Raw genomic sequence first — 56,841 nt, forward strand, 5'->3', positions numbered from 1 at the left:
AGGCCAGCGTCAAAGAGCTGGAAAAGCTCGGCGCAGTGGTCAAGGAAATCAGCCTGCCGAACATGCAGCATGCCATTCCGGCCTACTACGTGATCGCTCCGGCTGAAGCCTCTTCCAACCTGTCGCGTTTCGACGGCGTACGCTTCGGCTACCGCTGTGAAGAGCCCAAAGACCTCACCGACCTGTACAAGCGCTCCCGCGGCGAAGGGTTCGGCGTTGAAGTACAGCGGCGCATCATGGTCGGTACCTACGCCCTGTCGGCCGGCTACTACGACGCCTATTACGTGAAGGCGCAGCAAATCCGCCGCCTGATCAAGAACGACTTCATGGCCGCCTTCAACGATGTCGACCTGATTCTCGGCCCGACCACGCCAAACCCGGCCTGGAAGCTTGGCGCCAAGAGCAGCGACCCGGTTGCCGCCTATCTCGAAGACGTCTACACCATCACCGCCAACCTGGCGGGCCTGCCAGGCCTGTCGATGCCTGCGGGCTTCGTCGACGGCCTGCCGGTCGGCGTGCAACTGCTGGCGCCGTACTTCCAGGAAGGCCGCCTGCTCAACGTCGCGCACCGCTACCAACAGGTGACCGACTGGCATACCCGCGCCCCCAACGGCTTCTGAGGAATTCACACATGCAATGGGAAGTTGTGATCGGGCTGGAAATCCACACTCAGCTCGCCACCCAGTCGAAGATCTTCTCCGGCAGCGCTACCACCTTTGGCTCCGAGCCGAATACTCAGGCCAGCCTGGTTGACCTGGGCATGCCCGGCGTACTGCCGGTGCTGAACGAGCAAGCCGTGCGCATGGCGTGCATGTTCGGCCTGGCCATCGATGCCGAGATCGGCAAGCGCAACGTGTTCGCACGCAAGAACTACTTCTACCCCGACCTGCCCAAGGGCTACCAGATCAGCCAGATGGACCTGCCGATCGTCGGCAAGGGTCACCTGGACATCGCGCTGGAAGACGGCACCATCAAGCGCATCGGTGTAACCCGCGCACACCTGGAAGAAGACGCCGGCAAGAGCCTGCACGAAGACTTCAGCGGTTCCACCGGCATCGACCTGAACCGTGCCGGCACCCCGCTGCTGGAAATCGTCTCCGAGCCTGACATGCGCAGCGCCAAGGAAGCCGTGGCTTACGTCAAGGCGATCCACGCGCTGGTGCGCTACCTGGGCATCTGCGACGGCAACATGGCCGAAGGTTCGCTGCGCTGCGACTGCAACGTATCGATCCGCCCGAAAGGCCAGACCGAGTTCGGCACTCGCTGTGAAATCAAGAACGTCAACTCGTTCCGCTTCATCGAGCGCGCGATCAACAGCGAAATCCAGCGCCAGATCGACCTGATCGAAGACGGTGGCAAAGTGGTGCAGGAAACCCGCCTGTACGACCCGAACAAGGACGAAACCCGCTCCATGCGCAGCAAAGAGGAAGCCAACGACTACCGTTACTTCCCCGACCCCGACCTGCTGCCGGTGGTCATCGAGGACAGCTTCCTCGAAACCATCCGCGCCGGCCTGCCGGAGCTGCCGCCACAGAAGGTCGAGCGCTTCCAGACTCAGTACGGTCTGTCGGCCTACGACGCCAACGTGTTGGCTTCCAGCCGCGAACAGGCTGACTACTTCGAAGAAGTGGTGAAGATTGGTGGTGATGCCAAGCTGGCGGCCAACTGGGTCATGGTCGAACTGGGTAGCCTGCTGAACAAGCTGGGTGTCGAAATCGATCAGGCGCCGGTCAGCGCCGCGCAACTGGGCGGCATGCTGCTGCGCATTCGTGACAACACCATCAGCGGCAAGATTGCCAAGACCGTGTTCGAGGCCATGGCCGCCGGTGAAGGCGATGCCGACAGCATCATCGAGAGCAAAGGCCTGAAACAGGTTACCGACACGGGTGCGATCGACAAGATGCTCGACGAAATGCTGGCAGCCAATGCCGAGCAGGTCGAACAGTATCGCGCAGCCGATGAGGCCAAGCGCGGCAAGATGTTCGGCTTCTTCGTCGGCCAGGCCATGAAAGCCTCCAAAGGCAAGGCCAACCCGGGGCAGGTGAACCAATTGCTCAAAGCCAAGCTCGAAGGGTGATGGTTTTACCCCTGTAATGCTGCGAGGGCTTCGCCCTCGTTCGCGGCTGAAGCCGCTCCTACACAAGCCAGCGTTCCCTGTAGGAGCGGATTTACCCGCGAATGGTCGCACCGGAGAGCACCTGACTTGCTAAAACGTTCCCTCGGCACCCTCGCCCTGTTTTCTTTCCTGGCCGGCTGCGCCAGCCATGACATCGACCCGCGCGGCTACGACCAGACGGGCACCGCTTCCTACTACGGCTCGCGCCACCATGGCAAACGCACCGCCAGTGGCGAACCGTTCAACCAGCACGCCCTTACCGCCGCCCACCGCAGCCTGCCCTTCGGCACACGTGTACGGGTGACCAACATGGCCAACCAGCGCAGTGTGGTGGTACGCATAAACGACCGTGGCCCGCACACCCGCGGCCGCCTGATCGACCTGTCTCGCGCAGCAGCGGAAAAAATCGGCATGCTCCGTAGCGGAACAGCGCGCGTGCGAGTACAAGGGCTTAGCGACTGACGCGACAGGAGTCCGACCATTTTCGACCTGGCCACCCTTCCCACTTTTAGCCTGCTGCAAATGGGCGTCGCCCTGCTGTTGCTGGTCGGCGGCGCCGAGCTACTGGTGCGCTCCGCCTTGCGCCTGGCGCAGCGCCTGCACGTGCGCCCGCTGATCATAGGTCTGAGCCTGGTGGCCTTCGGCAGTACCGCGCCACAATTGACCGTAAGCCTGCAGGCCGCCTACCAGGGTGCGCCGGATGTGGCAGTAGGCAGCGTGATCGGCAGCAACATCTTCAACGTACTGGTCATTCTCGGCCTGGCCGCGCTGATCATCCCGCTGCGGGTGTCACGCCAGCTGGTGCGGCTGGACATTCCCCTGATGATCCTTGCCAGCGGGCTGGTGTATGCGCTGTCCGCCAATGCCCACCTGGGCAGGGTTGAAGGGGCACTGCTATTGCTGGGGCTGGCCGGTTACCTGGCAATGCTCTGGCATCAGTCGCGCCATTACGCACGCACCTACCCTGCCCCGGACGCCGCCAGGTCCGGGGCCGGGCGCTTCTGGTCAGGTACGCTGCTGCAGATACTGGTCGGCCTTGGCCTGCTGAGCCTGGCGGGCCACTTGCTACTGGAAGCTGCCATCGAGGTGGCCACCGACCTGGGCCTGTCCGAGCGTATTATCGGCCTGACGGTCGTCGCCATCTGCACCTCCCTGCCGGAACTGGCCGCTGCGCTGATCGCCGCCTTGCGTGGCGAACGGGAGATCGCGGTGGGCACGGTGATCGGCAGCAACCTGTTCAACCTGCTGGCCGTACTTGGCCTGACCGCACTGATCACCCCGGAACCCCTGTCGATCTCGCCTAACGCGCTGTCTTTCGATCTGCCTGTAATGCTCGGCGTTGCTGTCCTGAGCCTGCCAGTGTTCTATTCCGGTTACCGCATCACTCGCGCAGAAGGCCTGGTGTTTCTTTGCCTGTACCTGGCCTACGGCCTTCATGTGGCGGCTTTTACCATGGGTATGCCGTTGGCTGGCCGCCTGGAGCGATTGATGCTGTTCTATGTACTGCCGGTGCTCGCTACGGTGCTGCTGTACACCACCGTGCGTGCCTGGCGGAGGCAGCATTGAGGGGCATGGAAGGGGCACGCGTCAGGGCCGCCAGACGCATGCCTTTAGGCTTTCATCGCCTGTGAGATCGAGCGCCGCCCACGCGGCGCTCGATCTCACAGGCGCCGAAAACCTAACGGCATACCCCTTACGAACAAACCCGATCAGCCCTTGGCCTGGCGAGCCTTCTTCAGCTTGAAAGCCACCCACAGCACAGCGATCCACGCCGGGATCAGCATTACCGAGATGCGAATCGGCGGCGTCAGGTACATCACCACCAGGATCAGCACGATGAACGCCAGGCACAGGTAGTTGGTCAGCGGGTGCCCCAGGCTTTTGTAGAAGGGGGTGATCCCGGCGGCCAGCTTGGCCTTGCGGAATTTGAGGTGGGTAATGCTGATGCTCGCCCAGTTGATCACCAACGCGGACACTGCCAACGCCATCAGCAAGCCAAAGGCCCCGCCCGGCATCAGGTAATTGATCAGCACGCACAGGCCGGTCGCAAAGGCCGACACGGCCAGCGCGGTCAGCGGCACGCCGCTACGGCTCACCTTCAGCAACTGACGCGGCGCATCGCCCTGGCTGGCCAGGCCAAACAGCATACGGCTATTGGCGTACACACAGCTGTTGTACACCGACAGCGCAGCCGTCAGCACCACGATATTGAGGATGGTCGCCACCAGGTCGCTGTCCAGTTCGTGGAAGATCATCACGAACGGGCTGCCGCCCTGCACCACCTTCTGCCAAGGGTACAGCGACAACAGCACTGCCAAGGCACCGATGTAGAAAATCAGGATACGGTACACCACCTGGTTGGTGGCCTTGGGGATGCTCTCGCGCGGGTTGTCAGCCTCGGCAGCCGTGATGCCGACCAACTCCAGGCCACCGAACGAGAACATGATCACCGCCAGGGCCATTACCAGACCCGTGACGCCGTTAGGGAAGAAGCCGCCGTACTGCCACAGGTTGGCCACGCTGGCATCCGGGCCACCATGACCGCTACCCAGCAACCAGGCACCAAAGCCGATCATGCTGACGATGGCTACCACCTTGACCAGGGCGAACCAGAACTCCATCTCGCCATAGACCTTTACCTGAGTCAGGTTGATCAGGTTGATCACCACGAAGAAGATCGCCGCCGTGGCCCAGGTGGGGAAGTCCGGCCACCAGTACTGCACGTAGATACCGACCGCCGTCAGCTCGGCCATGCCGACCAGCACGTACACCACCCAGTAATTCCAGCCTGAGACAAAGCCGGCAAACTCGCTCCAGTATTGGTGGGCGAAGTGGCTGAAGCTGCCGGCGACCGGCTCTTCCACCACCATTTCACCCAGCTGGCGCATGATCAGGAAGGCCATCAGGCCGGCGATGGCGTAGCCCAGCAACACGGAGGGGCCGGCCAACTGGATGGTCTGGGCAATGCCCAGGAACAACCCGGTACCGATGGCCCCGCCCAGCGCGATCAGCTGGATATGGCGATTCTTCAGCCCGCGCTGTAACCGCTCGGGCGTGCTCTGGTCTTGCATGAAGTGTCCTTTAGCTCAGTGAGGCAGTGTTGTTGCTGTTATTTGCAGTCAAGGATCTAGATCCATCCGCCCCACTGCAAGATGAAAATACCAATGTTGGTGGTGATCGCCGCCATTAGCGTGGTAATCACGATGATCGACGCAGCCAGTTCATGATTGCCGTTGGCTGCCCGCGCCATCACGTAGCTGGCCGCAGCGGTCGGGCTGCCTATGTACAGGAAAAGGATGCCCAGCTCCGCCCCGCGAAACCCGCACAACCAGGCCCCAAGGGTGCCGAGCAGCGGCAGCCAGAGCATTTTCACGAAGCTGGCATCGATGGCCAGCCGACCACAGTTACGCAGCGCTGCCAGCGACAGCGTGCCGCCGATACAGATCAGCGCCAGCGGCAGGGTCATCTGTGCCAGGTAGTCGCCCGAGGTCAGTAGCCAGTTGGGCAGCGGCACCTGGCCGTAAGCCATGGGCGCGGCCACCAGCACGCTGATGATCAGCGGGTTGCTGAAAATGCTCTTGCAGATGCTCCACGGATCGGACTTGAGGTCCGGGCTGTACACCGCCAGTACCACCGCTGACAGCGAGTTGTACATGAGGATGACCAGGCCTGCGAGTACCGCCCCCAGGGAAATGCCATAGTCACCGTACAGGCTGGCGGCCAGGGCCAGGCCGATCACACCGTTGTTGCCGCGGAAGGCGCCCTGGGTATAGATGCCCCGGTCGGCCATCGGGCTGCGCCAGATGGCCATGCCCCAGGCAATGGCGAAACCGACCAGGGTGGCGACGATGAAATACAGGATGACACCGGGCTTGACCGCTGCGGCCAGGTCGGCGTGGTAGATGCCGAGGAAGAGCAGCGCCGGCATGCAGACGTTGAATACCAGCTGCGAGGCGACGCGGTTGAAGTTGTCGTCGATCAAGTGAATGCGTTTGAGCAGGACGCCCATGAACAGCATGGCGAAAACCGGCGCCGTGATGTTCAGGGTCTGGATAAGAAGGGCGAGCATGCGCAAGCGATCCTGGAGGGGTTGCCGTCAGGCGGCCAATGATACGTCAACGGCTGGGATTTGCGGGGATCAAGCGCGATAAAAGGAAATGTCTTTCAGGTTTTCTGCTGCCAGTACCGGCCGCTTTGCACCTAACCCCGCCCCCACAGGTACCACGCCGCGATTCATCGGTTCACACAAACCTGTGAGCCATTCATGAAAAGCCCGCAGCAGCCCAAGCCTTGTTCAGCCGCTTCTCCCGCGCCGACGCCGCCAGCGCCATCACCCCTTGGTCACGCTGCCAGACTTGCGCCCACTGCACCGGCCCTGTCGCCAACGCCGCATCGATCTCCCCCCGCAAGGCCTGGAACTGCGCAAACAACCCGCCAAGCAACAAGTGACAACCCATGCTATCGGCACACTGGCGGCTACCCTCGGCGCAGCCGGCCAACAGCCCAAGCAACTGCAGGCGCAGCCCCTGCGGCCAGGCGCACTCCTGCCCAACGCCATACAACCAGGCGGTCAGCGCCGCGAGCACATACAAATCCTCCAGCGAACGGAAAGGCTTCACGTAGGCATCCCAGCCGTCACCGGCCAGCAACTCGCACGATGCCTGCTCCAGCAGCAGCCGGCCGTGCCCGACTTCCGGCATCAGCGGCAGGGTCGGCAATGGCTCCAGTGTCACCCCCGGCTCCCCGGGATAGACCACCGCCAGGCTCAGTTGCGGTGCCGCGCCAGCCGCTTCGCTACGCGCCGCCACCAGCAACCACTCCGCCTCCAGGCCTGCGGTAACGAAGTCTTTGCAGCCCGACAGCCGCAGAGCGTCCAGCCGTGTGCGCATGTCTGCAGGCCTCACGCTGCGCCGCTCGGTGGCACACAAGGCGCCAAGGCTGTGCGGCGCACTGGGCCACAGCACGCGAAGGGCGGCCTGGTAACCCACCAGGAAGGCCAGGCCCGGGGTGGCCATTGCACGCCCACCCAGTACCGCCAGTTCGAACGGGGCAACCGGGCCGAGGCGCTCAAGCAGCGCGGCGTAGGTTTCGCCCAGGGTGCCTGTCGGCGCGAGGCGAAGCGGATCGTTGAGTCGTTGCAACCAGGCCATGGAACAGCTCCTTGCTGGAGGGCTTTCAGTTAAGGCTCAGGGTGTGTCACGCAAGCATCACCAAACATTCACAGGGGTGACACTGGGTCTACCTAGGCTGACTTTGCACAACAAAGCCGACCGGCCGCAACCCTTCTTGGCTGGCTTATGGAGACTCGTAATGACTCGGATCGCTACCGCTGGCGACTACAGCACCGAACGCCGTCTGCAAGCCGAACGCCTGGTTGGCGCCGCGGCGTTGCAAGAAGCCCAGGCTCTGCGCTACACCGTATTCAGCGCAGAATTCAAGGCCAAGCTCAAAGGTGCCGAGCAGGGCCTGGACATGGACGACTACGACGTGCACTGCCGCCACATTGGTGTACGCGACCTGAGCACCGGCGAACTGGTTGCCACCACCCGCCTGCTCGATCACCAGGCCGCCAGCAGCCTGGGCCGTTTCTACAGCGAAGAAGAATTCAGCCTGCACGGCCTGTTGCAGCTGCAAGGCCCGATCCTCGAACTGGGCCGTACCTGCGTCGCCCCCGACTACCGCAACGGCGGTACCATCGCCGTGCTTTGGGGCGAACTGGCCGAGGTGCTCAACGAGGGCCGCTACAGCTATCTGATGGGCTGCGCCAGTATCCCCATGCAGGACGGCGGCGTTCAGGCCCATGCAGTGATGCAGCGCCTGCGTGAACGTTACCTGTGCACCGAACACCTGCGTGCCGAGCCGAAGAACCCGCTGCCGAAACTGGCCCTGCCCAATAACGTCATTGCCGAAATGCCCCCGCTGCTCAAGGCCTATATGCGCCTGGGCGCGAAGATTTGCGGCGAGCCATGCTGGGACGAGGATTTCCAGGTGGCAGACGTGTTCATCCTGCTCAAACGCGACGAGCTGTGCCCACGCTACGCCCGCCACTTCAAGGCGGCGGTCTGATGCCGAAGTTGCGGGTACTGGCCCGCCTCATCCGACTGCTGCTGGTGCTGGCGCAGGGCATGCTGATGGCCAGCATTATCGCCTTGGGCGAACGCTTGGGCTTCAAGGCGCCGATCGAACGGCGCCAGCGCTGGACCTGCCTGTTCATGAAGCGCCTGGTCGCTGCCCTGCCCTTCGACGTCAAGGTAGTCGGCGAACTTCCGCAACGGCCGATGTTGTGGGTCAGCAACCATGTTTCCTGGACCGACATCCCCCTGCTTGGCATGCTCACGCCGCTGTCTTTCCTGTCCAAGGCCGAAGTGCGCCACTGGCCGGTGGCCGGCTGGCTGGCGGAAAAGGCCGGCACGCTGTTCATTCGCCGTGGTGGTGGCGACAGTCAGCGCCTGCGCGAACAGATCGCCGGGCAACTGGGGCTGGCTCGTCCGCTGTTGATCTTCCCCGAAGGCACCACTACCAGCGGCCGCACGTTGCGCACCTTTCATGGCCGCCTGCTTGCAGGAGCCATCGACCGTGGCGTGTCAGTGCAGCCAGTCGCTGTTCAGTACCTGCGTGATGGCCAGATCGACCCGGTAGCGCCGTTCATTGGTGAGGACGACCTGGTGTCCCACCTTATGCGCCTGTTCGCCCTGCCGCGGGGCGAGGTGTGCATCCACCTGCTGCAGCCAATAGGTAGCGTGGGCAAGGAACGTGCGGTGCTGGCGTTGCAGGCGCAACAGGCGATTCACCTGGCGCTGTTCGGGGTTGAAGACGTGGAGATGGCGCCACGTCGGCAGGCGCGGGCTGCCTGAATGCCTGCACTGCCTGTTCTGGCCCTTTCGCGGGTGAACCCGCTCCTACACCGAGCGCATTGCCCGTAGGAGCGGGTTTACCCGCGAAGAGGCCAGTATCACCCACACACCTCTAACTGTCAGACATCCGCCCTACCGCCGCAAACGCCTGCAGCTGCGGGTAGAACTCGCGAAAATCCGCCAGCAGCGGCTCATACAGCCGCTCCAGTTCCACCATCACCCCGGCCATCCCCTCAGGCCGCGACAAGCGCCGGGCAATGCCGTTGAACACCTGTTCCAGCGTGTCGAAATCGCCATACGCCCCTAGCCAGTCATCCGCTGCCATGAACGGCGCAATCCGCGCCAGTCGCCCAGGCAACTCAGGCTCTGCCAGCAATACCCGATAGAACGCGCCAGTGAACTGCTCCAGCGGCTGATCGGCGTAGTTGCCCCAGTGCCGTGCCAGGCAATGGTCGAAAAACACATCCAGAACGATGCCGGCAAAACGCCGCCGCTCGCGCGGAAAACGTGCCAGAGCCGCCAGCACCACTGGGTGCCGGTCAGTGTAACTGTCGATTTGCCGGTGCAGCCGGATGGCCGCCTCCAGCGCAGGCGCAAAGCGCCCTTCCAACGAGCCTTTGACAAAGTCGCCATACAGGCTGCCAAGCAGTTGTTGCGGCGCCGGGCCGCCCAGGTGCAAGTGTGCGAGGTAGTTCATGAGCGCAGTCTAGCATCGTCACCGAACATATCGTTATAACGCGATATATCGATTCGTGCTCAGCTCAGAACACCTTCGTATTTGTATATCGGAATTCAGCGAATTATATTTCGCCCTATCGCGATATACCGCTACAACGAGCCTCAAACCATGCCACTCGATCTCGACGAAATCATAAAAGCACTGGCCCACCCGGTCAGGCGAGAAATTCTCAGTTGGCTGAAAGACCCGGCAACCCAGTTTCCGGACCAGTACCACAGCACCGAAAACGGTGTGTGTGCCGGGCAAATCGACCAACGCTGCGGCCTGTCGCAGTCGACCGTCTCTGCCCACCTGGCCACGTTGCAGCGCGCCGGGCTGATCAGCAGCCAGAAGATTGGCCAATGGCACTTCTTCAAACGCGACGAAGCCACCATACAGGCGTTCCTCGAACAACTGCGCCAAGCACTTTGACAAGGCAGGTAACCGCTATGACCACGCTTTTCGATCCGATCAAACTGGGCGACCTGCAACTGCCCAACCGTATCATCATGGCCCCGCTCACCCGCTGCCGCGCCGATGAAGGCCGCGTGCCCAATGCGCTGATGGCCGAATACTACGTACAACGTGCCAGCGCCGGGCTGATCCTCAGCGAGGCGACTTCGGTCAGCCCCATGGGCGTCGGCTACCCAGATACCCCCGGCATCTGGAACGATGAACAGGTACGTGGCTGGAACAACGTGACAAAGGCCGTGCATGCTGCGGGCGGTCGCATCTTCCTGCAGCTGTGGCACGTGGGTCGTATCTCCCACCCCAGCTATCTGAATGGCGAATTGCCTGTGGCCCCCAGCGCGATCCAGCCCAAGGGCCATGTGAGCCTGGTGCGCCCACTGAGTGACTACCCTACCCCGCGGGCGCTGGAAACCGAAGAAATCAACGACATCGTCGAGGCCTACCGCAGTGGCGCCGAAAATGCCAAGGCTGCCGGTTTCGATGGTGTGGAGATCCATGGCGCCAACGGTTACCTGCTCGACCAGTTCCTGCAAAGCAGCACCAACCAGCGCACCGACCGTTACGGTGGCTCGCTGGAAAACCGCGCGCGCCTGTTGCTGGAGGTGACCGATGCGGCCATTGAAGTGTGGGGCGCGCAGCGCGTAGGTGTGCACCTGGCACCGCGAGCCGACGCCCACGACATGGGCGACGCCGACCGCGCCGAGACCTTCACCTATGTGGCCCGAGAGCTGGGCAAGCGCGGCATCGCCTTCATCTGCTCGCGGGAGCGGGAGGCCGACGACAGCATCGGGCCGCTGATCAAAGAGGCATTCGGTGGCCCGTACATCGTCAACGAGCGGTTCGACAAGGCCAGTGCCAATGCGGCCCTGGCCAGTGGCAAAGCGGATGCCGTGGCGTTTGGTGTGCCGTTCATCGCCAACCCCGACCTGCCGGCACGGCTGGCAGCGGATGCGCCGTTGAACGAGGCACATCCCGAAACCTTCTATGGCAAGGGGCCGGTGGGTTACATCGATTATCCGCGGTTGTGATTGAGGGCCATTCGCGGGCATGCCCGCTCCCACCGGTATAGCGACAGGCTTGAAGCTGCGCTCGATCCTGTGGAAGCGGGCGTGCCCGCGAACAAGGCTCAGCTGATGTTACGGACGGGCGTTGATCTGTTGCTGCAGGTTCTGAATCTGGCTCTGCAGCGTATTCAGGTTACGCGTCATCTGCGCACGGAAGGCATCGAACTCCTGCACCGAAGCACCACTGGATGACGCCGCAGCCGGGCGGTTGTCGACCTGGCTCTTCAACACCAGCATGTCCTGCTGCAGGCTCTGAATGTCAGCGCTCGGGTTGCCCTGTTTCTTCAAGGCCGCCACCTCGCTACCCAAACTCTTGAGCTGGCCGTCCAGCTGAGCGCCATCCACCTGTGAGGCCTTCAGCGCGGCAACCTGCTCGCTCAGGCTCTTGAACTGGGCATCCAGCTTGCCACCATCGACCTGGCCCGAACGCAGCGCCGCCAACTCGCCATTCACCAGCTTCAGTTGCGCCTGCAACTGGCTTTGCAGCTCGGTAACAGCCTTCTGCTGTTCTCGGGTATCGGCCAGCACCTGCTCCAGACGCTTGCCCAGGTCGCCGGTCTGCCCGGCAACACCCTGCTGCAACTGGCGCAGCTGTAGCTTCAATGCCTCACTGTTGGTAGTGGCGCCCGACTCACTGGCCGCCACCTTGCCACTGATCGCCTGAAGGCGGCCAGCCGCTTCTTCACTGATGCGGGCAAAGCTTTCCTGGGTCGCCACCAGTTGCTGCTCCATCAGCGAGATCTGCTGGAAGCTCCACCAGCCCAGCCCCGCCAAGGCGATGAACGAGGCACCGAGCAATGCCCACAACGGCGCCGTGCTGGCCCCGCGGGCGGCTTTCTGGCGGCTGCGCATCACATGCGCCGGCATCAGTTCGTCATCATCAACGGTGCCCGCCCGCAAGGCAGGCACGTCATCAAAGTCATCGTGAGCATGGTTACGCATGGATACATTCAACCGCGGTAGTCACAAAGAGGCACGAGTATAAACCGCAAGCGCAGCGCATTGATGACCATTGTCAGCCGGGCGGCAAATGCTTCCACCAGCCGCAGAATTCATCCAGCGCCGTCCACAGGCTGACCTTGGGTTGGTAGTCCAGGTACTGCCGGGCACGGCTGATATCCAGGGTGAAATCACGGCTCATCACCTGCATCCCCAGGCGCGACAAGGTCGGTTGCGGGCGCCCTGGCCATAACATGCAGGCCGCCTCGTTGAGCGCGGCCAGGCTGTAGGCAAGGCCATAGGAACGGTAGCGGGTCACCTGGGGAAGCTGCATCTGGCGCATCACGTAGTTGACCACGTCCCACAGCGGCAGTGGCTGGCCGTTGCTTATGTTGTAGGCCTGGCCCAGCGCCCGGTCATCAGCGAACAATGCACTTAGCAGCGCCTCGTTGAGGTTGTGCACACTGGTGAAATCGACCTTGTTCAGGCCGTTGCCGATGATCGCCACACGCCCTTTGCGCTGCATCTGCATCAGCCGCGGGAAGATACTGGCATCGCCCGCGCCGGTAACGAAACGCGGACGCAGCGCCAGCACTTCCAGGCCGAACTCCTGGGCACCGAACACTTTCTGCTCGGCCAGGTACTTGGTTTGCCCATAGTGATCGTGGAAGCGACGCGGTACCTGGTCTTCACGGACGTCCAGACGCGAACGGCCATTGAAGTAAATCGACGGCGAAGACAGATGCACCAGGCGCCGTACGTGCTCTTTCAGGCAGCCCTCGACCACGTTCTCGGTCACCACCACGTTGCCTTGGTAGAAATCCTGATAGCGCCCCCAGTTACCCACCGCGCCAGCGCAATGCACCACGGCTTCGACACCCTGGCACAAACGCCGGGCCAGCTCGGCGTCACCCAGATCACCCGGGATGAACTGTGCGCCACGCTTGACCAGATGCTCGACCCCTTCGGCACGGCGGCCGCTGACGCGCACGTCCAGGCCTTGCTCCAGGGCGAAACGCGCAAAGCGCCCGCCAATGAAGCCACTCGCGCCGGTGACCAGAATTCGCATGTAACACTCCGTCTTGCCAGATTTCAGATGCAACTGACGCCAGCCATGGCTACAAGGGCACCAGCCAATGCTGTGCGGTGTGCCGCAGGTGGTCGGTCAGTTGCGCGAGCAATTGCCCGCCATTGCGCCAATGATGCCAGTACAGCGGCACATCGATAGGGGTATCGCGGCAGATTTCCACCAATTGCCCACTGGCCAGTTGCTCCCGGGCCTGCAATTCGGGCACCAGGCCCCATCCCAACCCGGCCTCGGTCATGCGCAGGAAGCCTTCGGATGAAGGACACAGGTGGTGCAGGAAACCACCCTCTATGCCCAGCGATGCCAGGTAGCGATGCTGCAGGAAATCGTCCGGGCCGTACACGATCGCTGGAGTACGGGCCAGGCGGCTGGCGACAAAACCTTGGGGGAAGTGCCGCGCCATGAACACGGGACTGGCCAATGCCCGGTAGCGCATGGCCCCCAGTGGCAAACTACGTGCGCCGGCTACCGGCCGCTCACTCCCACACAGGCAGGCCGCCACTTCGCCGGCACGCATGCGTTTCAGGCCCACTTCCTGGTCCTCAACCACCAGGTCGGTCAGCACGTTCTGTTGTGCGCAGAAGTTGCCCACCGCGCCGGCCCACCAGGTGGCCAGGCTATCGGCGTTGAGGGCGATGCGCAGGCGCTCCGGCATGCCCTCTTCGTCCAGCGCCGGTACCTGGCGCTGCAGGTCGCGTTCGAGCAGGCGCACCTGCTGCACATGGTTGAGTAGCTGGCGGCCGACTTCGGTCGTGCCGGGCGGCGAGGCACGTACCAGCACCGGCTGGCCGACCCGCGCCTCAAGCAACTTGATGCGCTGGGAAATCGCCGATTGCGACAAGCCCAGCACCTGCGCCGCACGCTCGAAACCGCCTTGTTCGATCACTGCCGCGAGGGCAGCCAGCAGTTTGTAGTCGAACATCGATTTTCCTAATGGGTGATGAGCTTTATTTGTTTTTCTTATACAGCGCCGAACATCACAATGGCCAGCATCTTTCGTGACCCTTTTTGGAGAGCCCTGCCATGTGGCAAAGCTATCTCAATGGCATGCTGGTGGCCTTCGGCCTGATCATGGCCATTGGCGCCCAGAACGCCTTCGTCCTCGCCCAGAGCCTGCGCCGTGAGCATCACCTGCCGGTGGCAGCGCTGTGCATCGTCTGTGACGCCATCCTCGTGGCCGCCGGAGTATTCGGCCTGGCCACCGTGCTGGCACACAACCCGACCTTGCTGGCGATTGCCCGCTGGGGCGGCGCAGTGTTCCTGATCTGGTACGGCGCCAAGGCGCTGCGCAGCGCCTGCTCCAAGCAGAGCTTGCAGCACCAGCAAGGCCAGGGCGTTCGCTCACGTCGCGCCGTACTGCTCAGCGCCCTGGCGGTGACCCTGCTGAACCCGCACGTGTACCTCGACACCGTGTTGCTGATCGGCTCGCTGGGCGCTCAGCAGTCCGCCCCTGGCGCCTACGTGGCCGGTGCGGCCAGCGCTTCGCTGCTGTGGTTCTCGACCCTGGCCATTGGCGCGGCGTGGCTGGCACCGTGGCTGGCGCGGCCGGCGACCTGGCGCATGCTCGACCTGATGGTGGCGGTGATGATGTTCGCGGTGGCGGCGCAATTGATCTTCAACTGACCTCGGGGCGCGGCATATTCATCAACGGCAAGATCGAGCGGCACGCGGTCTTGCAGGCAACACCCGCGCAACGCCGAGCCGCCGGTCGGCACAGCCCGCCCCCTGCGGAACCTCTATTCCCTATGTTTGTTGCGTGGTTATGCGCCGGGCCCGGTGCTATGATCCAGCCCTTGCGTCGCAAAGAGTACAGACTCGCCGACGCTTATCGGGCCGCCCGTGATCGGCCTTGCGCAAACCGCAAACAGACCTGAATCAGGAGATCCACCATGGCTTTTGAATTGCCGCCGCTGCCGTACGCCCATGATGCCCTGCAGCCGCACATCTCCAAGGAAACCCTGGAGTATCACCACGACAAGCACCACAACACCTATGTCGTGAACCTGAACAACCTGGTCCCAGGCACCGAATTCGAAGGCAAGACCCTGGAAGAGATCGTCAAGAGCTCTTCGGGCGGCATCTTCAACAACGCCGCTCAAGTCTGGAACCACACCTTCTACTGGAACTGCCTGTCGCCAAACGGCGGCGGCCAGCCTACCGGTGCACTGGCTGACGCCATCAACGCCGCTTTCGGTTCCTTCGACAAGTTCAAGGAAGAGTTCACCAAGACTTCGGTTGGCACCTTCGGTTCCGGCTGGGGCTGGCTGGTGAAGAAAGCTGACGGTTCCCTGGCCCTGGCCAGCACCATCGGCGCCGGCTGCCCACTGACCAGCGGCGACACCCCGCTGCTGACCTGCGACGTCTGGGAACACGCCTACTACATCGACTACCGCAACCTGCGTCCGAAGTACGTCGAGGCGTTCTGGAACCTGGTCAACTGGGCCTTCGTTGCCGAGCAGTTCGAAGGCAAGACCTTCAAGGCCTGAGTCATTCGGCCTTGAACGAGAAACCCGGCCATGTGCCGGGTTTTTTTGTGCCTGTTGCCGCAAACAGGCTGGCACGGTTTTGCTTGCTCAGGCCGCATACCACGCTAACATCAAACCTCTGGAAGATTGATACAGCGCATTCAAGTTGCGGGGTCAGGCAACCGATACACTGCTAATGGTCGGCCGGTAGTGTATCGTCATCGTTGATGGCAAAATGATGCCATGCGCATGGATTAAGGAAACCCCATTGAAGCTGGAATTGCGGAACAGCTTGTCGGTCAAGTTGCTCAGGGTCGTGCTGCTGTCGGCGCTGGCGGTCGGCGTCGTGCTCAGCTGTGCGCAAATCATCTATGACACCTACAAGACCCGCCAGGCCGTGGACAGCGACGCCCAGCGCATCCTCGACATGTTCCGCGATCCTTCGACCCAGGCGGTTTACAGCCTCGACCGTGAAATGGGCATGCAGGTCATGGAAGGCCTGTTCCAGGACGAATCAGTGCGCATGGCCTCCATTGGCCATCCCAACGAAACCATGCTGGCAGAAAAGTCCCGCCCGCTGCAGGACATGTCCATGCGCTGGCTCACCGACCTCATCCTCGGCCAGGAGCGCACCTACACCACGCAACTGGTCGGCCGTGGACCTTACAGCGAATACTACGGCGACCTCAGCATTACCCTCGATACCTCCTCCTACGGCAAAGATTTCCTGATCAACGCGGTGATCATCTTCATATCCGGCGTGCTGCGGGCCATGGCCATGGGCCTGGTGCTTTACCTGGTCTACCACTGGCTGCTGACCAAACCGCTGTCGAAGATCATCGAGCACCTCACCCAGATCAACCCTGACCGCCCCAGCCAGCACCAGATACCGCTGCTCAAGGGCCACGAGAAAAACGAGCTGGGCCTGTGGGTTAACACCGCCAACCAGTTGCTGGCCTCGATCGAGCGCAACACCCATTTGCGCCACGAGGCGGAAAACAGCCTGCAGCGCATGGCCCAGTACGACTTCCTCACCGGCCTGCCCAACCGCCAGCAACTGCAGCAGCAACTGGACAAGATCCTCGTCGACGGCGGCCGCCTGCAGCACCGTGTGGCAGTGCTGTGCGTTGGCCTGGACGACTTCAAGGGTATCAACGAACAATTCAGCTACCAGGTCGGTGACCAGTTGCTGCTGGCCCTGGCCGATCGACTACGCGCCCACAGCGGCCGCCTGGGCGCTCTGGCGCGGCTGGGCGGCGACCAGTTCGCCCTGGTACAGGCCAATATCGAGCAGCCCTATGAGGCTGCCGAACTGGCGCAAAGCATTCTTGACGACCTGGAAGTACCGTTCGACCTCGACCACGAGCAAATCCGCCTGCGCGCGACCATCGGCATCACCCTCTTCCCCGAAGACGGTGACAGCACCGAAAAACTGCTGCAGAAAGCCGAACAGACCATGACCCTGGCCAAGGCCCGCTCGCGCAACCGCTACCAGTTCTATATCGCCAGCGTCGACAGCGAGATGCGTCGCCGTCGCGAACTGGAAAAGGACCTGCGTGAAGCCCTGCCCCGCAACCAGCTGTACCTGGTGTACCAGCCACAGATCAGCTACCGCGACCACCGAGTGGTCGGCGTAGAGGCCCTGCTGCGCTGGCAGCACCCGGAACTGGGCATGGTGCCACCCGACCAGTTCATCCCCCTGGCCGAGCAGAACGGCAGCATCATCAGCATCGGCGAATGGGTGCTTGACCAGGCCTGCCGGCAACTGCGCGAATGGCACGACCAAGGTTTCAGCGACCTGCGCATGGCGGTCAACCTGTCTACCGTGCAACTGCACCACAGCGAGCTGCCACGGGTGGTCAACAACCTGCTGCAAGCCTATCGCCTACCACCGCGCAGCCTGGAACTGGAAGTCACCGAAACCGGCCTGATGGAAGACATCAGCACCGCCGCCCAGCACCTGTTGAGCCTGCGCCGCTCCGGGGCGCTGATTGCCATCGACGACTTCGGCACCGGCTACTCGTCCCTCAGCTACCTGAAGTCGCTGCCCCTGGACAAGATCAAGATCGACAAGAGCTTCGTTCAGGACCTGCTCGACGATGATGACGACGCCACCATCGTTCGCGCCATCATCCAGCTGGGCAAGAGCCTGGGAATGCAGGTGATCGCCGAGGGCGTGGAGACTGCCGAGCAGGAAACCTACATCGTTGCCCAGGGTTGCCACGAGGGCCAGGGCTACCACTACAGCAAGCCCCTTTCGGCCCGTGAACTGACCCACTTCCTCAAACAAGCGCAACGCAACCGGGTTTCGGTGTCCTGAGGCCACCTGCCCGGTTACAGGCCGTGCCCCTGATTTACATGAATTGCGCGCCCGCCCCTTTACAGCAAATGCAAATCTTTCGCATGATGTTGTAGTTTCGCGTGCCACGGCGCACGGTCCACCCCTTTTGGTCCAACCACACGATGCAGGAAAACCAATAATGATTCGAATGCCTCTGGCCTCCGCCAGTCTGCTGGCCATTGCCATCGCCCTCGCCGGTTGCGGTGAAGGCAAGGACGAAAAAGCCGCCGCGCCGCAAGCCCAGGCACCTGCTGCCGCCACCACCGCTGTTGCGCCAGGGGCTGTCGACGAAGCCGCCGGCAAAGCCGTGGTCAAGCATTACACCGACATGGTCTACGCCGTGTACAGCGACTCGCTGAGCACTGCCAAGACGCTGCAGAGCGCAGTCGACGCGTTCCTGGCCAAGCCCAACGACGAAACCCTGAAAGCCGCCAAGGAAGCCTGGTTCGCCGCGCGCGTACCGTACCTGCAGAGCGAAACCTTCCGCTTTGGCAACACCATCATCGACGACTGGGAAGGTCAGGTGAACGCCTGGCCCCTGGACGAAGGCCTGATCGACTACGTCGACAAGAGCTACGAGCACGCCTTGGGCAACCCGGGGGCCAGCGCCAACATCATCGCCAACACCGAGATCCAGGTGGGCGAAGAGAAGGTCGACGTCAAGGACATTACCCCCGAAAAACTGGCTAGCCTGAACGAGCTGGCTGGCTCCGAGGCCAACGTTGCCACGGGCTATCACGCCATCGAATTCCTGCTCTGGGGCCAGGACCTGAACGGCACCGGCCCTGGCGCTGGCAACCGCCCGGCATCCGACTACCTGGAAGGCCAGGGCGCTACCGGCGGCCACAACGACCGCCGCCGCGCCTACCTCAAAGCGGTTACCGACCTGCTGGTCACCGACCTCGAAGAGATGGTCGGCAACTGGGCACCGAACGTCGCCGACAACTACCGCGCCAAGCTGGAAGCCGAGCCTGTCAACGACGGCCTGCGCAAGATGCTGTTCGGCATGGGCAGCCTGTCGCTGGGCGAACTGGCTGGCGAGCGCATGAAAGTTTCGCTGGAAGCCAACTCGCCAGAAGACGAGCAAGACTGCTTCAGCGACAACACTCACTATTCGCACTTCTACGACGCCAAGGGCATCCGCAACGTCTACCTGGGCGAGTATACCCGCCCGGACGGCACCAAGCTGACCGGCCCTAGCCTGTCGTCGCTGGTCGCCAAGGTTGACCCGGCCGCCGATGCAGCCCTCAAGGCCGATCTGGAAGCCACCGAGGCCAAGCTTCAGGTGATCGTCGACCACGCCCTCAAAGGCGAGCACTACGACCAGCTGATCGCCGCCGACAACGCTGCCGGCAACCAGATCGTGCGTGACGCCATCGCCGCCCTGGTCAAGCAGACCGGCTCGATCGAGCAGGCCGCGGGCAAGCTGGGCATTGCCAACCTGAACCCGGACACTGCGGATCACGAGTTCTGATCCTGCTGTAGCGCTTCACCGCAAACGCCCGGCCTTGTGCCGGGCGTTTTCGTTTGCTGCCGGGTAAAACGCTTCCCGCTGCCTGGCGTGCACGCAGATGCTCATCCTGTAGGCCTTCGATCAAACCTAACAGGAGGCACAGTGCTGCAGATTCTTGATGTCTGGGGCGAAGGCCGAATCGTCCAGCGCATGAATGGGGAAGACCTCATCACCGGATTCAACGATGCGTACAACCTGAACAAGGCGGGCCAGCTCATCTCCAACGGGCCGTTCGCTGGCGGGCACATTCCCAACCTCATCCTCGTATACGAATACGATGCTCCGGACTTTCCCCTCGACGACCATGCAGTCCCTCACGTGACGCTGATGGGCGCTCCGATCACCCACCGTGTGGCCGAGGAAATGTGCCGGGTAGTTGCCCGCCCCGGCAAGATCTACCTCTACGACCCCAACGAAACCGACCGCCGGATGTTCGAGGCAGTCGCCATTGACCAAGGGATGCAGCTGCTCGGACGCTTTCATCCCGCCGAGCTCGACCCTCCGTTCAACGAAATCACCTTGCTCGCGGCCTATGTCTATCGCGCCCCGACCAGCCCGTTGCCACGCCCGAAAACTGAACATTGAAAGGAAAACACTACATGGCCAACGTCACCTACTTGCGCTCCATCGCCAATAACACGCCTTATACCCTGACCCTGATCGACGGTGAAAACCGTAGCAACAGCCTGGCAGTCGGCGCCCAGCACGTCTGGAATGGCTCGCTGGCCATCCCGTGGATCGGCAGATCGACTGAGAACCACAAGGCCTTGCGCCTGATCCTCGGCCCGTCTGCCGACACCAGCATCTGGATATTCCAGGATTACTGGCAACCTGCGCACATGGACGCGGTCAAGTGCATTACCGCCTCCTCCATGGAATACACCAGCGAAGAAATCATCGAAGTCACCGGCGATAATCGCGGTGGCGGCAACAAGAACCTGATCGTCAACCTGGTCAACCGACACTTCATGCTCTATATGGCCTGAGCAAGCGCGCTGGCAGCGATTTCATCAAGCAAACGCAAATTGCTCTTATTCAATGATCCTGGGCCTGCTAAGCTGCACGCCGGTTTTTCGCTCACGCCCAGGATTCTCGATGTCCTTGTCGCTGTCCCGACTCCCCCCTCTGCTGCTGGCCCTGGCCTTGGCCGCCTGTGACGACGCCCCGCGCTTCACCCACGCCGAGCCCGGCGAAGCGTTGTCGGGTGGCCAGGCAACCGTGCAGCGCAGCGACCGCAATGCCTATTCCCTGCCCTCGGCCAACCTCTCGCCAGCGCTACGCCTGGACTTCGCCGTGGGTAACAGCTTCTTTCGCAACCCCTGGGTGATCGCGCCGTCAACCACCACCGCGCGTGATGGTCTGGGCCCGCTGTTCAATACCAACGCCTGTCAGAACTGCCACGTGCGCGATGGCCGTGGCCACCCACCAGAGCAGGGCGACAGCAACGCGGTGGGTATGCTGGTGCGCCTGTCGATCCCCGACCAACCCTACCTGGCCAAAGTGATCGAGCGCCTCGGCGTGGTGCCAGAACCTGTCTACGGTACCCAGTTGCAGGACATGGCCATCCCCGGCGTGGCGCCCGAAGGCAAGGTGCGGGTGAGCTACACCCGCGAAACCGTGTCATTCAAGGACGGCCATCAGGTCGAGTTGCGCAAGCCAGCCCTGCAAATCACCCAGCTCGGCTATGGTGTGATGCACCCCGACACGCGCTTTTCTGCGCGGGTGGCACCACCGATGATCGGCCTGGGCCTGCTTGAAGCGATCCCCGAAGCCGACCTGCTGGCCAACGAAGACCCGGACGACCGCAACCGCGATGGCATCCGCGGGCGGGCCAACCGTGTATGGGACGACGCCCAGGGCAAAACAGTGATCGGCCGCTTCGGTTGGAAAGCCGGGCAGCCCAACGTCAACCAGCAGAACGTGCACGCCTTTGCCGGCGACATGGGCCTGACCAGCACCCTGCTGCCCAACGACGATTGCACCCAGGCACAAACCGGCTGCCTGGCTGCGCCCAACGGCGACGGTGCCGATGGCGAGAAAGAAGTCAGCGACAACATCCTGCGCCTGGTCACGTTCTACACCCGCAACCTGGCGGTGCCGGCCCGCCGCGACGTTGGCTCGCCACAGGTGCTGGCGGGCAAGAACCTGTTCTACCAGGCGGGTTGCCAAGGTTGCCACACACCGCAGTTCACCACCGCCGCCGACGCCACCGAACCCGCATTGGCCAACCAGGTCATCCGCCCCTACAGCGACCTGCTGCTGCATGACATGGGCCCGGGGCTGGCCGACGAGCGCACCGAATTCGCCGCCAACGGCCAGGACTGGCGTACGCCGCCACTGTGGGGCATCGGCCTGAGCGAAACGGTCAGCGGCCATAGCCAGTTCCTGCATGACGGCCGCGCCCGCAACCTGCTTGAGGCCGTGCTGTGGCATGGTGGCGAAGCCGAGGCGGCACGCAATTTCGTACTCACTTTCGATGCCGAGCAGCGCGCCGCGTTGCTCGCGTTCCTGAACTCACTTTAAACGCGCAAAGGAGCCGGGCATGTTCCGACCCAAACTGTTGTTCACCAGCCTCGCCGCACTCGCCCTCGGTGCCTGCTCGCCACAAGACCCGCAAGCAGTGACCTCCGCCGCCATCGCCAACCAGGTGATCCTGCCTACCTACAGCCGCTGGGTCGAAGCCGACCGTACGCTGGCTGCCAGTGCCCTGGCCTATTGCGAAGGCAAGGAAAGCCTGGACAAAGCCCGCGCCGACTTCCTCAATGCACAAAAAGCCTGGGCCGAGCTGCAACCGCTACTGGTCGGCCCGTTGGCTGAAGGCAACCGCGCCTGGCAGGTACAATTCTGGCCTGACAAGAAAAACCTGGTCGGGCGTCAGGTCGAGCAACTGGTCAACGGCGACAAGCCGGTTGATGCTGAGGCGTTGGGCAAGTCCAGCGTAGTGGTACGTGGCTTGTCGGCCTATGAGTACATCCTGTTCGACAGCAAGCCGGACATCGCCACTGCCGAACAGAAAGCCCGCTACTGCCCGCTGCTGGTGGCCATCGGCGCGCACCAGAAGGCCTTGGCAGAGGAGATTCTCAAAGGCTGGAACAGCACCGACGGCATGCTTTCGCAGATGACCAAGTTCCCCAACCAGCGCTATGCCGACTCCCATGAGGCTATCGCCGATCTGTTGCGCGCCCAGGTGACCGCCCTGGACACCCTGAAGAAGAAGCTCGGCGCACCGATGGGCCGTCAGAGCAAGGGCATCCCGCAGCCGCTGCAGGCCGAGGCCTGGCGCAGCCACAACTCGATGAACAGCCTGCAGGCCAGCCTCAAGGCCGCCGAAGCCGTCTGGGTCGGGGTAGACAACCAGGGCCTGCGCGGCCTGTTGCCCAGCGATCAGAAAGCGCTGGCGGACAAGATCGACGCCGCCTACGCTACCTCGCTCAAGTTGCTGGCCGACAACCAGAAAACGCTCGGTGAACTGCTGGCCGACGACGCCGGTCAGCAAACCCTCAACCAGATCTACGACAGCTTGAACGTCGTCCACCGCCTGCACGAAGGCGATCTGGCCAAGGCGCTGAACATCCAGCTGGGCTTCAATGCCAACGACGGTGACTGATCATGCTGCGACGCCAGGCACTCAAACTCGGTAGCGTATTGCTCAGTGCCCTCACCTTGGGCGGCTGGAGCCTGTTCCGCAGCAAAGGCAGCGAACCCTTGCTGCTCTCGGCGCGTGACAACGGCGACGGCCAGCACTATGCCGTAGGTTTTCGCCTGGACGGTACACAGGTGTTCAGCACGCAGGTCGCTCAGCGTTGCCATGCCATCATCCACCACCCCGAGCAGCCAATCGCTCTGTTCGTCGCCCGCCGCCCAGGTACCGAAAGCTACCTGATCGACCTGCGTGACGGGCGCCTGCTGCAAACGGTAGCCTCTCAGCCGAACCGGCACTTCTATGGCCACGCCGTCGTGCACAAAGGCGGCGAATGGCTGTATGCCACCGAGAACGACACCACCGACCCAGGGCGCGGCGTGCTTGGCGTGTACCGTTTCGAAGGCGAACGCCTGGTGCACACCGGTGAAATTCCGACCCACGGTATCGGCCCGCACGAGGTTGCCTGGCTGCCTGACGGTGAAACGCTGGTCGTGGCCAACGGCGGTATCCGTACCGAGGCCGAAAGCCGTGTCGAGATGAACCTCGACGCCATGCAACCGAGCCTGGTGCTGATGCAGCGCGACGGCACCCTGCTGAGCAAGGAAACCCTGGCCCAGCAGATGAACAGCGTGCGACACCTGGCAGTGGCCAGCGATGGCACCATCGCCGCCTGCCAGCAGTTCATGGGCGATGCCGATGAAACTGCCGAGCTGCTGGCGATCAAGCGCCCGGGCGAGCCATTCAAGGCCTTCCCGGTACCGGAGCGGCAACTGCAAGCCATGGCCCAATACACCGCAAGCGTTGCCATCCACAGCGAGCTGCGGCTGGTGGCGCTGACGGCACCGCGGGCCAACCGCCTGTTCGTCTGGGACCTGGACAGCGGCGCGGTGCGGCTGGATGCCCCGATGCCCGACTGCGCAGGCGTTGGCGCGGTGAAGGACGGTTTTGTCGTCACCTCCGGGCAGGGCCGCTGCCGGTTCTACGATTGCCGCAAGGCCGAACTGGTCGGGCAGCCGATGAACCTGCCGTCCGGCTTCTGGGACAACCACCTGCATCTCGTCTGATTTTTCTGTTGCATTCACTGGCCTTCTCCCAGCTAAAGCCGATCCCACAGGGTTCTACACAGTCCCTGTAGGAGCGGCTTTAGCCGCGAAAAGGCCGGCACAGGCATTTCACGCCCCACCTCCGGAAAAACAGTCAATACTTCCCCCATCCGCACGTGGGCAGGATCGCCCGTTGTCGTGTAGAAGCGAATAACAACTGCATCCAAGGAACCGGACCTATGCTGCGCCGCCGCATGCTCATCATGTTGGCCGTGGTTCTGCTGATCGTGCTGGCCCTGGGGGGTTACAAAGCCTTCTCGATCTACCAGCAGATCCAGATGTTCACTGCCCCCAAGCCCCCCATCACCGTGGCGGCTGCCATGGCCGAACAGCGCCCGTGGCAAGAGCGCCTGCCCGCTGTCGGCAGCCTCAAGGCGCTGCAGGGCGTTGATCTGAGCCTGGAGGTGGAAGGCATCGTCAAATCCCTTCACTTCGACTCAGGCCAACAGGTCAAGGCCGGGCAACTGCTCTTGCAGCTCAACGACGATCAGGAAACAGCCCTGCTCGGTACCGCCCTGGCCGACCTGGGCCTGGCCAAGGTCGACTTCGGCCGTGGCAGCCAGCTGGTGGGCGATTCGGCCATCTCCCGCGGCGAGTTCGACCGCCTTTCCTCCCAGTACCGGCGCAACCAGGCGGTGGTCGAGCAGCTTAAGGCGCAGAAGATCAAGAAACGCATCAATGCACCTTTCAGCGGCACCATCGGCATCCGCCAGGTGGACATCGGCCAGTACCTGGCCGCCGGCACTGTGATCGCCACCCTGCAAGACACCTCCAGCCTGTACGTAGACTTCAACGTGCCGGAACAGGCGCTGCCACACCTGAGCCTGGGCCAGCAGGTGCTGGTGCAAGTGGCCGCCTACCCGGGTCAGCGCTTCCCCGGCAGCCTCAGCGCCATCAACCCCAAGGTCGAGGAAACCACGCGCAACCTGCTGGTACGCGCCACCATGGCCAACCCCGACGGCAAACTGCTGCCAGGCATGTTCGCCAGCCTGTTGATTCTGCTGCCCAACCCGCAGCCGCAAGTGGTGGTGCCGGAAAGCGCCATTACCTACACCCTGTATGGCAACTCGGTGTATGTCGCCTCACCGAGAAAGGACAAGGATGGCAAACCGGTGTACGACGACAAGGGCCAACCCCAGCTGGTCGCCGAACAGCGCACGGTAAAGACTGGCGAGCGCCGAGACGGCGTGGTTGTAGTCAGCGAAGGCCTGCAGGCCGGGGAACAGGTGGTCACCGCCGGGCAGCTGAAACTCACACCCGGTGCCGCAATACGCATAGGCCAGGACAACGCCCTCAAGCCCGAACCGGGCGCAGCGGCCAAGGACTCAGGAGGCTGACATGGCGTTCACCGACCCGTTCATCCAACGCCCGGTGCTGGCCAGCGTGGTCAGCCTGCTGATTCTGCTGCTCGGCTTCCAGGCCTGGAACAAGCTGCAGATCCGCCAGTACCCGCAAATGGAAAACGCCCTGATCACGGTCACCACCGCCTACCCCGGGGCCAACGCCGAAACCATTCAGGGCTATATCACCCAGCCATTGCAGCAAAGCCTGGCCAGCGCCGAAGGCATCGACTACATGACCTCGGTGAGCCGGCAGAATTTCTCGATCATTTCCATTTACGCGCGCATTGGCGCCGACAGCGACCGGCTGTTCACCGAGCTGCTGGCCAAGGCCAATGAGGTGCGAAACAAGCTACCCCAGGACTCCGAAGACCCGGTACTGAGCAAGGAAGCTGCCGACGCCTCGGCGCTGATGTACGTCAGCTTCTACAGCAAGGAAATGAGCAACCCGCAGATCACCGACTACCTGTCACGGGTTATCCAGCCCAAGCTGGCCACTCTGCCGGGCATGGCCGAGGCGGAGATCCTCGGCAACCAGGTGTTCGCCATGCGCCTGTGGCTGGACCCGGTGAAGCTGGCCGGTTTCGGCCTTTCGGCTACCGACGTGACCAATGCCGTACGCCGCTACAACTTCCTTTCCGCCGCTGGCGAGGTGAAAGGCGAATACGTGGTCACCAGCGTCAACGCCAGCACCGAGCTGAAGTCGGCCGAGGCGTTCGCCGCCCTGCCGCTCAAGACCAGCGGTGACAGCCGCGTGCTGCTGGGCGATGTGGCGCGGGTCGAGATGGGCGCAGAAAACTACGACACGGTCAGCTCGTTCGACGGCACCCCGTCGGTCTATATCGGCATCAAGGCCACCCCGGCCGCCAACCCGCTGGATGTCATCAAGGAAGTGCGGCGCATCATGCCTGAGCTGGAAAGCCAGCTGCCCTCGGCACTGAACGTATCGATTGCCTACGACGCCACGCGGTTCATCCAGGCCTCGATCGACGAAGTGATCAAGACCTTGGGCGAAGCGGTTCTGATCGTCATCGTCGTGGTGTTCCTGTTCCTCGGTGCCCTGCGCTCGGTACTGATTCCGGTGGTGACCATACCGCTGTCGATGATCGGTGTACTGTTCTTCATGCAGATGATGGGCTACTCGCTCAACCTGCTGACCCTGCTCGCCATGGTGCTGGCCATCGGCCTGGTGGTGGACGATGCCATTGTGGTGGTGGAGAACATTCACCGGCACATGGAAGAAGGCAAGTCGCCGTTCGATGCAGCCCTGGAAGGCGCGCGCGAAATTGCCATGCCAGTGGTGTCCATGACCATCACCCTTGCCGCCGTGTATGCACCGATCGGCTTCCTCACCGGGCTCACCGGCGCGCTGTTCAAGGAGTTTGCCCTGACGCTGGCCGGGGCGGTGATCATTTCCGGAATCGTTGCCCTGACCCTGTCACCGATGATGTGCGCCCTGCTGCTGCGCCGGGAGCAGAACCCGAGCGGCCTGGCCCACCGCCTCGATCAGCTGTTCGAACGCCTGAAAGGGCGCTACCAGCGTTTGCTGCACGCCACCCTCGACAGCCGGCCGGTGGTGCTGGTGTTTGCCGTGATCATCCTGTGCCTGATCCCGGTGCTGCTCAAATTCACCCAGAACGAACTGGCGCCCAACGAGGACCAGGGGGTGATCTTCATGATGAGCAGCTCGCCTCAACCGGCCAACCTCGACTACCTCAACGCCTACACCGACCAGTTCACACCGCTGTTCAAGGCCTTCCCCGAGTATTACTCGTCGTTTCAGATCAACGGCTTCAACGGCGTGCAGACCGGTATCGGTGGTTTTTTGCTCAAGCCCTGGAACGAGCGCGAACGCACGCAGATGGAGCTACTGCCGCTGGTGCAGGCCAAACTCGAGGAAATCAGCGGGCTGCAGATCTTCGGCTTCAACCTGCCTTCGTTACCCGGCACTGGCGAGGGCTTGCCATTCCAGTTCGTGATCAATACCGCTGGCGACTACCCGGCACTGCTGGACGTGGCCCAACGCATCAAGACGCGCGCTCAGGAATCGGGCAAGTTCGCCTTCCTCGATATCGATCTTGCCTTCGACAAACCCGAAGTGGTGGTGGACATCGACCGGGCAAAGGCGGCGCAGATGGGGGTGTCGATGGACACCCTCGGCGGCACCTTGGCGACCCTGCTGGGCGAGGCGGAAATCAACCGTTTCACCCTTGAAGGCCGCAGTTACAAGGTGATCGCCCAGGTTGAACGGCCTTACCGCGACAACCCCGGCTGGCTGAACAACTACTACGTGAAGAACGACCAGGGCCAGTTGCTACCGCTGTCGACCCTGATCACCCTCACCGACCGCGCTCGCCCACGCCAGCTCAACCAGTTCCAGCAACTGAACGCTGCGATCATTCAGGGCGTGCCCATGGTCAGCCTGGGCGAGGCGCTCAAGACCGTGCAGGACATCGCTCGCGAAGAGGCCCCGGAAGGCTTTGCCTTCGACTACGCCGGCGCGGCCCGCCAGTATGTACAGGAAGGCAGCGCATTGTGGGTCACCTTCGGCCTGGCGCTGGCGATCATTTTCCTCGTACTGGCTGCACAGTTCGAAAGCTTCCGCGACCCGTTGGTGATTCTGGTGACAGTGCCGTTGTCCATCTGTGGCGCACTTTTGCCGCTGTTCCTGGGTGTGTCGAGCATGAACATCTACACCCAGGTCGGGCTGGTTACATTGATCGGGCTTATCAGCAAGCACGGTATCCTGATCGTCGAGTTCGCCAATCAGCTACGCGATGAGCGTGGCCTGAGTGTGCGCGAAGCGATCGAGGAAGCAGCGGCCATTCGCCTGCGGCCGGTGCTGATGACCACTGCGGCTATGGTGTTCGGCATGGTGCCGCTGATTCTGGCAAGCGGGGCGGGAGCGGTCAGCCGGTTTGACATCGGTATGGTGATTGCCACCGGGATGTCGATTGGCACGCTGTTTACCTTGTTTGTGTTGCCGTGCATCTACACCCTGCTGGCGCACAAGGCGAGCGCCAAGGCACCTGCAATCGCTTGAACCGACCTGTGGGAGCGGGCTTGCCCGCGAAGAGGCCGGCAACGCAGACGCAAAAAGCCAAAGGCCCCGCAATCGCGAGGCCTCTGGCTTTTTCAGCTAACGCAGGGTTCATCCAAATGGCCGCAACCCTTGACGCAGGCCAAACAGGAACAGCAAAAGGTCCTGGTCCGGCTCGCTCCGGGCCTGCTGCTGCGGTTTTGCATCCCGCGGCAACGCGCACTGGTCTGCCATCTCAGCCTTGCTGAACACGGTTGGCCTCGGCTCTTCCCAGGCAGCCACCGCCACGGTGGTCACCGCCAGGCCAGCTACCAGGAACAAAGCTCGAGCAATTTCTAGTTTCATTACTCTAACCCTTTGACAGCGCTGCCAAACGCCATCTTGTAAAAGTAGAGCAGCGTCCGCCATTCCGCGTCATTGAGCGACGAATGGCGGCGTAGCTGACGCAAGTCATTGCCGGCCGCCCGCTGGCAGCTGATACGCCGCCTGCACTTTTCCAGGTCCAGCAGCGCCACTTCGACGCGAGCCTGCTCGCCCTCGCCGATTACCTTGATGAATACGTGCTTGCCGTACAGGCAGCCATGCTGCCAGTGCCCCAGGTGCATCCGCGCCAGGTTGTCCGCCAGGTCCTTGAGCATGCGCTCATGCACCACCTGCGGGTAACGCTCGCGGGCACCTTCGGCATGCCAGGTGTCGAGTTCGACAAAACCGTCCAGCGCTTCGCTGACCAGCAGCGCGCGCCACTGGTGCTCGGCATCGCGCTGCGCGCCACAGAAGACGATGCGCGGTACACGCACGCCCAACTGCTCGAAACTGTTCAGCGCATCGAGTTCACGCAACACGGTCGGCCGACCAAAAGGGTGCAACAGGCTGCGGTAGATATGCCCGACCTGGCGTTTGGCATACAACAGCTTGCCATCGGCATCGTTAAGGCGTTGCACGCCACTCTCGCCGCCGCGGCGCTGGTTAGGCTCCTCGACCCACTCGCCTTGCTGGCGCCAGTAAAAATCGAACTGCGCTTCCCCTTTATGGGCTACAGCCATCAAACACTACCCCTTACGCAATACATAGACCCGCCACATGGCATAGAACGGCAGGAAGTCGAGGCGTTCCTGGATTCTGAAGCCGGCAGCCCTGAATTCTTCTTCGACCGTTTCGGCAGGTAACACGAAACGGTTCTGGTAATTATCCTGCTCGGCCTTGGCGCTACGGCGCTGCTCCAGCTTTTTCCGGCGCCAGGCCTTGAAGTTGCCATCCACCCACAGTGACAGGATCACACTATCACGGCTAACCCGTTGAAATTCCGAAAGAATGGTCTTTCTGTGCGCCGACTCGCCAATGTGATGGAACAGGCGCATGCAGAAAATGCTGTCCACGGCGTTGTCTGGCAGATCGATGGCAAATGCCGAAGTCTGCAAAGGCCGTACCCGTGCCACCACTTCTGGCGGTTGCGCCGCACAGGCTGTCTCGATCATGGCCTCGGAGTTGTCGGCACCGATGATTACCCGATTGGGCTTTTCCGCCAACAGCGGCCAGAAACGGCCCGCTCCGCATGGCAGGTCGAGTACCAGGCCAGGCTCGCCCGCCAACGCCAAGGCGCGGCGCGCCAACTGCTCATCTCGCTTGTGGGAAAGGCGTCGCGCCAGGCCGTCCTGGTGCTTGAGAAAGTACTCGCGTGCATGGTCTTTGTCGTACTTCTCGGAAAATTCAAGCTTGATGGGGCTACGCATTGGGCATCTCCTGACTCCATTGCGCCCACACTAGTCATGCAAGCGTTGGAATCAGGTCATGCCAATGTGAAAAAAACGTTGGGCACCCGTTGACCTGATACAAGAAATTACTCGACCAGGGCGTCCGGGTCGCCTTTGGCCACGGTGTTGCTCAGGTCCACCTGGAAGCGGCAGCCATGCGGCAAGGTAGATGTCAGGGTGACACGCCAACCTTGGTCGTCGCAGATCCGCTGCACCAGCGAAAGCCCTAGCCCCAGGCCCTCGCCACGCCGTTCATCGCCCCGCACGAACGGTCTGAACATGGCCTCACGCTGCTCTTCGGGGATACCTACGCCACTGTCCTCTACGCTGAAACCGTTGGCTTCCAGACTCAGGCGGATATACCCACTGTCGGTGTAGTGCGCCGCATTGCGCAGCAGGTTGCCCATTACCGACTGCAGGAAGGTGGCGTTGTACAGCACAGGGCTAGCGCTCACGCGGCCATCGAAATACAGGGTGAGGCCTTTCTGTTCGATGGTGTCGCGCCACACCCCGATGAGCTCGTCGGCCACTTCGCGCAGGGTCGCCCGTGACGCCACTGCCCCCTCATCACGCTGCGCGCGGGCCAACATGAGGAAGGTCTTGACCAGCTCGCGCATCTCTTCGGTGGCCCGCGCCACGCGCTCCACCTGGCTACGCGCGCGGGCATCGAGGCCAGGGTTTTCCATCAGAAGCTCACACGAGGTAGCCAACACCATCAACGGCGTGCGCAGCTCGTGGCTGACGTCGCTGGTGAACAGCCGCTCACGGGTCAGCGCATCACGCAGGCGACCCAGGGTGTCGTCGAAAGCCACTGCAAGCTGGCCGACTTCGTCTGCCGCATAATCCGGAGCCAGCGGCGGGGCCAGGCCCAGTAGTTGATCGCGGTGGCGCACCTGACGCGCCAGGCGAATGACCGGTGCCATTACCCGACGTGCAACCAGCCAGCCAAGGATGACCGCCAGCACCAGGCTGAGCACGAAGCCCACCACAACCACGGCAAACAGTACGCGCTCGCGCTCCTCGAAGTCGCTCTGGTCCTGCAGCAGTACATAACGGCGACCATCGACGATCTCGACCATGGCGTGGTAGGACAGCTGGTCTCGGAACACTTCGTGGAAACCGCGGTCGAGGTGCCGCAGGTCCTTGGGCAGCTCGAAGTCGTCACGCCCGCCACTGAAATAGAACAGCTGGTCTGGGCGAGGCCGATGACTCCAGTCACTGACGCTGTCCATACGCAGCAGGCGCTGCAGGTCACCGCCCAGTACCGAGGAAATCAGTCGCTCTTCGACCAGGTGCACCGTGCCGACGATACCGAATGCGAAGGCCCCGGCCACCAGCGCACTCATCAGGGCAAAGGCGATGATGATGCGCTGGGCAAGGCTTTGCTTAAACTCCATCGCGGCCCTCGGCGAGGCGATAGCCGACGCCATGGACGGTATGCAGCAACGGTTTCTCAAACGGTTTGTCGATCACCTGGCGCAGCTGATGCACATGGCTGCGCAGGCTGTCGCTATCGGGGCAGTCGTCGCCCCACAAGGCTTCTTCCAGCACCTCGCGGCGCAATACGTGCGGGCTTTTCTGCATCAGTACCGCCAGCAGCTTGAGGCCGACCGGGTTAAGCTTCAGCAGGCGACCCTGGCGGGTTACCTCGAGGGTATCGAGGTCGTAGCTCAGGTCAGCCACCTGCAGGGTGCGCCGCCCACCGCCCTGGGCACGGCGCAGCACCGCTTCGATGCGCGCCGCCAGTTCCGACAGGGCAAATGGCTTGAGCAGGTAATCGTCAGCACCCGAGCGGAAGCCCTGCAGGCGGTCGTCCAGCTGGTCACGGGCAGTGAGCATGATCACCGGCGTGTCACGGCGGGCATCTTCGCGCAGGCGCTTGCACAGGGTGTAGCCATCGATGCCTGGCAGCATGATGTCGAGTACGATCAGGTCGTAGTGTTCGGTGGCGGCCAGATGCAGCCCGGACAGGCCATCCTGGGCGCAGTCGACGGTGTAGCCTTTCATGCCCAGGTAATCGGCCAGGTTGGCCAAGATATCGCGGTTGTCTTCAACCAAAAGAATGCGCATCGGTTTCTCCTGTGCGGCGCTTCTCGCTGTGGTGCGCGGCAGGCGCAGCTTAAGGCCTATGCCTGCACGGTGCCAGCCCTGGGGAAAATTCACCGCACTTGACGGTTTTTTCACTGATCCTTCACGGACACAGGATAGCGGGCGGTCGACAATGCCCGATCTTTTTCGCGCCCTGGAGCCGTCATGCAGCAACGCACCCGCCCTCGCCCGATCAACTACTGGCTGTACCTGGGGATTCCCCTGGCGACTGCGGTGGCCTTGATCCTGCTGGAGCTGACTTCAGTCGACATGGATGTCGCCAACCTGTTCTTCGACCCCGCTGCCGGGCAGTTCATTGGCCGCCACAGTTACCTGTTGGAAAACATCCTGCATGACCGGGTCAAGCAAGTGGTGATCCTGTTGGGGGTGATATCGCTGCTGACCTTTGCCGCGAGCTTTTTCTGGAAGCGCCTGTTTGGCTGGCGCCGTGAACTGGGCTGCCTGGTGCTGGCACTGGGCTTGTCCACGGCGTTTGTCACGCCGCTGAAAAAAGTCACCCAGGTGCAGTGCCCTTGGAGCCTGACCCAGTTTGGCGGCACCGAAACCTACAGCAAGCTGCTGGAGCCACGGCCGCCTACCGACAAGCCTGGGCTGTGCTGGCCGGGCGGGCATGCAGCGACCGGTTTCTGCCTGTTCGCCTTGTTCTTCCTGCTGCGTGATCGCAAGCCACGCCTGGCGCGAGTGGCATTTGTAGTGGCCTTGACAGCAGGGTCGATACTGTCGGTGGGCAGGATGATGCAGGGGGCGCACTTCCTGTCGCACAATGTGTGGACGGCAGTGTTCTGCTGGTTGATCGGATTGGGGTCGTATTACCTGGTTCTCTATCGGCGGGGGCTGGCCGAGGTGCCCGTCGCCGAGCGCAGCGCCGCATGAAAGAGGGGCCGCTTTGCGGCCCTTCGCACTTCAAATGCTACTCAGGCATGCTCGACGAACACATCAGCAAACACCTGTCCCCGCGGTACCCCTGCCATGAACATGCGTCGGGCAAACCGCTCGACACTCCCCGGTGCCCCACACAGCAGCGCCACCGTCTGTCGCGACAACAGCCGCATCCCGGCCAACGCTTCATCCACATGCTCCACCAGCACCAGCTCGACACTGACCCCTGGCAGCTTCAGCAGCTTCTCCGCCAGATAGTGCCCAGCCGGATCCCGCGCCACATGTATCACCCGGATTTCGCCCCGATGCCCCCGGCGCAACGCTTCGCGCAAGATACCCCAGAGCGGCGCCAGCCCGGTTCCCGCAGCCAGCAACCACAGCGGCCGCTCCTGCCAATCAGGGTCGTAATGAAGGGCTCCGCCTCTGAACTCCCCCAAACGCATCTCATCGCCGACCTGCAGACCACGCGCCTTGTCGCAAAAGGCACCAGGCCGCTGGCAATCGATATGAAACTCGAGAAAATCATCCTCGCCCGGCAGGCTGGCCAAGGAATAAGGCCGAGCAACCGCGCCTAGCCACAGCACCACGTGCTGCCCCGCCTGGTAACGCACCACCCGATCGGGGCGCAACCGCAGGCGCAACACATCGCCAAACCAGTCCAACGCACAGACCTGCGCCGGTACGCCACCCTGCTGGGGGTCGTACAACGCCACACGCAGGTCCTCGACCACCCGGCACTGGCAAGCCAGACGCCAGCCCTGGGCATGTTTCTCCAATGCCAATGCCTCGGGCAAAGCGTCTGCCGGTTGCCCTTCCAGGCAGCGCACCAGGCAGGCGTGGCAACTGCCGGCGCGGCAACTGTAAGGCACATTCAGCCCCGCCTCGTTGAGGGCATCGAGCAGGTTGCTGCCAATGGGCACCAGCCAGCGGCGCTCGCCCACGCAAATTTCGGGCATGTTCGGTACATCTCCTGCTGTCCAAGGCTCACTGTAAGCCAAGCAGAGCACACCAGCAAAATAGATGCCTGCGCGCTGCCGACCATGGTCCAGACCGGCCGCAGGTGTGCCGGGCACGGATGCGCGCTATACTGCCGCGCCTTTTTCCGTCGGCCTGACCTGCCGGCGCCTTGCAAGGCGCTTCGACGTGCTGGTCGGCTATGTCGAGCGTCTTTTTGAATGTTCCCGTCTTTAAGAGGAGCGCGCTGCATGACCGTGATCAAGCAAGACGACCTGATTCAGAGCGTCGCCGACGCCCTGCAATTCATCTCGTACTACCACCCCGTCGATTTCATCCAGGCCATGCACGAGGCCTATCTGCGTGAGGAATCGCCTGCTGCACGCGATTCCATCGCCCAGATCCTGATCAACTCGCGCATGTGCGCCACCGGCCATCGTCCAATCTGCCAGGACACCGGTATCGTCACCGTGTTCATCCGCGTGGGCATGGACGTGCGCTGGGATGGCGCCACCATGAGCGTCGACGACATGATCAACGAAGGTGTGCGTCGCGCCTACAACCTGCCTGAAAACGTCCTGCGCGCTTCGATCCTGGCCGACCCGGCCGGTGCCCGCAAGAACACCAAGGACAACACCCCGGCAGTGATCCACTACTCCATAGTCCCCGGCGACAAGGTGGAAGTCGATGTCGCAGCCAAGGGCGGCGGCTCGGAAAACAAGTCGAAGATGGCCATGCTCAACCCGTCCGACTCGATCGTCGACTGGGTACTGAAGACCGTGCCGACCATGGGTGCTGGCTGGTGCCCGCCTGGCATGCTCGGCATCGGCATCGGCGGTACCGCCGAGAAGGCCGCGGTCATGGCCAAGGAAGTGTTGATGGAGTCCATCGACATTCACGAACTGAAAGCCCGTGGCCCACAGAACCGCCTGGAAGAAATCCGCCTGGAGCTGTTCGACAAGGTCAACCAGCTGGGCATCGGCGCCCAGGGCCTGGGTGGCCTGACCACCGTGCTCGACGTCAAGATCATGGACTACCCGACCCACGCCGCGTCCTTGCCGGTGTGCATGATCCCCAACTGCGCTGCTACCCGCCACGCCCACTTCGTGCTCGATGGCACCGGCCCGGCAGAACTGGAAGCGCCGTCGCTGGACGCCTACCCGGAAATCGTCTGGGAAGCCGGCCCGAGCGCCCGTCGCGTCAACCTCGACGACATCACCCCGGAAGAAGTGGCCAGCTGGAAGCCGGGCGAAACCATCCTGCTCAACGGCAAGATGCTGACCGGCCGCGATGCCGCGCACAAGCGCATGGTTGAAATGCTCAACCGTGGCGAAGAGTTGCCGGTAGACCTGAAAGGCCGCTTCATCTACTACGTCGGCCCGGTCGACCCGGTGGGTGACGAAGTGGTAGGCCCAGCCGGCCCGACCACTGCTACCCGTATGGACAAGTTCACTCGCCAGATCCTTGAGCAGACTGGCCTGCTGGGCATGATCGGCAAGTCCGAGCGTGGCCCGACCGCCATCGAGGCGATCAAGGACAACAAGGCCGTGTACCTGATGGCCGTTGGCGGCGCTGCCTACCTGGTCGCCCAGGCCATCCGCAAGTCGAAGGTACTGGCCTTCGCCGAGCTGGGCATGGAAGCGATCTACGAGTTCGAGGTCAAGGACATGCCGGTGACCGTCGCCGTGGACAGCAACGGTGAGTCGGTACACATCACTGGCCCTGCCCTGTGGCAGAGCAAGATTGCCGAAAGCCTGGCCGTCGAAGTGAAGTAACCTGATGTAACTGCGGCGGCTGCTTCGCGGGCAAGCCCGCTCCCACACGTACAGCGCAAGCCAGAAGGCTACGCATTTGACTGTGGGAGCGGGCTTGCCCGCGAAGAGGCCGCCACAGTCATCACAGGACTCTCTCGAACTGCTCCGGCCAGTCCCGCCAGGTAAACACCTGCCCTTCCCGCCTCACCCGTCGCACTTCCTGTAGATCTACCTCACACACCAGCCACTGGCTGCAGTCCGGGTTCAACTGCTCACTCAACGCTACCACCCCATCCCCCGGCATCCCGTGATCCGGCGGTACGAACAAGCCTGCCCGGCCGATATTCTCGTCCAATGCCGGCGACCAGGGCGCCACCCCCACCGTAGGGCTCTGCAACACGGCAATCTGGTTCTCCAGGGCGCGCGCCTGGGCGCCAATACGCACCCGGTGGTAACCGGCTTCGGTATCGGTACAACTTGGCGCCAGGATCAGGTCGGCACCACACTCGGCCAGGCGGCGGGCCAGCATCGGGAACTCGTTGTCGTAGCAGATCAGGATGCCCAAGCGCCCCAGTTCGGTTTCGAACACCTGCAGCCCCTGGCCTGCAGCGATGTCCCACTGCTCGCGCTCGAAGCGGGTCATCATCAGTTTGTCCTGATAACCCAGCACACCTTGGGGGCCGAACAGCCAGGCACGGTTGCGGTAGCGCCCATCGTTGTCCAGCACCGGCACACTGCCCGGTTGCAGGTAGATCCCCCAACGTCGGGCAAGGCTCTCGCACAACGCTTTCCAGGGTTCGATCAGCGGCTGGATGCCGGCAATCGAAGCCTTCAGGTCTTCCCGCTGCCCGGCACTCAGCTGGCCGCTCAGCACCAGCCCGGCGTACTCAGGCAGTAGCAGCAAGCGTGCCCCCGCCTCCACCGCTTCGGCGCACAGGCCTTGCAGGTGGTCGGCGTAGGCGTCCCAGGTTTCGTGCAGCTCGATGGCGTACTGGCAGGCTGCCAGGCGGATCATACCGGCAGTGCCTTGAGCCAGAACGACATCAGCTTGTCGGAGCTTTCCTGCTCGTCCAGGTCGCGCCAGGCGTAGGTGGTACGCAGCGATGGGTCGTGCAGGAAGCCGCGGTTGCGCCAGAAGCCGTGCAGGGGTTTGTACTCGGCTGGCCGTCGCGGGTGCGCACCGGGTCGCTCGACCGCGCAGAACGCGCAGTAATCGAACTCGGCCAGTTTGTGTGCGTAGGACTCGCGCTCGATGAAGAAGCGAACCCCCAGGCCCTGTCCGCGGTATGCCGGCAACACCAGCGACTCACCGAAGTAGTACACACTGGCCGGGTCGCGCCCCTGGGCCAGGAATGGCTGCTGGAATTCGGGCGCGACATCCACCAGCGGCAGGCCGGTAGAGGCGCCGACCACCTTGCCGTCGTCCAGCGCCAGCACAACCAGGCTGCGCCCGGAGCGGGCATAGTTGGCCAGGTAGTCGGCCTCGTACTCCGGGGTGCCGTCGTAAAGGTAGGGGAACTCGCGGAACACAGTAAGGCGCAGGCGAGCGAGGTCATCGATGTAAGGCGCGATAGCGGCACCGTGCAACAGGCGTATTTCCATGTTTGGCGGTCGTTTTGTCGATGTGGATGACGCGCTCGGCTAAGCCGGGCTTGAGGGGAAACCCTATCATCCGAGGTAACGACCCGCCTTTTCCCTACACGACAGGAAATGTTCCATGACCGCAACCGAACTGGTAAATGCTTACTACGCCGCCTTCAACGCGGGTGACATGCCGGCGTTTCTGGCGCTGCTCAGCGAAGACGTGATCCACGACATCAACCAGGGCGAGCGCCAGATGGGCAAGGCCAGGTTCGCCGCGTTCATGGAAAAGATGAACCGCTGCTACCGCGAGCGCCTGGCCGACATCGTGGTGATGCAGAACGCCGATGGCAGCCGCGCGGCGGCGGAGTTCACCGTGCATGGCCAATACCTGGCCGATGACGAAGGGTTGCCGACAGCAAACGGCCAGACCTATGTGCTGCCGGCAGGGGCGTTCTTCTATATTCACTGTGGCAAGATTGCCCGGGTGACCAACTACTACAACCTCAATGACTGGGTGGAGCAGGTTGCCTGAAGCAACCCGCTGCCAACTCAATCAAGCCTGTCAGACAATACGCGTGCCCAGCACTTTAAGGAACGCCGCCAGCCAGGCCGGGTGCGCGGGCCATGCCGGTGCGGTCACCAGGTTGCCATCCACATGCGCCTGGTCCACCGCGATGTCGATGAACGTGCCACCCGCCAGGCGCACTTCTGGCGCACATGCCGGGTACGCGCTGCACTCACGCCCCTCCAGCACCCCTGCCGCCGCCAGCAGCTGGGCACCATGGCACACCGCCGCAATCGGCTTGCCGGCCTGGTCGAACGCCCGCACCAGGTCCAACACCTTTTCATTCAGGCGCAGATACTCCGGCGCCCGGCCACCCGGGATCAGCAGCGCGTCATAACTCTCGGGCCGCACCCGCACGAAATCATAATTCAGGGCAAAATTGTGCCCAGGCTTTTCGCTGTAGGTCTGCTCACCCTCGAAGTCATGAATCGCGGTACGCACGGTCTGCCCCGCCAGCTTTTCCGGGCACACCGCATGCACCGTGTGGCCCACCATGCTCAAGGCCTGGAACGGCACCATCGCTTCGTAATCTTCGACGTAGTCGCCCACCAGCATGAGAATTTTCTTCGCCGTCATCTCGCCCACTCCTTCGGTTAACTGTGAATAGTCACTGCACGATAGCCGCTGTCAGTCACGGCGGTCGAGGAAGTTGACCACCAGCCGATCGAGCCAGCCCCAGATCCGTTGCTTCACCCTGCGCCACAAAGGGCGCGCATGCCAGTGGGCGAGGTCGACCTCTTCGCTCTGGGCGAAGTCGCGCTCGAAGCTGGCCACCACCGCCGCTGTCAACGGCGGGTCGAGCGCTTCGATGTTGGCTTCAAGGTTGAAGCGCAAGTTCCAGTGGTCGAAGTTGCACGAACCGACGCTGACCCAGTCGTCTACCACAGCCATCTTCAGGTGCAGGAAGCACGGCTGGTACTCGAAAATCCGTACGCCCGCGCGCAACAGACGCGGGTAGTAACGATGCCCGGCGTAGCGTACCGAGGGGTGATCGGTACGCGGGCCGGTCAACAACAGACGCACGTCCAGGCCCTTGCTGGCAGCCCGGCGCAACGACCGGCGCACGCTCCAGGTCGGCAAGAAGTACGGCGTGGCCAGCCACACCCGTTTCTGGCCGCTGTTCAGCGCCCGTACCAGCGCGTGCAGGATGTCCTGGTGCTGGCGGGCGTCGGCATAAGCGACCCGGCCCATGCCCTGCCCCTGCGCAGGCACCTTGGGCAGACGCGGCAGGCCAAAGCCTTCAGCAGGGCGCCAGGCGGTGCGGCGGTTGTTGGCTTGCCACTGACGGTCGAACAGCAACTGCCAGTCGCTCACCACCGGCCCCTGCATCTGCACCATCACTTCGTGCCATTCGCTGGTCGCCTCACCCGGCGTCCAGAACTCGTCGGTAACGCCCGTTCCCCCCACCACTGCCCAACGTTCGTCAACCAGTAGCAATTTGCGATGATCACGGTAGAGGTTACGCAGGCCACGCTTCCAGCGCAGGCGGTTATACCAGCGCAAGTACACGCCAGCGTCCAGCAGGCGCTGACGCAACGCGCTGTTGAAGGCCAATGAACCGTAGTCATCGAACAGGCACCGCACCCGCACGCCACGCCGGGCAGCCTGCTCCAGCGCGTCGACCACCGCCTCGGCACAGGCACCGGCCTCGACCAGGTACAGCTCCAGGTCAACCTGAAACTCGGCACGCATGATCGCCAGGAGCATGCGCGGAAAGAACGCAGGGCCGTCGATAAGCAGTTCGAACTGATTGCCATCCCGCCAAGGGAAGACCGGCCCCGCCATGTCAGCGCGCAGTGAAGATCAGCACCGCGCTAACCGGTACCGACGGGTTGATGGACTTCAACCTGGCGAACTTGCGCAGGCTTTCCAGCCCCGGCAGCAAGCCAAAATCTTCGGCGCGCAGCACCAGAGGCTCAAGGGTCACCACCTGGAAGCGCCGCGCATCCAGGCGGGTGGCCAGCAACAGGACATTGTAGCTGTGCGACTGGCCATGCAGGGTGACCGTCAGCGGCAGGCGCAATTCGATCTGCGCACCGTCGGCCAGGTCATTGATCGGCTGCAGGTCGATCTGTGCCTTCACTGTGGCCTCGGCGAAGCGCTCGACCTCGAACAGGTTGTCGCGCATTTGCTCGTCACGCAGCGGAATACCGCTGCTCACCGAGTCCATCTCGATCCTCAACCCGGCCATACCCTTGCGATCGACCGTGCCATGCAACACCAGAAAGCGATGCACTTCGGCGGTGTCGCCGTTCTTGCCGGTGATGAACGACAGCCGTGAAGATTCGCCATCCAGGTGCCAATTGGCATGAGCGGGCAGGCACAGAGCCAGCAATAAGGCAGACAGCAGACGGGGCAACTTGAACATGACAGATCTCGTGAAACCAGGCCGCCAACCTTACCCGCCTGCATTCATGGCAGCAAGCGGCAGCCCTCACGCGCGCCTTGCCAGGCCGCCTGACTGCGCCGCCCCAGGCCTTCAGCGGTGACTCGCTGCTGCTGGCTGTTTTCCTCCAGCAGGCTCAGTGGCAGCCACTGCTTCACGTACCCTTGGCAGTACACCTTGTCGAAGCCCATGACAAAGCGGCAGGAGCAGTATTCCTTGGCCGAGTAGGCCGAGAGTATGCCGGGGAAGTCCGCCAGCGCCTGGCGTTCCTGCCATGCCCAGAACAGGAGCCCTGCCAGCGCCAGCAGCAATAGCCGCTTCATGCCCCCTCCCCGGCCAGTACCGCCAGCACCCGCTTGAGCAGTTCGTCGTGTCGATAGCTGCCGTCGCGGTCATCGGCGTAGCGCACGATCACCAGCTTTTGCTCAGGCAGCACATATAAAGCCTGCCCCCAGTGGCCAAGGGCGGCGAAGGTGTCTGCCGGTACACTGGGCCAAGGCCGTTCGGCGCCAGCCAGCGGCTGGTTGAGCCACCAGTGGCCACCCGGAATGGCCTCGCCAGGCAGCGCCTGGGCCTGGGCAAACGGGGTGCGGTTGAAAGCTACCCAGGCTTTGGGCAGCAATTGTCGGCCCTGCCAGCGCCCGTCGCGCTGCATCAGCAGGCCAATACGGGCCAAATCGCGGGCACTGAGGTAGAGATAGGAAGAGCCTACATAGGTGCCTGCCCGGTCACGCTCCCACACCGCACTGCCGATACCCAACGGGGTGAACAGTGCGTGCCAGGGGTAGTCGGGGTACTGCCCGGCATCGAGCATGCCACGCAGCGCGGCGGCCAGCAGGTTGCTGTCGCCGCTGGAGTAGAGGAACCGCTGACCGGGGCTGGCGGCGGCACCCCGGGCCGCCGCGTAGGCGGCCATGTCTGCGCGGCCACGGGTATACAGCATGGCCACCACCGAGGACTTCAGCGGCGCGTATTCGTAGTCTTCCTGCCACTCAAGGCCACTGGCCCAGTGCAGCAGGTCGGCAACGCGCACGCCTGGGTGGGCGCGCATGGGTGGATAGAAGCGGCTGACCGGGTCTTGCAGCTGGAAGCGGCCTTCGCCCTGGGCTACGCCCATTACCGTGGCCAGTACGCTCTTGCTTACCGACCAGGTCAGGTGCGCGGTGGCGGCGCGGGTGGGCGCGGTGTAGCGCTCGTGGAGGATACGCCCGTCGCGGATGATCAGCAGAGCGTCCGTGCGGATGCCGTTGCGCTCCGAGGGGGAGCGTGCAGGAAAGGCGTAGGCATCGACGGCCTGCCAGTCGAGGGTGGCAGGGTCGTTCTGCCACTGCGGGTCAGGCCAGTCTTCAGCTTTGGCGCTACCTGCAACCAGCGCAAGGATGACCAACAGTACCTTCATCGAGCTCGCCTTGATTGGGACTGCTTTGCAGCCCTTCGCGGGCAAGCCCGCGCTCACAGTTGCAGGAGCGGATTCCCCCGCGAACAGGCCAACATCATCGATAAGGAATCAGCGCCGAACCGGCCGCTTCTGCAGCTTGCGCTGCAACGTCCGTCGGTGCATGCCCAGCGCCCGTGCGGTGGCCGAGATATTGCCTTCATGCTCGTTCAGCACGCGCTGGATGTGTTCCCACTGCAGGCGATCGACCGACATCGGGTTTTCCGGCACCAGGGTATCCAGGTCGGTGTGCTCCGACAGCAGTGCTGCCAACACGTCATCGGCGTCAGCCGGCTTGCACAGGTAGTTGCAGGCACCGCGCTTGACCGCCTCCACTGCGGTGGCAATGCTCGAGTACCCGGTCAGGATCACCACGCGCATTTCCGGGTCCAGTTCCAGCAGCTTGGGCAGCAGCACCAGGCCGGAGTCGCCATCCATCTTCAGGTCCAGCGTGGCGTAGTCCGGCAGGTCCTGCTGGGCCAGAATCAAGCCTTCTTCGGCAGAACTGGCAGTGCTCACACGGAAACCGCGACGGCTCATGGCCCGGGCCATGACCCGGGTGAAGGTGGCATCGTCATCCACCAGCAGCAGGTGCGGCAGCTCTTCGCTTTCGACCTGGTTTTCTTCGCTCATCATTCATCTCCTCGCTTGCCATAGGGCAGGCGCAGTTCGGTCAGGGTGCCACCCTGTTCATGACTATAGAGTTTCACCGAGCCGCCCGCACGGGTCACGCTGGCCTTGCTCAAGAACAGGCCCAGGCCGAAGCCTTTGCCCTTGGTGGTAATAAAAGGTTTGCCAATGGCTTCGGCAATGGCTGGCGGTACACCAGGACCATGGTCGTGGATACTGATGACGATGTCCTGGGCGTCCCAGTCCAGGCGAACTTCCAGATCATCAGGGCAGGCATCGGCGGCATTGTTCAGCAGATTCAGTAACGCCTGGGTCAGGTCTGGCGGCGGCGCCAGACGCGGCACCTTGCCGTCGCGCAGGCGCTGGAAGCGGTAGCTGGCTTCCGGGCGCATCAGGTGCCAGCGGTTGAGCGCCTCGTCCAGCCAGGCGGTCACATCCTGCTCCACGATGGCCAGGCGCCGGTTGGCTTCGGCTGCGCGCACCAGCTGTTGCAAAGTCTCTTTGCACAGCTTTACCTGGTCCTGGAGGATTTGCAGGTCCTCCTGCAACAGCGGGTCGGTGTGGTCCTGGCGCATTTCGTTGATCAGCACGCTCATGGTCGCCAGCGGCGTACCCAGTTCATGGGCGGCACCGGCGGCCTGGGTAGCCACAGCCAGCAGTTGCTCGTCGCGCAGGCTTTCTTCACGCCGCTCTGAACGCAGCTGCTCCTGGCGGCGCAGCTCTTCGGCCATGCGCGCGGCAAAAAAGGTGATCACAGCCGCCGCCAGGGCAATGCTCAGCCACATGCCGTAGACCTGCATCTTGTCCCGCGCCATCGGCAGCCCTTCGAGCGGGTAGAACTGCACCAGCAGCAAGCTGTAGGCCGTCAGCGCAATGCCCGACAGGATCAGCGAATACAGCCACGGCAAGGTCACCGCAGCGATCGCCAGCGGCACCAGGTAATACGACACGAACGGGTTGGTCGAGCCGCCGGAGTAATACAGCAAGGCACTGTGGATCAGCAGGTCACAGGCCAGCTGCAGGGCGTACTCCATTTCGGTGACGGGCAGCGACAGCCGCAGGCGCAGGGCCGTGAAGGCACACAGCAACGAAGACAAGGCCAAGGTGCCGGCCAGCGACAGCCAGGGCAATGGCAGCAGTTCGGTCCAGTAGGCAACGCCCACCGAGCCGGCCTGGGCAGCCAGGACCAGGACCCGAATGACGGTCAGGCGCCAGAGGTTCTGGCGGGTAGCGGACAACGGTTGTACGGCGGCGAGCATGAGCTCTCCTGATGAGTGCTCCAGAAAAATCGGCTGGAGTATACCGAAGCCGGGCGCCTCGCTGCAGCGATGCGGCAAAGCGCCACACTTTGTCACAGGTTCATGATGGCACTTTTGAACCCACTACACTGTTGCCGGTCCTATGGGCCATGCGTGGAATGGATGACCAGCCCCCACGCCTTCAAATGCCAAGGAGTACCACATGCAAATCCCACGTCGCGGCGCCGCCCTGATCATGTCTTGCGGCCTGCTCGCCAGCCTGCCGGCACTGGCTGCCGATGAACCGCGTTTCAACCAGGTATCGCTGCGTGCCGAAGTCAGCAAGGAAGTGGCGCGCGACCTGATGGTCGTGACCCTGTACAGCGAAGCGCAGAACAGCGACCCGGGCAAGCTCGCCAAGCAGATTACCGAAACCATGAACAAGGCCGTGCAGCAGTCGCGCCAGGTCAAGGACGTGAAGATCAGCCAAGGCAGCCGCAACAGCTACCCGGTGTATGACAGCAAGGGCCAGAAAATTACCGGCTGGCGCGAGCGCGCCGAACTGCGCCTTGAAAGCGCCAACTTCCCGGCCTTGTCCCAGCTTACCGCCGATTTGTTGCAAGAGCTGAAAATGGCTGGCATGGACTTTTCCATCGCCCCGGCCACGCGCAAGGCCAGCGAGGATGCTCTGCTCAAGGATGCGGTCGATGCCTTCAAGGCACGCGCGCAACTGGCGACCGAAGCGCTGGGTGGCAAAGGCTACAAAGTGGTGAGCCTGAACCTCAACAGCAGCGGCTACCCGCGCCCGTACTTGCGTAGCGCGCCGATGGCGATGAAGGCCATGGGGGCTGATGAAGCAGCACCGGCGCCAGATATCGAGGCAGGCACCAGTGAAGTGAGCATGAATGCCGATGGCCTGATCGAAGTGCAGATGCCATAAGGCGTCCACGCATCATCTGTGGGAGCCCGCGAGCAAGACACGGCGGTGGATGGCACGGGCTTCGCCCGTGTTCGCGGGTAAACCCGCTCCTACGGGTGACTGCGTCATTTTCTTTATTTTCAGACATTTCTTACGCACCATTAGGATGCATCCTACGCTTTCCCCTACCTAGAAACATCGCGCAAAACGCCATCATTTTGCCTACGCAAACGTTTAACTTCGCCAAAAGTTATACCGATGCGACATCCATGTACGTTCGTACCACTTTCCCGGCGTCAACTATCCTTGTACCTGTTGCAATGGGAACGCCCCCTGCATAAGTATCCGCAGGTCGGCTCACGAGGCCACCTCATCCAAAAAATGACAACAATGAGGCCACCATGCTCAAACACGCAGTCATTCCGTTCCTGCTGGGTGCAGGCTTGCTCAGCGGCGCACCGTCGGCCGTTGCCGCATCCAACCTGGTGTTCTGCTCCGAAGGCAGCCCGGCCGGCTTCGATCCGGGGCAGTACACCACCGGGACCGACTTCGATGCCTCGGCAGAGACCGTGTTCAACCGCCTGACCCAGTTCGAGCGCGGCGGCACTGCGGTCATCCCGGGCCTGGCGACCAAATGGGAAGTGTCCGACGACGGCAAGACCTACACCTTCCACCTGCGCGAAGGGGTCAAGTTCCACACCACCGACTACTTCAAGCCCAGTCGCCCGTTCAACGCCGACGACGTGCTGTTCACCTTCAACCGCATGCTCGACAAGGACAACCCGTTCCGCAAGGCGTACCCCACCGAGTTTCCATACTTCACCGACATGGGCATGGACAAGAACATTGCCAAGGTGGAGAAGCTTGACGAGCACACGGTGAAGTTCACCCTCAACGAGGTTGACGCCGCGTTCATCCAGAACCTGGCCATGAGCTTTGCCTCGATCCAGTCCGCCGAATACGCCGACCAGCTCCTAAAGAACGGCAAGGCCGCCGACATCAACCAGAAGCCGATCGGCACCGGCCCGTTCGTGTTCAGCAAATACCAGAAGGACGCGCAGATCCGCTTCAAGGGCAACAAGGACTACTGGCAGCCCGAGGACGTGAAGATCGACAACCTGATCTTTGCCATCACCACCGACGCCTCGGTGCGCATGCAGAAGCTCAAGAAGAACGAGTGCCAGGTCACCCTGTTCCCACGCCCGGCCGACATCGAGCCGCTAAAAGCCGACAAGAACCTGCAAATGCCGCAGCAGGCCGGTTTCAACCTCGGCTATATCGCCTACAACGTGATGGACAAGATCAAGGGCAGCAACGAGGCCAACCCCATGGCCCAGCTGAAAGTCCGACAGGCGCTGGACATGGCCGTGGACAAGAAAAAGATCATCGAGTCGGTGTACCAGGGCGCCGGCCAGCTGGCGGTCAACGCCATGCCGCCCACGCAGTGGTCCTATGACGACAGCATCAAGGACGCCGCCTTTGACCCCGAGAAAGCCAAGCAACTGCTCAAGGAAGCCGGCATCAAGGAAGGCACCGAAATCACCCTGTGGGCCATGCCCGTGCAACGCCCGTACAACCCCAATGCCAAACTGATGGCTGAAATGCTCCAGTCCGACTGGGCCAAGATCGGTATCAAGGCGAAGATCGTCAGTTATGAATGGGGCGAGTACATCAAGCGCTCCAAAGGTGGCGAACAGGGTGCCATGCTGATTGGCTGGAGCGGTGACAATGGTGACCCGGACAACTGGCTGGGTACCCTCTACGGTTGCGATGCCGTCGATGGCAACAACTTCTCCAAGTGGTGCTACAAGCCCTACGACGACCTGATCAAGCAGGCCAAGGCCACGTCCGACCAGGCCAAGCGCACCGAGCTGTACCAGAAGGCGCAGCATATACTCAAGGAGCAGGTACCGATCACCCCGATCGCCCACTCCACTGTCTACCAGCCCATGAGCGCCAAGGTGAAGGACTTCAAGATCAGCCCGTTCGCGCTGAATTCCTTCTACGGCGTCAGCGTGGACAAATAGGCTGACTGAGGCACCCGCTGAATCGCGGGTGCCCTTCACCCCCGCTACCCCTTCATGTCGTCCTGCGGCCATACGCTACGGGGTCGGCGAACTGTTGCCGTCAGTCGTACCCGGAGGCGGCGCGAACAGATGAAAAAGGATTTGCCATGCGCCACGTTACCTGCCTTTCCGCGCTGCTGGCCCTGGGCCTGGTCAGCCAATCCCCGGTCCTGCTCGCCAACAACCTAGTGTTCTGCTCTGAAGGTAGCCCCGCCGGTTTCGACACCGCCCAGTACACCAGCGCCACCGACAACGACGCCGCCGAACCCATCTACAACCGCCTGGTCGAGTTCGAACGTGGCGGCACCGCCGTGCATCCGGCCCTGGCGACGCACTGGGAGGTGTCCGACAACGGCCTGCGCTACACCTTCCACCTGCGTGAAGGGGTCAGGTTCCACAGCAACAAGGCCTTCAGCCCGAGCCGCACGTTCAACGCCGACGATGTGCTGTTCACCTTCAACCGCATGCTCGACAAGGGTCATCGGTTCCGTCAGGCCTACCCTACCGAGTTTCCCTATTTCAACGGCATGGGCCTGGACAAGAACATCGCCCGTGTCGAGAAGACCGACCCATTGACCGTGGTGTTCACCCTGAACACCGTCGATGCCGCGTTCATCCAGAACCTGGCCATGAGCTTCGCCTCCATCCTCTCCGCTGAATACGCCGAGCAGCTACTGGCCAGTGGACGCCCCAGCGACATCAATCAGCAGCCTATCGGTACCGGGCCGTTCGTGTTCCAGCGCTACCAGAAGGATTCGCAGATCCGCTACAAGGGCAACAAGGACTATTGGGCAGCGAACGAGGTGAAGATCGACAACCTGGTGTTCTCGATCAATACCGACCCGTCGGTGCGTATCCAGAAGCTGCGCCGCAATGAATGCCAGGTGACCCTGCACCCACGCCCGGCCGACCTGCCGGCGCTCAAGGCCGACAGCACGCTGCAGGTGCTCCAGCAACCAGGCTTCAACCTCGGCTACATCGCCTACAACACCCAGCACCCGCCATTCGACCGCCTGGAAGTGCGCCAGGCAATGGACATGGCGGTCAACAAGGAAGCCATCCTCCAGGCGGTGTACCAGGACGCCGGCCAACGGGCGGTCAACGCCATGCCACCGACCCAGTGGTCCTATGACGACAGCATCAAGGACGCCCCGTACGCGCCGGAAAAGGCCAGACAGCTGATCCAGCAGGCGGGTGTCAAACCTGGCACCGAGATCACCCTGTGGGCCATGCCGGTGCAACGCCCGTACAACCCCAATGCCAAGCTGATGGCCGAAATGCTCCAGGCGGACTGGAGCAAGCTCGGATTCAAGGTGCGCATCGTCAGCTACGAATGGGGCGAATACCTCAAGCGCATGAAAAACGGTGAGCACGACATCGCCCTGATCGGCTGGACCGGTGACAACGGCGACCCGGACAACTGGCTGGGTACCCTCTACAGCTGCGATGCCATCGGCAGCAACAACTACTCGCAGTGGTGCGATCCGCAGTACGACAGCCTGGTCAAGCAGGCCAAGCAAGTGACCGACCGTACGCAACGCACCGCCCTGTACCAGCAGGCCCAGCAGCGGCTCAAGCAGCAGGTACCGATTACGCCGGTGGCGCATTCCACCGTGAGCCAGCCGCTTAGCGTCAAGGTTTCCCAGTTCAAGGTCAGCCCGTTTGGGCGCAATGATTTTTCCGGTGTGAGTGTTGATTAAGCGTTAGCCAGTACCGGCCTCTTCGCGGGCAAGCCCGCTCCCACAGGATCTCGACAGGTTCGGACACTGCGCCCTACCTGAGGGAGCGGGCTTGCCCGCGAAGAGGCCAGAACGGCCAACACAACGCCCCGATTCTGCCCGGCGATCCCGCGGCACCCCTGGCAACACCGCAGCAATCACCCGGCCCACAAGGCCGGCCATAACTAGAAAAGAAAGGGAGCTTTAACCTTGAAAGTATTCACCTTGACCGCACTGGCGTTATCCATCAGTGCCTTTTCCACGGTGGCCCAGGCAGATCCGCAGAGCCAGGACTACCTCCCGCTCACCCTCAAAAGCAGCAGCGAGCAAGCGCAAGCCAGCGGCTTCATCGACGGCCAAAGCCTGTCCGGTAGCACCCGCAACTGGTATGCCCGCGAACGTGCCGCACGCGCGCCGCTGTGGAAGTACTACAAGAACGACGGCACCCGCCACGACACCCACAGCCGTGAAAACTGGGTCCAGGGCACCATCCTCAATTACAGCTCCGGCTTCACCCAGGGCACCGTGGGCTTCGCCGTCGAGGCTGCCGGCTACAACGCCATCGCCCTGCAGCAGAGCCGCGAAGCCATCGCCGGCCCCAACAACCGCACCCTCACCCACAGCGATGGCGACCCCGTCGGCCAGTGGAGCAAACTGGGCCTGGGCAATATCAAGGCGCGCGTGTCCAACACCACCCTTACCCTTGGCCGCCAGTCGGTGGACACGCCGATGATCGCCTACATCGGCAACCGCGCCCTGCCCTCGAGCTTCCAGGGCGCGTTCCTGCACAGCGCTGAATTCGACAACCTCAGCATCGACCTGGGCACCTTCGACCGCGTCTCGCCACGTACCGAACAGAGCCTCAGCAAGTTCCGCAGCGAGTACAGCGCCACCGGCGTGGAAACCGACCGTGCCAGCACCGCCGGCATCAACTACCAGCCGTTCAAGAGCCTGAGTACCAGCCTGTACGCCACCAAGGTCGAGGACTTCTGGAACCAGTACTACTTCGGCGCCAACCATGTGCTCGGCGACAGCGCAGTGCTCAGCCTGAGCACCGGCCTGAACTACTACAAGACCGTCGACGCCGGCAGCCAGAAAATGGGCAAGATCGACAACGACACTTACAGCCTGTCACTGGGCCTGACCCATCAAGCCCACACCCTCAGCGCCTCCTGGCAGCAGGTCAACGGCAATGAGTACTTCGACTACCTGCACGAAACCAACGGCATCTTCCTGGCCAACTCGCTGCTGTCGGACTTCAACGGCCCCAACGAGAAATCGCTGCAGCTTTCCTATGTGCTGAACATGGCGCCCTATGGCGTGCCTGGCCTGAAGTTCAACCTGTACAACGCCCGCGGCTGGGGTATCGACGGCACCCACTACCGCGGCACTGCCTACGACGTGAATGGCCTGGATGGCGAAACCCACTATGAGTGGGGTATCGGCACCAGCTACGCGTTGCAGAGCGGGCCGCTGAAAGACACCAGCATCCGCGCCACCTACACCACCCATCGCGCCAGCAAGGCCCAGGGCGATGGCAGCCTGGATGAGTTCCGCGTGGTCACCACCATTCCGTTCAACATTCTCTGACCGTCGGCGCCCTGGCCCGTTTCGCTGCGGGCCGGGGCGGCTACGCTGGAACCAATGCAAGCAGGGAGTTTTCAACACATGCACAGAGCTTTCATGAAATCGCGGCCGTTGCGCCTAGCCCTGGTCGCGCTGCTTCTGGGCGGCGCCACGCAACTGGCGGCCAAGCCGCTGGTGGTGTGTACAGAAGCTAGCCCGGAAGGGTTCGACATCGTCCAGTACACCACCGCAGTCACCGCCGATGCCTCGGCCGAGACAGTGTTCAACCGCCTGGTCGACTTCAAACCCGGCACCACCGAGATCCAGCCAGCCCTGGCCGAGCGCTGGGACATTTCAGCCGACGGCCTGACCTACACCTTCCATCTGCGTCAGGGGGTGAAGTTCCACACCACCGACTACTTCAAGCCCACCCGTGACTTGAACGCCGATGACGTGCTGTGGAGCCTCAATCGCCAGCTCGACCCGAACCACCCCTGGCATGACAAGACCAGCGTCGGCTACCCGTACTTCGAAAGCATGGGGTTCAAGGAACTGCTCAAGTCGGTCAGCAAGGCTGACGAGCACACCGTGGTGATTACCCTCAGCCGACCGGAAGCGCCGTTCCTGCGCGACATGGCCATGGGCTTTACCTCGATCTACTCCGCCGAATACGGCGACCAGTTGCTCAAGTCTGGCAAGACCGCCGAGCTGAACAGCAAGCCGATCGGCACCGGCCCTTTCATCTTCCAGCGTTACAACAAGGACGCCCAGGTCCGCTTCAAGCCCAACCCGGACTATTTCCGCGGCAAGCCGCCGGCCGATGCGCTGGTGTTCGCCATCGCCATCGACAGCAACGTGCGCCTGCAGAAACTGCGCGCCAACGAGTGCCAGGTGGCGCTCTATCCCAAGCCCGATGACGTGCCATCGATCAAGCAAGACCCGAAACTCAAGGTTGAAGAAATCGAGGCCCTGGTCACCGGCTACATCGCCATGAATACCCAGCACAAATACCTCAACGACGTGCGCGTGCGTAAAGCCATCAACATGGCCTTCGACCGCCAGACCCATGTCGACCAACTGTTTGGCAAAGGCAACGCACTGGTGGGTGTAAACCCTTACCCACCCACCATGATCGGCTACAACACCCATAACCAGAACCCACCGCGCGACCTCGATAAAGCCCGCGCACTGCTCAGCCAGGCCGGTGTACCCGAGGGCACGGTAATCACCCTGTTCACCCGCAACGGCGGCGGCCCGACCAACCCCAACCCGCGCCTGTCTGCCGAGATGCTGCAGGCCGATCTCAAACAGATCGGCCTCAAGCTGGATATCCGCGTCATGGAATGGGCCGAGATGCTGCGCCGGGCGAAGAACGGCGAAGCCGACCTGGTGTCCACCGGCTGGGCCGGCGACAACGGCGACCCGGACAACTTCCTCAGCCCACTGCTCAGTTGCGATGCCGTGAAAAGTGGCGAGAACTATGCGCGCTGGTGCAACCCCAAGTTCCAGGAGCTGATCAGCCGCGCCCGCGAAGTGATCGACAACGACGAGCGTGCAAGGCTCTATAACGAGGCATTGAAAGTGTACGATGACGAACAACCCTGGATCAGCATGGCTCATCCAAAGATGTTCACCGCCATGCGTGACAACGTGGAGGGCTACGTGATCAACCCTCTGACCAACAACAACTTCGCCACCACCAAGGTGAAGTAGAACAACAACGACCGCCGGCCACCCACACGGGGACCGGCGGCACTGCCGTACCGGGCTGATCGCCCCACGGCCTGATGAGGTAACCCCGACAATGTTGAGTTTTATTGCCCGGCGCCTTGGCCTGCTGATACCGACCTTTTTCGGCATCACCTTGCTGACCTTCGCGCTCATACGCCTGATCCCCGGCGACCCGGTGGAAGTGATGATGGGCGAGCGCAGGGTCGACCCCGAAATGCATGCCCAGGCCATGGAACGCCTGGGCCTGAACAAGCCACTGCCGGTCCAGTACCTGGACTACGTCGGCAAACTTGCCCAGGGTGACCTTGGCGAATCGCTGCGCACCCGCGAAAGCGTGTGGCGCGAGTTCCTCACCCTGTTCCCGGCCACCCTGGAACTGGCCTTCGCCGCCCTGCTGTTCGCCGGCGTCGTCGGCCTGCTGGCCGGTGTAATCGCCGCACTCAAGCGCGGTTCGCTGTTCGACCACGGGGTCATGGGCATATCACTGGCCGGCTACTCGATGCCGATTTTCTGGTGGGGCCTGATCCTGATCATGTTCTTCTCCGTGAGCCTGGGCTGGACCCCGGTTTCCGGGCGCATCGACCTGCTCTACGACATCGAGCCGAAGACCGGCTTCATGCTTATCGACACCCTGCTCAGCGATGAAGAAGGCGCGTTCAAGGACGCTGTGATGCACCTGATCCTGCCGGCCATCGTGCTCGGCACCATCCCGCTGGCAGTGATCGCCCGCATGACCCGCTCGTCGATGCTTGAAGTACTGCGCGAAGACTACATCCGCACCGCCCGCGCCAAAGGCCTGTCGCCGGCCCGTGTGGTGTTCGTCCATGGCCTGCGCAATGCGCTGATCCCGGTGCTGACCGTGTTCGGCCTGCAGGTCGGCACGCTGCTGGCCGGTGCGGTGCTGACCGAAACCATCTTTTCCTGGCCGGGCATCGGCAAATGGCTGATCGAAGCCATCGGTGCCCGTGACTACCCCGTGGTCCAGAACGGCATCCTGTTGATCGCCTGCCTGGTGATTCTGGTCAACTTCGTCGTGGACATCCTCTACGGCCTGGCCAACCCACGCATCCGTCATCAGCGCTGAGGCCCTTGCCATGACTAGCCCGATTCCAAAATCCGTGTCACCGGCCAGCCCGGTGGACCAGAGCCTGCTCTACCCCTCCCCGTACAAAGAATTCTGGCAAGCCTTCGCGCGCAACAAGGGCGCGGTCATGGGCCTGGCCTTCATGTGCCTGGTGGTGTTCTGCGCGCTGTTCGCGCCTTGGGTCGCCCCGCATGACCCGAGCGAGCAGTACCGCGACTTCCTGCTGACCCCGCCGGTGTGGCTGGAAGGCGGCACCTGGCAGTTCATCCTGGGCACCGACGAACTGGGCCGTGATCTGCTTTCGCGGCTGATTCAGGGTGCACGGCTATCGCTGCTGATCGGCCTGTCGTCAGTGGTGATGTCACTGATCCCGGGCATTCTCCTTGGCCTGCTGGCCGGCTTTTTCCCGCAGTTGCTCGGCCCGTCGATCATGCGCCTGATGGACGTGATGCTGGCGCTGCCGTCACTGCTGCTGGCTGTGGCCATCGTCGCCATCCTCGGCCCTGGCCTGATCAACACCGTGATCGCCATCGCCATCGTTTCCCTGCCGTCCTACGTGCGCCTGACCCGCGCCGCGGTGATGGGCGAACTGAACCGCGACTACGTCACCGCTGCCCGCCTGGCCGGCGCCGGCTTGCCCCGGCTGATGTTCGTCACCGTGCTGCCCAACTGCATGGCACCGCTGATCGTGCAGGCGACCCTGAGTTTTTCCTCGGCGATCCTCGACGCCGCTGCGCTGGGTTTCCTCGGCCTCGGCGTGCAGCCGCCTACCCCCGAGTGGGGCACCATGCTGGCTTCGGCCCGGGATTACATCGAGCGCGCCTGGTGGGTGGTAAGCCTGCCCGGCCTGACCATCCTGCTCAGTGTGCTGGCAATCAACCTGATGGGCGACGGCCTGCGCGATGCGCTGGACCCGAAACTCAAGAATGCCGCCTGAGGAGAACGCCATGTCACTGTTGCAGATCAACAACCTGAATGTGCGCTTCGGCGACGCCAATGCAGTACCGGTGGTAGACGGCCTGGACCTGAAAGTGGACGCTGGCGAGATCCTGGCCATCGTCGGCGAGTCCGGCTCGGGCAAGTCGGTCACCATGATGGCCCTGATGGGCCTGATCGACGCTCCCGGGCGCATCACCGCCGACTCACTGACCTTCGACGGCACTGATATGCTCAAGCTCAGCGGCCGTCAGCGGCGCAAGGTGGTGGGCAAGGACATCGCCATGGTCTTCCAGGACCCGATGACCGCGCTCAACCCCAGCTACACCGTAGGCTTCCAGATCGAGGAAGTGCTACGACAGCACCTGGGCCTGAAAGGCAAGGCTGCACGCCAGCGTGCTCTGGAGCTCTTGAAAAAGGTCGAGATCCCGGCCGCAGAAAGCCGCCTGGACGCTTACCCGCACCAGCTGTCAGGCGGCATGAGCCAACGTGTGGCGATCGCCATGGCCATTGCCGGCGAGCCCAAGCTGCTGATCGCAGACGAACCGACCACGGCCCTCGACGTGACGATCCAGGCACAGATCATGGAACTGCTGGTCAACCTGCAGAAGGAGCGCAACATGGCGCTCATCCTGATCACCCACGACCTCGCCGTGGTCGCCGAAACCGCCAGGCGGGTGTGCGTGATGTACGCCGGCCAAGCCGTGGAAGTGGGCCAGGTGCCAGAACTGTTCGATGTGCCCGCCCACCCTTACAGCGAAGCCCTGCTCGCCGCGATCCCCGAGCACAGCATTGGCGCCGAACGCCTGGCCACCCTGCCTGGCATCGTCCCCGGCCGCTACGACCGCCCGGTCGGTTGCCTGCTGTCACCACGCTGCCCCTATGTACAGGACAATTGCCGGCGCCAGCGCCCGCCCCTCGACCCTCAGGCCCACAGCCTGGTGCGTTGCTTCTACCCGCTGAACCAGGAGGTGGCGTGATGGCCGTCGTTCTATCCGCCCGGGAGCTGACCCGGCATTACGAAGTCTCCCGCGGGCTGTTCAAGGGCCATGCGCTGGTGCGCGCGCTCAATGGCGTGTCGTTCGAACTGGAGGCCGGCAAGACCCTGGCCGTGGTCGGCGAGTCGGGCTGCGGCAAGTCGACCCTGGCCCGCGCCCTGACCCTGATCGAAGAGCCGTCGTCCGGATCGCTGCAAATTGCCGGCACCGAGGTGAAGGGCGCCAGCAAGGCAGAGCGCAAACAACTGCGCCGCGATGTGCAGATGGTGTTCCAGAGCCCCTACGCCTCGCTCAACCCACGGCAGAAGATCGGTGACCAACTGGCCGAACCGCTGCTGATCAACACCTCGCTGAGCAAGGCCGAGCGCCGCGACAAAGTGCAGAAGATGATGGAGCAGGTCGGCCTGCGCCCCGAGCACTACCAGCGCTACCCACACATGTTCTCCGGCGGCCAGCGCCAGCGTATCGCCCTGGCCCGGGCGATGATGCTGCAACCCAAGGTGCTGGTGGCCGACGAACCGACCTCTGCGCTGGACGTGTCGATTCAGGCGCAGGTGCTGAACCTGTTCATGGATCTGCAGAAGGAGTTCAACACCGCCTACGTGTTCATCTCGCACAACCTGGCGGTGGTGCGGCATGTGGCGGATCAGGTACTGGTGATGTACCTGGGGCGGCCGGCGGAGATGGGGCCGAAGGAGGACATCTACGCGAAGCCGCTGCACCCGTATACCCAGGCGCTGCTGTCGGCGACACCCGCGATTCATCCAGACCCGTTGAAGCCGAAAATTCGTATCGTCGGGGAGCTGCCCAACCCGCTGAACCCGCCGGATGGGTGTGCGTTTCACAAACGCTGCCCGTATGCGACCGAGCGGTGTGCCAAGGAGGTGCCGGCACTGAGGCAGGTGAGTACGCGGCAGGTTGCGTGCCACTATGCGGAGCAGTTTCTTTAACTGTTAGAAAACTGGGCAGCCCTCAGTGCGAAAAACAGCAGTTTGCTGCGCTGCCCAGCTGAAGTGCCAAGGCTTTTTGATTGTGGAGCTGAATCCATTTGTGGACGAGGTTGCCATTGAGGCTGTGGCCCAAGGCGATGTTTGCGATGGAGGCGCCGGGCTCGTCGCACTCTGGGCTTTGAAAGGTTTATTGTAGGTACGGCGCTGAGGATGCCTGGAAAATCCGCTTGATGGGCCAGAAATGGTGTCCACTTTTAGGTGGACACCATGGCCTTCGCCGGTTTCGTCAGGAAGATGTGTTGGCCGGACGGATACCGGGATTCGACTATCAGGGGAGTGTCAGTTTTTTTGTGTACGGGACAAGGCATTTTCAATGCTTTGATACCTGCTTGCTGACTGCAGACGCCGTCAAGCCTAATCGGGCAGATGCGTCTACAAAACTTCCAGTTTCACCACTACCGCAAATGCTGCCATGCAAGGCAACATATCAACATGACTTTTGCAAGATAGATTTGATAGTCCATTACTATGAGCACTCATATCTACAGGCCCGCAGCGAAAAATACGCCATTGGCACACTCCCCCAAAAATCTACAATTTATATACCGAAGAAAATGTCACGAGGCCTTTGGTGTTCATCAGAACACCAAACTGGATTTATTGATCTCAAGCCCGACATCCGGGCCCTGCCTTGCACACGCCTTTTGTAGCGAAGAGTTGTAGCAAAAGGGCCGCAAAGCGGCCCCCAAAATCTCAATGCATAAAGAACCAGATCAGAATGATCACCGGAATCGGCACCCCAATCATCCAAAGCAGTATCGAGCGCATGGCCTTTCTCCTTGTTCGATGGTGACAAGAAAGGTGCAGCCGCCATGCCAGTTGTATCAAAAAACT

General features: G+C 62.5%; 53 protein-coding genes (1 of these 53 running past the window's edge). 31 read left to right on the forward strand and 22 right to left on the reverse strand.

The features are described 5' to 3' along the window. The 4 genes from gatA to ACF8O8_RS02195 all read left to right on the forward strand — a co-directional run. Nucleotides 1–620 carry the 3' end of an Asp-tRNA(Asn)/Glu-tRNA(Gln) amidotransferase subunit GatA gene (gene gatA / locus ACF8O8_RS02180; RefSeq protein WP_010952131.1) on the forward strand. The gene continues 832 nt to the left of window position 1, outside the view, so 620 of the gene's 1,452 nt are visible here — the last part of the coding sequence; its start codon lies beyond the left edge, outside the window; the stop codon is at nt 618–620. 11 nt (nt 621–631) lie between these two features. Beyond that, a complete protein-coding gene (gene gatB / locus ACF8O8_RS02185; protein ID WP_010952130.1) occupies nt 632–2,077 on the forward strand; it encodes an Asp-tRNA(Asn)/Glu-tRNA(Gln) amidotransferase subunit GatB in 1,446 nt (481 codons plus the stop codon). Nucleotides 2,078–2,203: 126 nt separating this feature from the next. Continuing rightward, a complete protein-coding gene (locus ACF8O8_RS02190; protein WP_010952129.1) occupies nt 2,204–2,578 on the forward strand; it encodes a septal ring lytic transglycosylase RlpA family protein in 375 nt (124 codons plus the stop codon). Nucleotides 2,579–2,638: 60 nt separating this feature from the next. Continuing rightward, entirely contained in the window at nt 2,639–3,682 is a 1,044-nt protein-coding gene (locus ACF8O8_RS02195) for a calcium/sodium antiporter (protein ID WP_064492408.1), read from the forward strand. Between the two features lie 143 nt (nt 3,683–3,825). On the opposite strand, the gene ACF8O8_RS02200 is transcribed toward ACF8O8_RS02195, so the two are convergent. The 3 genes from ACF8O8_RS02200 to ACF8O8_RS02210 all read right to left on the reverse strand — a co-directional run bounded on the left by ACF8O8_RS02200 (nt 3,826) and on the right by ACF8O8_RS02210 (nt 7,266). Then, nucleotides 3,826–5,187: an amino acid permease gene (locus ACF8O8_RS02200; protein WP_003255172.1), complete on the reverse strand. Its 1,362-nt coding sequence runs from the start codon at nt 5,185–5,187 to the stop codon at nt 3,826–3,828. Nucleotides 5,188–5,243: 56 nt separating this feature from the next. Further along, nucleotides 5,244–6,185, reverse strand: a complete 942-nt coding sequence (locus ACF8O8_RS02205; RefSeq protein WP_049586457.1) for an AEC family transporter — start codon at nt 6,183–6,185, stop codon at nt 5,244–5,246. Nucleotides 6,186–6,378: 193 nt separating this feature from the next. Then, nucleotides 6,379–7,266 carry a hypothetical protein gene (locus ACF8O8_RS02210; RefSeq protein ID WP_010952126.1) on the reverse strand — a complete coding sequence of 296 codons (888 nt, stop codon included), beginning with the start codon at nt 7,264–7,266 and terminating at the stop codon, nt 6,379–6,381. A 160-nt stretch (nt 7,267–7,426) separates the two neighbouring features. Between ACF8O8_RS02210 and olsB the strand changes: the two genes are divergently transcribed. Both olsB and ACF8O8_RS02220 read left to right on the forward strand, forming a co-directional pair. Continuing rightward, on the forward strand, nt 7,427–8,182 hold the full coding sequence (olsB, locus tag ACF8O8_RS02215; RefSeq protein ID WP_003255175.1) for an L-ornithine N(alpha)-acyltransferase: 756 nt from the start codon (nt 7,427–7,429) through the stop codon (nt 8,180–8,182). Continuing rightward, nucleotides 8,182–8,970, forward strand: a complete 789-nt coding sequence (locus tag ACF8O8_RS02220) for a lysophospholipid acyltransferase family protein (protein ID WP_010952125.1) — start codon at nt 8,182–8,184, stop codon at nt 8,968–8,970. The genes olsB and ACF8O8_RS02220 overlap by 1 nt, the downstream gene beginning before the upstream one ends. Before the next feature lie 112 nt (nt 8,971–9,082). Here ACF8O8_RS02220 and ACF8O8_RS02225 read toward each other — a convergent pair whose 3' ends face one another. Then, entirely contained in the window at nt 9,083–9,667 is a 585-nt protein-coding gene (locus tag ACF8O8_RS02225) for an ACP phosphodiesterase (protein ID WP_010952124.1), read from the reverse strand. Nucleotides 9,668–9,817: 150 nt separating this feature from the next. On the opposite strand from ACF8O8_RS02225, the gene ACF8O8_RS02230 reads away from it, so the two are divergent. Together ACF8O8_RS02230 and ACF8O8_RS02235 are read left to right on the forward strand one after the other, a co-directional pair. Then, nucleotides 9,818–10,120: a helix-turn-helix transcriptional regulator gene (locus ACF8O8_RS02230; RefSeq protein ID WP_003255178.1), complete on the forward strand. Its 303-nt coding sequence runs from the start codon at nt 9,818–9,820 to the stop codon at nt 10,118–10,120. Nucleotides 10,121–10,137: 17 nt separating this feature from the next. Then, nucleotides 10,138–11,187 (forward strand): alkene reductase, encoded by a 1,050-nt coding sequence (locus ACF8O8_RS02235; protein WP_010952123.1) that lies wholly within the window; start codon nt 10,138–10,140, stop codon nt 11,185–11,187. Nucleotides 11,188–11,295: 108 nt separating this feature from the next. On the opposite strand, the gene ACF8O8_RS02240 is transcribed toward ACF8O8_RS02235, so the two are convergent. The 3 genes from ACF8O8_RS02240 to ACF8O8_RS02250 all read right to left on the reverse strand — a co-directional run bounded on the left by ACF8O8_RS02240 (nt 11,296) and on the right by ACF8O8_RS02250 (nt 14,171). Next, nucleotides 11,296–12,165: an ATPase gene (locus ACF8O8_RS02240; RefSeq protein ID WP_392509181.1), complete on the reverse strand. Its 870-nt coding sequence runs from the start codon at nt 12,163–12,165 to the stop codon at nt 11,296–11,298. Between the two features lie 73 nt (nt 12,166–12,238). Further along, nucleotides 12,239–13,231, reverse strand: a complete 993-nt coding sequence (locus ACF8O8_RS02245) for an NAD(P)-dependent oxidoreductase (RefSeq protein ID WP_003255182.1) — start codon at nt 13,229–13,231, stop codon at nt 12,239–12,241. 49 nt (nt 13,232–13,280) lie between these two features. After that, nucleotides 13,281–14,171: a LysR family transcriptional regulator ArgP gene (locus ACF8O8_RS02250; RefSeq protein WP_003255184.1), complete on the reverse strand. Its 891-nt coding sequence runs from the start codon at nt 14,169–14,171 to the stop codon at nt 13,281–13,283. A 101-nt stretch (nt 14,172–14,272) separates the two neighbouring features. Between ACF8O8_RS02250 and ACF8O8_RS02255 the strand changes: the two genes are divergently transcribed. From ACF8O8_RS02255 to ACF8O8_RS02305, 11 genes are all read left to right on the forward strand, one after another. Then, entirely contained in the window at nt 14,273–14,872 is a 600-nt protein-coding gene (locus tag ACF8O8_RS02255; protein WP_003255185.1) for a LysE/ArgO family amino acid transporter, read from the forward strand. A gap of 266 nt (nt 14,873–15,138) precedes the next feature. After that, a complete protein-coding gene (locus ACF8O8_RS02260; RefSeq protein WP_003255187.1) occupies nt 15,139–15,735 on the forward strand; it encodes a superoxide dismutase in 597 nt (198 codons plus the stop codon). Nucleotides 15,736–15,982: 247 nt separating this feature from the next. Next, nucleotides 15,983–18,034 carry a bifunctional diguanylate cyclase/phosphodiesterase gene (locus tag ACF8O8_RS02265; protein ID WP_020192983.1) on the forward strand — a complete coding sequence of 684 codons (2,052 nt, stop codon included), beginning with the start codon at nt 15,983–15,985 and terminating at the stop codon, nt 18,032–18,034. Nucleotides 18,035–18,194: 160 nt separating this feature from the next. Beyond that, the gene (locus tag ACF8O8_RS02270) at nt 18,195–19,529 is read left to right on the forward strand and encodes an imelysin family protein (protein WP_003255194.1); all 1,335 of its coding nucleotides are present in this window, start codon (nt 18,195–18,197) and stop codon (nt 19,527–19,529) included. A 141-nt stretch (nt 19,530–19,670) separates the two neighbouring features. Beyond that, nucleotides 19,671–20,153 (forward strand): hypothetical protein, encoded by a 483-nt coding sequence (locus ACF8O8_RS02275; protein WP_392509182.1) that lies wholly within the window; start codon nt 19,671–19,673, stop codon nt 20,151–20,153. A gap of 14 nt (nt 20,154–20,167) precedes the next feature. Continuing rightward, the gene (locus ACF8O8_RS02280) at nt 20,168–20,554 is read left to right on the forward strand and encodes a hypothetical protein (RefSeq protein ID WP_392509183.1); all 387 of its coding nucleotides are present in this window, start codon (nt 20,168–20,170) and stop codon (nt 20,552–20,554) included. A 109-nt stretch (nt 20,555–20,663) separates the two neighbouring features. Continuing rightward, nucleotides 20,664–22,091 (forward strand): di-heme oxidoredictase family protein, encoded by a 1,428-nt coding sequence (locus ACF8O8_RS02285; protein WP_392509184.1) that lies wholly within the window; start codon nt 20,664–20,666, stop codon nt 22,089–22,091. A gap of 19 nt (nt 22,092–22,110) precedes the next feature. Beyond that, complete coding sequence (locus ACF8O8_RS02290) at nt 22,111–23,175, forward strand: imelysin family protein (protein ID WP_010952113.1); 1,065 nt, start codon at nt 22,111–22,113, stop codon at nt 23,173–23,175. 2 nt (nt 23,176–23,177) lie between these two features. Further along, the gene (locus tag ACF8O8_RS02295) at nt 23,178–24,275 is read left to right on the forward strand and encodes a DUF1513 domain-containing protein (protein WP_010952112.1); all 1,098 of its coding nucleotides are present in this window, start codon (nt 23,178–23,180) and stop codon (nt 24,273–24,275) included. A 218-nt stretch (nt 24,276–24,493) separates the two neighbouring features. Continuing rightward, complete coding sequence (locus ACF8O8_RS02300) at nt 24,494–25,651, forward strand: efflux RND transporter periplasmic adaptor subunit (RefSeq protein WP_049586450.1); 1,158 nt, start codon at nt 24,494–24,496, stop codon at nt 25,649–25,651. A gap of 1 nt (nt 25,652) precedes the next feature. Next, complete coding sequence (locus ACF8O8_RS02305; RefSeq protein ID WP_392509185.1) at nt 25,653–28,697, forward strand: multidrug efflux RND transporter permease subunit; 3,045 nt, start codon at nt 25,653–25,655, stop codon at nt 28,695–28,697. Nucleotides 28,698–28,805: 108 nt separating this feature from the next. On the opposite strand, the gene ACF8O8_RS02310 is transcribed toward ACF8O8_RS02305, so the two are convergent. From ACF8O8_RS02310 to colR, 5 genes are all read right to left on the reverse strand, one after another. Beyond that, entirely contained in the window at nt 28,806–29,039 is a 234-nt protein-coding gene (locus ACF8O8_RS02310; RefSeq protein ID WP_185279689.1) for a hypothetical protein, read from the reverse strand. Continuing rightward, a complete protein-coding gene (locus tag ACF8O8_RS02315) occupies nt 29,039–29,737 on the reverse strand; it encodes a lipopolysaccharide kinase InaA family protein (RefSeq protein WP_049586448.1) in 699 nt (232 codons plus the stop codon). Before ACF8O8_RS02315 ends, ACF8O8_RS02310 begins: the two co-directional genes overlap by 1 nt. Before the next feature lie 6 nt (nt 29,738–29,743). Beyond that, nucleotides 29,744–30,424, reverse strand: a complete 681-nt coding sequence (locus ACF8O8_RS02320; protein ID WP_010952107.1) for a class I SAM-dependent methyltransferase — start codon at nt 30,422–30,424, stop codon at nt 29,744–29,746. A 107-nt stretch (nt 30,425–30,531) separates the two neighbouring features. After that, nucleotides 30,532–31,842, reverse strand: a complete 1,311-nt coding sequence (locus tag ACF8O8_RS02325; RefSeq protein WP_012051288.1) for a HAMP domain-containing sensor histidine kinase — start codon at nt 31,840–31,842, stop codon at nt 30,532–30,534. Next, the gene (colR, locus tag ACF8O8_RS02330; RefSeq protein WP_003255215.1) at nt 31,832–32,515 is read right to left on the reverse strand and encodes a two-component system response regulator ColR; all 684 of its coding nucleotides are present in this window, start codon (nt 32,513–32,515) and stop codon (nt 31,832–31,834) included. Before colR ends, ACF8O8_RS02325 begins: the two co-directional genes overlap by 11 nt. Before the next feature lie 183 nt (nt 32,516–32,698). On the opposite strand from colR, the gene ACF8O8_RS02335 reads away from it, so the two are divergent. Next, nucleotides 32,699–33,427, forward strand: a complete 729-nt coding sequence (locus ACF8O8_RS02335; RefSeq protein WP_010952105.1) for a phosphatase PAP2 family protein — start codon at nt 32,699–32,701, stop codon at nt 33,425–33,427. 41 nt (nt 33,428–33,468) lie between these two features. Here ACF8O8_RS02335 and ACF8O8_RS02340 read toward each other — a convergent pair whose 3' ends face one another. Further along, nucleotides 33,469–34,389, reverse strand: coding sequence for an iron-sulfur-binding ferredoxin reductase (locus ACF8O8_RS02340; RefSeq protein ID WP_392509186.1), 921 nt, complete (start codon nt 34,387–34,389; stop codon nt 33,469–33,471). A gap of 249 nt (nt 34,390–34,638) precedes the next feature. Between ACF8O8_RS02340 and ACF8O8_RS02345 the strand changes: the two genes are divergently transcribed. Further along, complete coding sequence (locus tag ACF8O8_RS02345; RefSeq protein WP_003255232.1) at nt 34,639–36,162, forward strand: fumarate hydratase; 1,524 nt, start codon at nt 34,639–34,641, stop codon at nt 36,160–36,162. Nucleotides 36,163–36,283: 121 nt separating this feature from the next. On the opposite strand, the gene ACF8O8_RS02350 is transcribed toward ACF8O8_RS02345, so the two are convergent. Both ACF8O8_RS02350 and ACF8O8_RS02355 read right to left on the reverse strand, forming a co-directional pair. Continuing rightward, nucleotides 36,284–37,156 carry a carbon-nitrogen hydrolase family protein gene (locus tag ACF8O8_RS02350; RefSeq protein WP_003255234.1) on the reverse strand — a complete coding sequence of 291 codons (873 nt, stop codon included), beginning with the start codon at nt 37,154–37,156 and terminating at the stop codon, nt 36,284–36,286. Beyond that, nucleotides 37,153–37,743 carry a GNAT family N-acetyltransferase gene (locus ACF8O8_RS02355; protein ID WP_010952101.1) on the reverse strand — a complete coding sequence of 197 codons (591 nt, stop codon included), beginning with the start codon at nt 37,741–37,743 and terminating at the stop codon, nt 37,153–37,155. Before ACF8O8_RS02355 ends, ACF8O8_RS02350 begins: the two co-directional genes overlap by 4 nt. Before the next feature lie 115 nt (nt 37,744–37,858). On the opposite strand from ACF8O8_RS02355, the gene ACF8O8_RS02360 reads away from it, so the two are divergent. Continuing rightward, complete coding sequence (locus ACF8O8_RS02360) at nt 37,859–38,257, forward strand: nuclear transport factor 2 family protein (RefSeq protein WP_010952100.1); 399 nt, start codon at nt 37,859–37,861, stop codon at nt 38,255–38,257. Nucleotides 38,258–38,287: 30 nt separating this feature from the next. On the opposite strand, the gene ACF8O8_RS02365 is transcribed toward ACF8O8_RS02360, so the two are convergent. The 7 genes from ACF8O8_RS02365 to ACF8O8_RS02395 all read right to left on the reverse strand — a co-directional run bounded on the left by ACF8O8_RS02365 (nt 38,288) and on the right by ACF8O8_RS02395 (nt 44,000). Next, nucleotides 38,288–38,866 (reverse strand): DJ-1/PfpI family protein, encoded by a 579-nt coding sequence (locus ACF8O8_RS02365; RefSeq protein WP_049586441.1) that lies wholly within the window; start codon nt 38,864–38,866, stop codon nt 38,288–38,290. A gap of 51 nt (nt 38,867–38,917) precedes the next feature. Further along, nucleotides 38,918–40,075, reverse strand: coding sequence for a phosphatidylserine/phosphatidylglycerophosphate/cardiolipin synthase family protein (locus ACF8O8_RS02370; protein ID WP_104886652.1), 1,158 nt, complete (start codon nt 40,073–40,075; stop codon nt 38,918–38,920). Between the two features lies 1 nt (nt 40,076). Beyond that, complete coding sequence (locus ACF8O8_RS02375) at nt 40,077–40,658, reverse strand: YceI family protein (protein WP_010952097.1); 582 nt, start codon at nt 40,656–40,658, stop codon at nt 40,077–40,079. Nucleotides 40,659–40,702: 44 nt separating this feature from the next. Then, entirely contained in the window at nt 40,703–40,999 is a 297-nt protein-coding gene (locus ACF8O8_RS02380) for a hypothetical protein (RefSeq protein ID WP_019750532.1), read from the reverse strand. Then, nucleotides 40,996–42,075, reverse strand: a complete 1,080-nt coding sequence (locus tag ACF8O8_RS02385; RefSeq protein ID WP_392509187.1) for a serine hydrolase domain-containing protein — start codon at nt 42,073–42,075, stop codon at nt 40,996–40,998. The genes ACF8O8_RS02380 and ACF8O8_RS02385 overlap by 4 nt, the downstream gene beginning before the upstream one ends. 108 nt (nt 42,076–42,183) lie before the next feature. After that, nucleotides 42,184–42,744 carry a response regulator transcription factor gene (locus ACF8O8_RS02390; protein WP_003255244.1) on the reverse strand — a complete coding sequence of 187 codons (561 nt, stop codon included), beginning with the start codon at nt 42,742–42,744 and terminating at the stop codon, nt 42,184–42,186. Then, the gene (locus tag ACF8O8_RS02395; RefSeq protein ID WP_014589781.1) at nt 42,744–44,000 is read right to left on the reverse strand and encodes an ATP-binding protein; all 1,257 of its coding nucleotides are present in this window, start codon (nt 43,998–44,000) and stop codon (nt 42,744–42,746) included. Before ACF8O8_RS02395 ends, ACF8O8_RS02390 begins: the two co-directional genes overlap by 1 nt. 202 nt (nt 44,001–44,202) lie before the next feature. Between ACF8O8_RS02395 and ACF8O8_RS02400 the strand changes: the two genes are divergently transcribed. The 9 genes from ACF8O8_RS02400 (at nt 44,203) to ACF8O8_RS02440 (ending at nt 55,947) form a co-directional block, all read left to right on the forward strand. Then, nucleotides 44,203–44,919: an SIMPL domain-containing protein gene (locus tag ACF8O8_RS02400; RefSeq protein WP_003255248.1), complete on the forward strand. Its 717-nt coding sequence runs from the start codon at nt 44,203–44,205 to the stop codon at nt 44,917–44,919. A 380-nt stretch (nt 44,920–45,299) separates the two neighbouring features. Continuing rightward, on the forward strand, nt 45,300–46,925 hold the full coding sequence (locus ACF8O8_RS02405) for an ABC transporter substrate-binding protein (RefSeq protein ID WP_010952093.1): 1,626 nt from the start codon (nt 45,300–45,302) through the stop codon (nt 46,923–46,925). A gap of 146 nt (nt 46,926–47,071) precedes the next feature. Then, nucleotides 47,072–48,664, forward strand: a complete 1,593-nt coding sequence (locus ACF8O8_RS02410) for an ABC transporter substrate-binding protein (RefSeq protein WP_392509188.1) — start codon at nt 47,072–47,074, stop codon at nt 48,662–48,664. 228 nt (nt 48,665–48,892) lie between these two features. Beyond that, a complete protein-coding gene (locus ACF8O8_RS02415) occupies nt 48,893–50,272 on the forward strand; it encodes an OprD family porin (protein ID WP_010952091.1) in 1,380 nt (459 codons plus the stop codon). A 78-nt stretch (nt 50,273–50,350) separates the two neighbouring features. Further along, a complete protein-coding gene (locus tag ACF8O8_RS02420; RefSeq protein ID WP_172835036.1) occupies nt 50,351–51,961 on the forward strand; it encodes an ABC transporter substrate-binding protein in 1,611 nt (536 codons plus the stop codon). 91 nt (nt 51,962–52,052) lie between these two features. Further along, a complete protein-coding gene (locus tag ACF8O8_RS02425; protein ID WP_003255257.1) occupies nt 52,053–53,063 on the forward strand; it encodes an ABC transporter permease subunit in 1,011 nt (336 codons plus the stop codon). A 10-nt stretch (nt 53,064–53,073) separates the two neighbouring features. Beyond that, entirely contained in the window at nt 53,074–54,000 is a 927-nt protein-coding gene (locus tag ACF8O8_RS02430) for an ABC transporter permease subunit (protein ID WP_009685150.1), read from the forward strand. A 10-nt stretch (nt 54,001–54,010) separates the two neighbouring features. Next, complete coding sequence (locus ACF8O8_RS02435) at nt 54,011–54,979, forward strand: ABC transporter ATP-binding protein (protein WP_010952089.1); 969 nt, start codon at nt 54,011–54,013, stop codon at nt 54,977–54,979. Continuing rightward, entirely contained in the window at nt 54,979–55,947 is a 969-nt protein-coding gene (locus ACF8O8_RS02440; protein ID WP_010952088.1) for a peptide ABC transporter ATP-binding protein, read from the forward strand. Before ACF8O8_RS02435 ends, ACF8O8_RS02440 begins: the two co-directional genes overlap by 1 nt. Nucleotides 55,948–56,841 lie beyond the last annotated feature (894 nt).

The organism is Pseudomonas sp. TYF_14 (genome assembly GCF_043105275.1).
GTDB classification, from domain to species: Bacteria; Pseudomonadota; Gammaproteobacteria; order Pseudomonadales; family Pseudomonadaceae; genus Aquipseudomonas; species Aquipseudomonas alloputida.

Coding starts and splice junctions, on each gene's coding strand:
- gatB (WP_010952130.1), top strand. CDS start 632: ATGCAATGGGAAGTTGTGATCGGGCTGGAAATCCACACTCAGCTCGCC.
- ACF8O8_RS02195 (WP_064492408.1), top strand. CDS start 2,639: ATGGGCGTCGCCCTGCTGTTGCTGGTCGGCGGCGCCGAGCTACTGGTG.
- ACF8O8_RS02200 (WP_003255172.1), bottom strand. CDS start 5,187: ATGCAAGACCAGAGCACGCCCGAGCGGTTACAGCGCGGGCTGAAGAAT.
- ACF8O8_RS02205 (WP_049586457.1), bottom strand. CDS start 6,185: ATGCTCGCCCTTCTTATCCAGACCCTGAACATCACGGCGCCGGTTTTC.
- ACF8O8_RS02210 (WP_010952126.1), bottom strand. CDS start 7,266: ATGGCCTGGTTGCAACGACTCAACGATCCGCTTCGCCTCGCGCCGACA.
- olsB (WP_003255175.1), top strand. CDS start 7,427: ATGACTCGGATCGCTACCGCTGGCGACTACAGCACCGAACGCCGTCTG.
- ACF8O8_RS02220 (WP_010952125.1), top strand. CDS start 8,182: ATGCCGAAGTTGCGGGTACTGGCCCGCCTCATCCGACTGCTGCTGGTG.
- ACF8O8_RS02225 (WP_010952124.1), bottom strand. CDS start 9,667: ATGAACTACCTCGCACACTTGCACCTGGGCGGCCCGGCGCCGCAACAA.
- ACF8O8_RS02230 (WP_003255178.1), top strand. CDS start 9,818: ATGCCACTCGATCTCGACGAAATCATAAAAGCACTGGCCCACCCGGTC.
- ACF8O8_RS02235 (WP_010952123.1), top strand. CDS start 10,138: ATGACCACGCTTTTCGATCCGATCAAACTGGGCGACCTGCAACTGCCC.
- ACF8O8_RS02240 (WP_392509181.1), bottom strand. CDS start 12,165: ATGCGTAACCATGCTCACGATGACTTTGATGACGTGCCTGCCTTGCGG.
- ACF8O8_RS02245 (WP_003255182.1), bottom strand. CDS start 13,231: ATGCGAATTCTGGTCACCGGCGCGAGTGGCTTCATTGGCGGGCGCTTT.
- ACF8O8_RS02250 (WP_003255184.1), bottom strand. CDS start 14,171: ATGTTCGACTACAAACTGCTGGCTGCCCTCGCGGCAGTGATCGAACAA.
- ACF8O8_RS02255 (WP_003255185.1), top strand. CDS start 14,273: ATGTGGCAAAGCTATCTCAATGGCATGCTGGTGGCCTTCGGCCTGATC.
- ACF8O8_RS02260 (WP_003255187.1), top strand. CDS start 15,139: ATGGCTTTTGAATTGCCGCCGCTGCCGTACGCCCATGATGCCCTGCAG.
- ACF8O8_RS02270 (WP_003255194.1), top strand. CDS start 18,195: ATGATTCGAATGCCTCTGGCCTCCGCCAGTCTGCTGGCCATTGCCATC.
- ACF8O8_RS02280 (WP_392509183.1), top strand. CDS start 20,168: ATGGCCAACGTCACCTACTTGCGCTCCATCGCCAATAACACGCCTTAT.
- ACF8O8_RS02285 (WP_392509184.1), top strand. CDS start 20,664: ATGTCCTTGTCGCTGTCCCGACTCCCCCCTCTGCTGCTGGCCCTGGCC.
- ACF8O8_RS02290 (WP_010952113.1), top strand. CDS start 22,111: ATGTTCCGACCCAAACTGTTGTTCACCAGCCTCGCCGCACTCGCCCTC.
- ACF8O8_RS02295 (WP_010952112.1), top strand. CDS start 23,178: ATGCTGCGACGCCAGGCACTCAAACTCGGTAGCGTATTGCTCAGTGCC.
- ACF8O8_RS02300 (WP_049586450.1), top strand. CDS start 24,494: ATGCTGCGCCGCCGCATGCTCATCATGTTGGCCGTGGTTCTGCTGATC.
- ACF8O8_RS02305 (WP_392509185.1), top strand. CDS start 25,653: ATGGCGTTCACCGACCCGTTCATCCAACGCCCGGTGCTGGCCAGCGTG.
- ACF8O8_RS02310 (WP_185279689.1), bottom strand. CDS start 29,039: ATGAAACTAGAAATTGCTCGAGCTTTGTTCCTGGTAGCTGGCCTGGCG.
- ACF8O8_RS02315 (WP_049586448.1), bottom strand. CDS start 29,737: ATGGCTGTAGCCCATAAAGGGGAAGCGCAGTTCGATTTTTACTGGCGC.
- ACF8O8_RS02320 (WP_010952107.1), bottom strand. CDS start 30,424: ATGCGTAGCCCCATCAAGCTTGAATTTTCCGAGAAGTACGACAAAGAC.
- ACF8O8_RS02325 (WP_012051288.1), bottom strand. CDS start 31,842: ATGGAGTTTAAGCAAAGCCTTGCCCAGCGCATCATCATCGCCTTTGCC.
- colR (WP_003255215.1), bottom strand. CDS start 32,515: ATGCGCATTCTTTTGGTTGAAGACAACCGCGATATCTTGGCCAACCTG.
- ACF8O8_RS02335 (WP_010952105.1), top strand. CDS start 32,699: ATGCAGCAACGCACCCGCCCTCGCCCGATCAACTACTGGCTGTACCTG.
- ACF8O8_RS02340 (WP_392509186.1), bottom strand. CDS start 34,389: ATGCCCGAAATTTGCGTGGGCGAGCGCCGCTGGCTGGTGCCCATTGGC.
- ACF8O8_RS02345 (WP_003255232.1), top strand. CDS start 34,639: ATGACCGTGATCAAGCAAGACGACCTGATTCAGAGCGTCGCCGACGCC.
- ACF8O8_RS02350 (WP_003255234.1), bottom strand. CDS start 37,156: ATGATCCGCCTGGCAGCCTGCCAGTACGCCATCGAGCTGCACGAAACC.
- ACF8O8_RS02355 (WP_010952101.1), bottom strand. CDS start 37,743: ATGGAAATACGCCTGTTGCACGGTGCCGCTATCGCGCCTTACATCGAT.
- ACF8O8_RS02360 (WP_010952100.1), top strand. CDS start 37,859: ATGACCGCAACCGAACTGGTAAATGCTTACTACGCCGCCTTCAACGCG.
- ACF8O8_RS02365 (WP_049586441.1), bottom strand. CDS start 38,866: ATGACGGCGAAGAAAATTCTCATGCTGGTGGGCGACTACGTCGAAGAT.
- ACF8O8_RS02370 (WP_104886652.1), bottom strand. CDS start 40,075: ATGGCGGGGCCGGTCTTCCCTTGGCGGGATGGCAATCAGTTCGAACTG.
- ACF8O8_RS02375 (WP_010952097.1), bottom strand. CDS start 40,658: ATGTTCAAGTTGCCCCGTCTGCTGTCTGCCTTATTGCTGGCTCTGTGC.
- ACF8O8_RS02380 (WP_019750532.1), bottom strand. CDS start 40,999: ATGAAGCGGCTATTGCTGCTGGCGCTGGCAGGGCTCCTGTTCTGGGCA.
- ACF8O8_RS02385 (WP_392509187.1), bottom strand. CDS start 42,075: ATGAAGGTACTGTTGGTCATCCTTGCGCTGGTTGCAGGTAGCGCCAAA.
- ACF8O8_RS02390 (WP_003255244.1), bottom strand. CDS start 42,744: ATGAGCGAAGAAAACCAGGTCGAAAGCGAAGAGCTGCCGCACCTGCTG.
- ACF8O8_RS02395 (WP_014589781.1), bottom strand. CDS start 44,000: ATGCTCGCCGCCGTACAACCGTTGTCCGCTACCCGCCAGAACCTCTGG.
- ACF8O8_RS02400 (WP_003255248.1), top strand. CDS start 44,203: ATGCAAATCCCACGTCGCGGCGCCGCCCTGATCATGTCTTGCGGCCTG.
- ACF8O8_RS02405 (WP_010952093.1), top strand. CDS start 45,300: ATGCTCAAACACGCAGTCATTCCGTTCCTGCTGGGTGCAGGCTTGCTC.
- ACF8O8_RS02410 (WP_392509188.1), top strand. CDS start 47,072: ATGCGCCACGTTACCTGCCTTTCCGCGCTGCTGGCCCTGGGCCTGGTC.
- ACF8O8_RS02420 (WP_172835036.1), top strand. CDS start 50,351: ATGCACAGAGCTTTCATGAAATCGCGGCCGTTGCGCCTAGCCCTGGTC.
- ACF8O8_RS02425 (WP_003255257.1), top strand. CDS start 52,053: ATGTTGAGTTTTATTGCCCGGCGCCTTGGCCTGCTGATACCGACCTTT.
- ACF8O8_RS02430 (WP_009685150.1), top strand. CDS start 53,074: ATGACTAGCCCGATTCCAAAATCCGTGTCACCGGCCAGCCCGGTGGAC.
- ACF8O8_RS02435 (WP_010952089.1), top strand. CDS start 54,011: ATGTCACTGTTGCAGATCAACAACCTGAATGTGCGCTTCGGCGACGCC.
- ACF8O8_RS02440 (WP_010952088.1), top strand. CDS start 54,979: ATGGCCGTCGTTCTATCCGCCCGGGAGCTGACCCGGCATTACGAAGTC.